Source organism: Nesterenkonia ebinurensis, assembly GCF_008711175.1.
Classification (GTDB): domain Bacteria; phylum Actinomycetota; class Actinomycetes; order Actinomycetales; family Micrococcaceae; genus Nesterenkonia; species Nesterenkonia ebinurensis.
On sequence record NZ_VWNF01000001.1, the window covers coordinates 56,221 to 113,157 of the forward strand.

Here is a 56,937-nt window from a genome sequence, read left to right on the forward strand (position 1 = left end):
CCGTTGAGCCTGTGGGCGCAACGGTTGGGTAACTCGCAGGGGTGTTCATAAGAAAAAACCGGGGTTGATCCGGATTCCATACCCTCCCGGATCCATGCGGTGTGGGATCTACTATTCGGAGTTTCAGGTTCTCCGCCTCACAGTTTCCTGAATAATCCTGCTCAAGATGAGCTAATAGACGCTCTGCGAAAGATGTGCCTCGGGGACCTGCCCCTACGACAGTGACCACAAACGCATCTCCAGCATCAGAGCTCATAATGCTGCAGCTCCAGTCCGACTGGCCAGGAACGCTTCGGGTACAGCAGCTCTGCCGCTGTCTTCATCAGGTGCCGTTGACAGAGTTGCCACTAAGTCGCCGATCAACGGTGCGAACTTTGCTCCATGACCAGAACATGGCGAAGCAATGGTGAGATTCTGGAAGCGCTCGAGGATGAAGTCCTCGTTCTGAGTGTTCGTAAAGATGCAGGTAGTCTCCGCGTACGGCTCTGGCGCGACTCCCGGTAAATGTTTCACGACATAGTCCACGATGCGCTGACGGTCCTCTGGATCGATGAGCCCATCCTGATGGCTGGCGGAGGGAAAGACTTTGCCTACATTGAACTCCGCAACTTTGAGGCCTCGGAAGTCCGCATCACGGCCTCCCTGCAGACCGTAAGTTTGGATCGCCTCATTCTTGTGTACGAATGAGGGCCACTCCTTCATGCCTGCTGCGTATGGAAAGTGATAGATCTGGCCCTGCCGCACCTGAACTTGAGGCAGGGACTGCACGAAATGCCGGGGCAGTGTGGGGTTGTCCAAAATCTCGGGAAGCCAGCCTCCAGCTGCTACAACGAGCCGCTCAGCTTCGATTACTTCACCTGCACGGTTTTGCACGAGAAACCCGGTTGCTGTACGACTGATCTGTTGAACTTTCCAACCGGTGCGGAAGCCTGCACCATATTTCACAGCGAGATCGACCATCGATTTCACCGCAGATTCCGCATCGATGGCTGCGGCCTCTGGTTGCCACAGCACGTCAGTATCAAACACAAATTGCGGCCACCGGCTCATTGCCTCAGATTTCGAGACCAGCTCATGGGAGATCCCTTCTTCCTCCAGAATCTGCGCCAGATGATGAGGGTTCCGGACGTTCCCGTAATCAAGTCCTCCGGTCTTGGTCAGTAGGTTCTCACCGCTATCCGCTTCCAGTTCTCTCCATAAGAAGGACGCACGCTTAACGAGCTGCACATACATGCGCGAGGGATAGGGATAGCGAAAAATCCGAGAAGACCCGTGAGAACTGCCTCGCCCTCCGGCAGGCCTTTCCTGTTGTTCAAGGAGCATCACTTCTTGCCCGCGTGCTGCGAGCTGCCATGCTGTCGCAGAGCCAGCCAAGCCTGCTCCGACGACCACATACTTTGAATACGTCATGTGAGTAGACGCTAGACCTAGAAGTAATAGTCAGTCCAACACTAAAAACCAAACGACTGATACTAGACAGATAAAAGTCACTCTTTTAGTGTGACTCAACAGGAACCCTATGTAACATAAACATTTCACAGAGGTTACTCGCCTAGCACAGACCTAAGCACAGCCAAACTCAGCCTGCGTACCCCTACTTGCTGAGCTAGACTCTCACGAAATCTCATTGCACCCGATTAGGGGGACTCATGGAAATTCGACAACTTCGCTATTTCGCTGCTGTCGCTGAAGAACTTCATTTCGGAAGAGCCGCTGAACGTCTCCACATATCTCAAGCACCTCTGAGTGCACAGATACAGAAACTCGAACGCGAGATTGGTCATCAACTATTTTATCGAACAACTCGAAGTGTTTCACTGACTTCCCAAGGTCATGAATTCTATGAAAGATGCAGTAATATTATCGGAGAAATAGACGAAATTACCTCAGGTCTCCACTTAATAGCCAAAGGTAAGGCAGGAGACCTTCACATTGGCTTTGTCAGTTCCGCAAGCTATGGTCTGATACCACAGGCAGTGCGGCGATTCCGTGAGCTAGCACCTGATGTCAATCTCCACCTTGAGCCGATGACAAGCGGTGAGCAAGCCGAAAAATTGCGCGAAGGTCAGTTGGAGCTCGGAATTGTCAGAGGTGAACACAAGGTGCCTGGACTGTCCGAGGAACGCATATTCACTGAAGAGATCGTTGCCTGTCTCCCCGGCGATCACCGACTGACGACCCAGCCGGAAGTCTCCCCTGCCCAACTCACCAAAGAACCCCTGATTTTCTTCCCCCCACGTGAAATGCCCGGATACGCCAGTGAGATCCAGGCAATTTTCGCAGGACTTCCGTTCCCACAGGTCTACACTCGCATCATTCAGCAGGAGAATGCGTTAGGACTTGTCGCCGCTGGACTCGGATTCACTCTTCTTTCTGACTCAGTGGCAGCATTTGCACCTACAAACGTTCATCTGAGTCGTATCTCAGGCACCCCACGGAGCACTCTCAACGTGGTATGGCTCGAAGGCCAGGAATCCCCCGCCGCGCAGCACTTCCGCTCTGTTCTCCGGGAAGTTTCACCCAGCCTCAAACCCTGAACAGGTGCTTTCGTTCACTTCTCAGCCGAGCTGGCTGGGCCCCTGACCTCTGGGTCCCGCGCAGACGCGTCAGCGTCTGTGCGGGTTAGATCCGGGACGTCGTTATCCGACTGCTCCGCCTGCTGGGCAAGTTTTTCTTCCGCTAGGTATCTTTCCATCTTTTCGGCATCGAGCTGCGCGCCCTTGTCCATCGCGTACCACCAGCAGGCAGCGAAGGCCAGGCCGGGCAGCACTGCTAGAGGCACGATCAGCCCTTCGGAGGTCACCAGGGCCACGGCCACGAAGCTGGCGATGATCAGGCACTGGAGCACCCAACCAGCCGGATAGCCCACCGGCCGGTGCAGGAAGGCACAGAGGGCCACACAGAGCACGGCGATCAGGCAGGCCGCGGCGAAGATCCACCAGACGAACCATTCGTTCTGGTTCAGCCCCCAGGCGGCCAGGCCGAAGAAGAACATCAGCGCGGCCTCCAAGCACAGCACAGTGGAGGCGAAGAGTGCCTTCACCGATCGTGGTGGCGGGATCTGGCCTGGCTGCCACTCACGCTGGGCGCGGGTCTGCCGGGGCATCAGGAATCATCTCCTGTGCTGTCATGGCCGGGGACCTCCGAGTCAGGGGCACCGGTATCCGGGATTCCGGTGTCGACCGCGCCGAACAGAGCCCGGGCATCGCCGACCAGGGTGATCGAACCTGTGATGAGAATTCCTGCGGTCTCGGAAAGCTCCTCGGCGTCGATCTGCTCCACCGCCCAGGCGATTGCTGCGTCCAGCTGCTCGGTGGTGTGAATCTGCTCCTCACGGAATCCGGCGTCCTGGGCCAGCTCGGCAAGCTCTTCGGCCGGGATAGCCCGCGCTGAAGTGGACTGGGTGAAGCAGACCTCGCTGACCACGTCACCGTACTGCTCGAAGAGCACCTGCATCATATGGGCGGCGTCCTTCTCCTTCAGGATCCCCACAATCAGCACCAGTTTGGAGAACCCGAAACTCTCCTGTACCGCGGTCGCGCCGGCCTCGATCCCAGCCGGGTTATGGGCGGCGTCGACAATCACCGCCGGGGCTGAGCGCAGGGTCTCCAGCCGGCCCGGTGAGGTGATGTGCTCACACGCGGTGCGGAGGTTCTCGATGTTGAGCTGACGCTCCCCTCCGCCGATGAAGGCTTCAAGGGCCGCCACTGCCTGGGCGAAGTTCTCTGCCTGGTGGGCCCCAAGCAGCGGTAGCTGCAGGTCCGGGTAACGCCCGGTCAGCCCCTGAATGGTGACCTGCTGGCCGCCGACCCCGGGCAGCCGGGACTCCACGCCGAACTCCACCCCCTGGAACCGGAAGGGCACCCCGGCAGTCTGGGCTGCTTCGAGCAGCACATCGGCGGCATCGCGCTGCTGAGCTGCCGAAACCAGGAACCCGCCTTCGGTGATGATCCCAGCCTTCTCCTGCGCGATCTCCTCCACCGTCTCCCCCAGCATGGCAGTGTGGTCCAGGCTGATCGGGCCGATGACCTGCACGGCGGAGTCGGCCACATTGGTGGCGTCCCAGGACCCGCCCAGGCCCACCTCCAGAACCATCACATCCACCGGCTCATCGGCGAAGATCGCAATCGCCAGCACAGTGAGCAGCTCGAAGAGAGTCAGCGGCTTCTCCCCGCGCTCAGCGAGCTGGGCGTCCACCAGGCCGATGCTGGGCCGGATCTCGTCCCAAATCCGTACGAAGGTCTCATCAGAGACCGGCTTGCCGTCCACGGCGATACGTTCGGTGACCTTGCCCATATGCGGGGAACTGTAGCGGCCCGCACGCAGATCGTGGGCCAGCAGTCCGGCCTCGATCATCCGAGCAGTGGAGGTCTTCCCGTTGGTACCGCCCACGTGAATCACCGGGGCGGAGCGCTGCGGGTCACCGAGCACCTCCATAGCCAGCTGCATGGGCTCAAGCCGAGGGCGCATGTCATTCTCCGGGGCGCGGGCGAGCATCTCGGCGTAGATGCTGGTCACCGAGTATTCATCGGCCTGCGGCGCGCGCTCAGGCATGGGACTCCTTCAGCGCAGTCACCGTGGCCCGTGTCTCCTCAGTGGCCTCACCCTCCACCAGGTTCAGGGTCAGGGTCAGGGTCTCGGCCTTGACCAGCTCAGAGTGAGCTTCCACTGCGGCGATCACCTCAGGGGAAGCGGTCAGTGTGGTCTCGATCCGGTCGGAGACGTTGAGCTCGGCGTCCTTCCGAGCTGCCTGCACAGTACGTACGACGTCGCGGGCGATCCCCTCTGCCACCAACTCGGGGGTCAGTGTGGTGTCCAGTACCAGGAACCCTCCCCTGGCGCCGCCAGCACTGGCCGCGTCCAGAACCGTCACGGCGGACTCTCCAGCCTCTTCGGAGACCGTAGTGGTCAGGGTGTATTCGCCTTCCTGCAGCTCCAAGCCGCCGGCGGTGACCACTCCCCCGGCCATGGACCAGTCTCCGGATTTGGCTCCTTTGATGGCGTGCTGGACCTGCTTGCCCAACCGGGGGCCGGCGGCCCGGGCGTTGACCACCAGCTGCTGGCCGATGCCGAACTGTTCAGGTGAGACGTCCGCGGCGTCGAGCAGCACCACCTGCTTGATGTTCAGTTCCTCGGCGATGATCTGCACATACGGTGATTCTGAAGCGCCGGTGCCGGCCAGCGCCTCGGCATTCGGGACCACCACGGTGAGTGTGGCCAGCGGCTGGCGGACCCGCTGCTTGGCCTGCTTGCGCAGGGCTGAGCCGGCGGAGGTGACCGTCCGGGTGAGCTCCATGAGCTCCACGGCACGCTCGTCCTTCACATAGGTGTCCGGGTCGGGCCAATCGGTCAGGTGCACGCTGCGCCCGCCGGTGAGTCCGCGCCAGATCTCCTCACTCACCAGCGGCAGCAGCGGGGCTGCTACCCGGGTGAAGGTCTCCAGCACGGTGTAGAGCACGTCATAGGAGGTGAAGTCCTCACCGTAGAACCGCGCCCGGGAGCGCCGGATGTACCAGTTGGTCAGCGTCTCGGCGAAGCCGCGCAGGGCCTCGCAGGCCCTGGATACGTTGAACTCGTCCAGTGCCTCGGTGACCTCACGGACCAGGTCCCCAGCGGCAGCCAGGATGTAGTGGTCCAGAGGGGTGAGGCGGGCGTCGTGCGCGCCTTCGGCGCTTTCTCCCTCAATCGCCACGGGAGGCCCAGAGTCCGCTCCGGTCTCCGTTCGGCTCAATCGGTCGCCGTCCTCCGTAAATACATTTCTCGCGATGTAACCGGCTCCGTTGTTCGCGGTGTTGGCGTAGAGGGCGAAGAAGTGCCAGGCGTTCCACATGGGCAGCAGCACCTGACGCACCCCCTCGCGGATTCCCTCCTCAGTGACGATCAGGTTGCCGCCGCGCAGAATGGGGCTGGCCATCAGGAACCAGCGCATGGCATCGGAGCCGTCACGGTCGAAGACCTCGTTGACGTCCGGGTAGTTCTGCAGGGACTTGGACATCTTCTGCCCGTCGGAGCCCAACACAATGCCGTGGCTGATCACATTGGAGAACGCCGGGCGGTCGAACAGGGCGGTGGCCAGGATGTGCATGGTGTAGAACCAGCCGCGGGTCTGGCCGATGTACTCCACAATGAAGTCCGCCGGGTTGTGGGTGTCGAACCAGCCGGCATTCTCGAACGGGTAGTGCACCTGGGCGAAGGGCATGGAGCCGGAGTCGAACCAGACGTCGAGCACATCCTCCACCCGGCGCATAGTGGACTGGCCGGTGGGGTCGTCCGGGTTGGGGCGGGTCAGCTGGTCGATCCAGGGCCGGTGCAGGTCCGGTTCGCCGGCCGCATTGCGCGGGTAGTCCCCGAACGCCTCCTTGAGCTCCTCCAGGGAGCCGTAGACCTCGGTGCGCGGGTACTCCGGGTTGTCCGAGGCCCACACCGGGATCGGGCTGCCCCAGTAGCGGTTGCGGCTGATCGACCAGTCGCGGGCATTCTCCAACCACTTGCCGAACTGACCGTATTTGACGTTCTCCGGAATCCAGTTGATCTCCTCGTTGATGGCCACCATCCGGTCCTTGAACTCGGTCACCGCCACGTACCAGGAGGTGACCGCCTTGTAGATCAGCGGGGTGCGGCAGCGCCAGCAGTGCGGGTAGGAGTGCACATAGGACTGCTCACGGACCAGCCGGCCGTCAGCCTTGAGCCGGTTGATGATAGCCCGGTTGGCCGCGAAGACCTGCACGCCTGCGATCTCGGCCAGCGGGGTGTCACCACTGGGGGTGGGCTCGGCGAACATCGGAAGAAACTCCGCGGCAGCGTCGACCGAGAGTATCACCGGGATGCCGGCGGCCTCGGAGGACTGCTGGTCCTCCTCACCGTAGGCGGAGGCCTGGTGGACCAAACCGGTGCCGTCAGTGGTGGTGACGTAGTCCTCGATGAGCACCCGCCAGGCGTGCTGGGTGCCCCAGACTGAAGCGTCGGTGTAGTAGTCCCAGAGCGGCCGGTACTGAAGGTTGGCCAGGTCCTTGCCCAGGTAGCGCCCGATCACGGCAGCTTGGGCTGACTCCGCGGCGGTGACGTCGTCGTGGTCGGTGAAGCCCAGATCCTTGGCGTAGGCACTCACCAGATCGGCGGCCAGCATATGCTTGCCCGGCAGCGGGCCCTCGGCGGGGGCTTCCACCACGGCGTATTCGATCTCTGCGCCGACCGCCACCGAAAAGTTGGTGGGCAGGGTCCAGGGAGTGGTGGTCCAGGCCAGCAGGTTGACCCCGGCCAGCTGGTCGCCCAGTGCTCCGCCGCCGGTGATTGGGAAGGTGACGGTCACTGAGGGGTCCTGGCGCTCCTGGTAGACCTCGTCATCCATCCGCAGCTCGTGGTTGGACAGCGGGGTTTCGTCTTTCCAGCAGTAGGGCAGCACCCGGAAGCCCTGGTAGGTCAGTCCTTTGTCATGCAGCTGTTTGAAGGCCCAGATCACCGACTCCATGAACTCCACGTTGAGGGTCTTGTAGTCGTTCTCGAAGTCCACCCAGCGGGCCTGCCGGTTGACGTAGGCCTCCCACTCCTTGGTGAACTTCAGCACGTTGGCTCGGCATGCGTCGTTGAAGTGCTCGATGCCCATGGATTCGATCTCGGCCTTGTCTGTCATGCCCAGGTCCTTCATAGCGGAGAGCTCGGCCGGCAGCCCGTGGGTGTCCCAGCCGAAGCGCCGCTCCACCTTCTTGCCGCGCATGGTCTGGTAGCGGGGTACCAGGTCCTTCACATAGCCGGTGAGCAGGTGGCCGTAGTGCGGCAGGCCATTGGCAAAGGGCGGGCCGTCGTAGAACACGAACTCCGTTCCTCTGCTTCCCGCAGAATCCTGCGGATTCTCCGGGTGCCCTGTCTGGTCTCTTACTACATCCCTGTTCGCAATTGAGGCGTGAAATGTGCCGTCAGCCTCCCAGTACTTCAGGATGCGCTCCTCGATCTCCGGGAAACGCACAGAGGTGGCTACCTTGCGCTCACTGGCGGAGGTGGCGCGCGGGTAGACGGGAGGGTTCTGCTCAGTCATGAGGACATCCTGGTGGTACTTAGGCGGGTATGGGTGTTCTTGCCGCAAGGACGCCTCGGGTGGGTCTCAGGGTCAAGCCCCGTGACTCACTGTGGCGCGGTACCACCTTGCTTGCCCAGCCGTGCTGAGCCGCTTCATGACTGCTGTGACGGGCTTACCCGTGCGGTTCTACTGAGAACTGACCGAAACCGCGACATCTGGGACCCGTGCAAATGCCTCAAGCATTTGTGCGAGCCGTGTCGGGGCCGAGGCCTGTTCCGTTCTTCCGCAAGCTCACCGGTGATGGCCGGGTCAGTGCTGCTGGGAAAAGTGTACGCGATCCGCTGAGCCCACCTCCACCCAGGTGGGACCAAGGGTTGGCGCTTAGTCTCGGCCGAATGAAGATTGAGCTGGTGCCGGAGTCTCTGGCCACCGAGGCCCTGCTGCTGGCCTGTGCCTTTGTGCTCTCCGGGGTGATCGGTCTGGAGCGGGAGCTGCGGCAGAAGTCCGCCGGTGCGCGCACCCATATCCTGGTCGGTCTGGGCTCAGCCCTGTTCACCCTGGTCTCCGCCTATGGGTTCGCCCATCTGCTCGGCGATGAGGTGATTCTGGACCCTTCCCGCATCGCGGCCCAGATTGTCTCCGGGATCGGGTTCATCGGCGCAGGTGTCATCTTCGTCAGGCAGAACATCGTCTCCGGGCTGACCACCGCCGGCTCCATCTGGGTCACTGCCGCGGTCGGCATGGCCTGCGGGGCCGGAATGCCGCTGATCGCCGCGCTGACCGTGGTCTTCTACCTGCTGGCGGTCACCCTGGTCACCTGGGTGGCCAGGAAGATCCCCAAGCACGGGCGCACTCACCGGTACGTGGTGCGTTACCAGGACGGCCGCGGGATCCTGCGCGATGTCCTCTCGGCTGCCTCAGAGCTCGGCTACGAGGCCGCCCTGAACTCCACCCGGCGTCGGGAGACCGACGACGACGGCGCCGTCGTCGATGCCCGTATGAGCTTCTCCCGCTCCCAGTACCTCTCCCCCGATGCACTTCATCAGCGGCTCAGCGAGCTGGACGGTGTGCTGGAGGTTCGCGCCGTAGAAACGGACCACGACTGAGCCGTGCCAAAGGCTACTCGGACTCGGCGAGGTGGACCTCGGAAACCTTCAGCTCCTTGGCGGCCTCCCATTCGCTGACCAGCTCCAGGGCCTGGGCCTTGGTGGCGGCCCGCAGGTCGGAGAGTGCGGACTCGATGTAGCCCAGCTGGTCCTTCGGCCCGGTCACACATGTCTTTCTGGCCAGCAGAATTCGTGCCGCCCGGCAGGATCACCACCTTAGAGTCAAGAGGGAGATCTATATCACCTCACTACTGGGAGCATGGCATGCAGTTCTACCTCGACGGCTACCGACCCGGGGACCCGCACGTACGGCCGGCCGCCGCGCACCATCAGAAACCTGATTCCCTTCCAGAACAGGTGGACATTCTGGTGGTCGGCACCGGCCCGGCGGGAAGTGTGTTGAGTGCCCAGCTCTCAGAGTTCCCGGACATCAGAACTCTTGTGGTGGAACGGCGTGAAGGTCCGCTGCAGGTGGGGCAGGCGGACGGGGTGGCGTGCCGGACCGTCGAGATGTTTCAGGCCTTTGGCCTTGCCGATCGTCTGATGCGCGAGGCGTACTGGGTCAATGAGACGGTGTTCTGGAAACCTGACGAGAACGATGCCTCCACCATTGTTCGCAGCGGCCGTGTCCAGGATGTGGCCGAGGGGCTCTCCGAATTTCCACATGTGATCGTCAACCAGGCCCGGATGCAGGAGTACCTGCTGGAGCATATGCGGAGCTCACCCACACGGCTGGAACCAGCCTACGGCCTTGAGCTTGTGGACCTCGACATTGCTGAAGAAGGGACCCATCCGGTCACCGCGACACTACGCCGTGTCTCCGGGGAGGGCTTCGCCGTTCGGGCGAAGTATGTGGTCGGATGCGATGGGGCCCGTTCGGCTGTTCGCCGCAGCATCGGCTCAAAGCTGCACGGTGATGCTCGGAATCACGCCTGGGGAGTTATGGATGTGCTGGCGGTGACGGACTTCCCTGATGTCCGGTTCAAGTCCGCCGTCCAATCCTGCTCAGGGAGCCTGCTGATCATCCCCCGTGAGGGCGGATACCTGGTCCGCTACTACGTCGATCTCGGAGACCTCGACCCCCGTGACGGCGATGCGCGGAAACAGTTCACGCAGGAGCGGGTCATCAGCCAGGCCCGGAAGATCCTCCATCCCTACACCCTGGAGGTGAAGGACGTCGCGTGGTGGAGCGTCTACGAGGTGGGCCAGCGCATCGCTGACCGGTTCGACAATCTTCCCAACGCCGGGGACCCCGCCACGCCCAGGGTTTTCATCGCCGGTGATGCCTGTCATACCCACAGTGCCAAGGCAGGGCAAGGAATGAACGTCTCGATGCAGGACGCTTTCAATCTGGGATGGAAGTTGTCCAGCGTGATTCGGGGGCAGAGTCCTCCCTCGCTTCTGAGGACATACTCCGCAGAACGCCGGGCGGTGGCCCAGAAGCTGATCGAGTTTGATCACGTGTGGTCCTCTGCCATGGCCGCTGGGGCGAAGAGTCCGCAGAACCCAGGGGGAATGGACCCTTCTCAGGTTCAGCGGATCTTCAGTGAGGGCGGGCGCTTCACTGCCGGATTCGGCACCCAGTACAATCCATCGATGATTACCGCCGAGGGTACCTATCAGCACCTGGCAGAAGGCTTTCCGATTGGTGAACGATTCCATTCAGCCCCCGTGATACGCCTTGCCGATGCCAAACCGCTGGGATTGGGCCACGTGGCCGAGGCCGACGGCCGGTGGCGCCTCTACCTCTTCGCTGACAACGCCCACCCGCAAGACACAGGCTCTCGGCTCTCAGCCCTGTGCGACTTCCTGTCCCAATCCTCCGCTTCTCCGGTGCTGCGTCACACCCCTGCCGGGACTGACCCGGACTCCGTCTTCGACATCCGGGCAGTCATGCAGCAGGGTCACCGAGAACTCACGGTCTGCGAACTCCCGGAGCTGCTGATGCCCAGAAAAGGGCCTTTCGGTCTGGTCGACTACGAGAAAGTCTTCACCCCGGACCTGAAGAATGGTCCGCATATCTATGAGGAGCGGAGCGTGCACCGGGGCAGCGGCTGCATCGTCGTCGTCCGTCCTGACCAGTACATCGCTCATGTTCTGCCATTGGACGCACATGGGGAGCTTGCGGAGTACTTTCACCGCGTCATGTTTCCGCAGAATACGTGATCAAAGGGCCCCGGATTCGAAATCGGCCAAATCGGCTTCCAGCTGAGCCTTCGCTCGGAACACCCGCGGCACCAGCCCGCTTTCGAAAACCGGGCCGAAACGTGCCCGCGGCATAGCTACGGTCAAACCCCCGACAACGGTGGAGGACCCATCGCGCAGGGCCACACCCAGCGCGCTGACTCCCTGTTCGGTGCCCTCGAAGTTCGCAGCGAAGCCTTGCCGGCGGACCATCGCGAGCTCCGAGATCAGTTCCTGGTGCTGCTCGGGGTTGTATTCGACGCCGCGATTCTCGGCTTCGCACCGGTATAGCGCCTCCACCTGGGGATCCGGCATCGCCGCCAGGATCGCTTTACCGGCAGAGGCCTGCCTGGCCGGCATCACGGCTCCCCGCCGGTCACCGACACCCAACGGCCGCATCCCTTCGACCGTGGTCAGGAAACGGACTTCTGTACCCACCCTGACCAATAGATTGACCGCTTCATCGACCTCCTCGGCCAGTTTGTCCAGATGCGGCTGAGCTCGCCGTCTGAGCTCAGCAGTCCATGGCACGCCCACCGGCTCAGTGCCCAACGCCGGACCTGGAACATAGCGCCTCGAGGCGTCCTGCTCCGCAAAACCGCGGTAGACCAGCATGGCCATCAGCCGATGGACAGTCGAGGGTGAAACGGCGAGCTCCTGAGCGGCTTCGCTGATATGGACCGCACCGAAGTCCCGCAGCATCTCCAGCAGGACAAGCACGTTGTCCACGGCTTCGATGGGATAGGCGGGAGGTCTTCGGTAGGTTCTGCTGTTCACCACCGGCAAATTCTACCGCTACCGCGATCTCTACATGTGACCCGAGCAACATCTGCACCTAGGCGGCGGCCAGCGTACTCTGAGGTTATGGCGAATTCTCGAAGCGGCGACTCCGTGCTCGGACGGGCAATGCGCCTCCTTGAATCCCTGCAACAGCACACTGGCCTCACCCCCTCCCAGATGTCAGACTATGCAGAGCTGCCCCGCACGACTGGATACCGGCTGATCGCTGAGATGACGGACCTGGGCCTGCTGCAGCGCTCCAGCACCGACCGGATCGAACCGGGCCACCGGCTGTGGGAGATCGCCCAGCGCTCGCGGTTGAGCCGCACATTGCGGCAGACAGCGCTGCCCTTCATGCAGGATGTCAATTCCGTGGTCCGCCACACAACACAGCTCGCCGTGCTCACCGATGCCGGAGTGCTGATCGTCGAGCGTCTTTCCGGGCACGGCGCGGTGGTTAACCCCGCCGAAGTAGCCGGAACGATGCCCACCCACCTGACATCGATGGGCCACGTCCTGCTGGCCTTCAGCCCCAAGCACCAAGTCGAAGAGTGGATATCCGAGCACAGAAGACTCGTGGAGGACCAGCGCCCCGCACTGCCCACCGAGCTGGTCGAGACCCGCGTCCGCGGCTACGCCCGGATTTCAGGAGAGATCAACCCGGAGACCACCGGCCTCTCCGTGCCGGTACTGGACAGCCACGGCCACGCAGAGGCATCGCTGACCGTGGTGGTCCCCCGCGAATCGGAGAAGATTCCTCAGTTCCTGATGGCGCTGCAGACCGCTAGCCACGGGATCTCACGAGGCCTGCGGAACGATGCCGCCACCTGATCCGCCACCTGGCTGCTGCAAGACAACCGTTGAATGGTGCTCATGTAGCGCCGGACACAGTTTTGTCGCCACACTGGAAGCCAGCAGCATCCGAGCCCCAAGGAGACGAGCATTCATGACTGCACCTGACACGAATCCGGACGCTGCCACAGCGACTCAGGACCAGATCAGTGCGGAGATACGAGAAATCCATCGGTCCTACGAGCAGCGCAGGGCAGAAGGCGGTCCCGAAGAGACCAGCGCGCGGATGCATTTCCCGCCGTATCGCTCGTCTTTGCTGCGCAGCCCCACCAAATCACTGCATCACGCCGATCCCGAAGAAATCGAGTTGCACGCTCCCGCCTTCGGCGAACGCGATGTCCACCCCCTAGAGGCGGACCTCACCATCCAACACGGTGGTGAGCCCATCGGCGAGCGCATGGTCGTCACAGGCCGGGTTATCGATGGGGACGGACGGCCGGTGCGCCACCAGCTGGTCGAGCTGTGGCAGGCGAACGCAGCTGGACGCTACGTGCATAAGCGCGACCAGCACCCTGCACCCCTGGATCCAAACTTCACCGGAATCGGACGCACGATCACCAACGCCCAGGGGGAGTACAGTTTCACGACTATCAAGCCTGCGCCGTATCCCTGGAAGAATCATTTCAACGCCTGGCGTCCTGCCCATATTCACTTCTCCCTATTTGGCACCGACTTTACCCAGCGACTCGTCACTCAAATGTACTTCCCCGGCGATCCTCTTTTTGATCTTGATCCGATTTATCAATCTATCACTGACCAGAAGGCTCGTGACCGATTGGTAGCCACTTATGATCACTCTGTTTCCGAGCACGAGTGGAATACCGGCTACCGGTGGAACATCGTACTGTCAGGGAGCAACCGGACCTGGTTTGAGTCCGATGCCGCTGCTGAGGAGGAGCACTAAAATGACCACGTCGCCCACATCTGCACAGCATGAACAACTGCCCCAGACACCGTCTCAGACCGTTGGGCCCTTCTACGGCTACGCACTGCCCTACAAGGATGGAGAGAAGCTGGTAGATCCCGCCCATCCAGACGCCGTTCGCCTCCACGGAACCGTCTACGACGGCGCAGGTGCCGCTGTCCCAGACTCGCTGCTGGAGATCTGGCAACCTGATTCCTCAGGCAAGATTTCCTCGGAACATGGTTCACTGCTGCGCGACGGGCATACCTTTGCCGGGTGGGGACGCACCTCTGTAGACAACTCCGGACAATACTGGTTCAACACTGTAAATCCCGGACCTACAGCGCCCGGGAAAGCCCCTTTTATCTTGTTGACTGTCTTCGCTCGCGGACTCATGGACCGGCTGTTCACCAGGATCTACCTTCCTGATGACGCCGAAGCCCTGACCTCGGACTCACTGTTGAGCTCCTTGCCTGAGGATCGCCGCCAGACCCTCATTGCAGAGCGGGAGCCCAGTGGGAATCTGCGTTTCGACGTGCATCTCCAGGGAACCCAGGAGACCGTGTTTCTGCAGTACCCACGGACGCCCCAGTTCACAGGCCGGGATGACTGAACGTGGCAGGATAGGTCTATGACAGGGCAGTACGGACTTCTCTCCCCACTCTGGGCAGGTACCGCAGCAGCTGCTGATACCTCAGACGAGGCCGTCCTCCTGGCTCTTCTTCAGGTGGAAGCCGCATGGGCTGAAACCCTGGCGGTTGCAGGGGCCGTCCCAGAAAGCTCAGCTGCAGCGATCCGCACCCTCTGGCGACGCCAACAGGAATCGAGCACAGCCCCATTTGACGCTCAGGTGTTAGCTGCTGCTGCACCCGGGGGCGGGAATCCAGTGATCCCGCTGGTGAAGCTGATGCGCCAGACCCTAGCCTCCGAGGGCTGCTCAGACAGTGCGCTGCACAGGGGTGCCACAAGCCAGGACATCCTGGATACCGCTCTCCGGCTGGTCATCGGCCAGGTCAGCAAGGACATCAGCCGGCACGCCGTCCGGATCTGCGATGCCCTGGCTGCTCTGGCTGATGACCACCGCCACACCCTGTGTGTCGCTCGCTCACTGACCCAGCACGCCCTGCCGACAACATTCGGTCTTCGCGCTGCCGGTTGGTTGGACGGAGTCCAGCAGGCAATCGGTGCGCTGCACACTAGCCTCGACAGCATGCCCCTTCAGTGGGGCGGTGCGGTGGGCACACGGGCGGCGCTGGTCGATTGGCAGGGTTCTGAAGACGCCCATCAGCTCATTCTGGACCTCGCCACTCGCCTGGGACTGCCAGCCGGGCGCCCCTGGCACTCGCAGCGACAGCCTGCCCTCAGAGTGGCCTCCTCATTAGCCGGAGTCCTGGCAGCTCTGGGAAAGCTGGCCGGAGACGTGCTGCTGCTCCAGCGTCCCGAGATCGGTGAACTGCGTGAATCGGCAGCACCTGGCCGCGGCGGCTCCTCAGCGATGCCCCACAAACAGAACCCCGTGCAGTCAGTGCTTATTCGATCTGCCGCAAACGCGGCACCGAACCTCCTTGCCACCATGTATGCCGCAGCTTCATCGGCACAAGATGAGCGCCCGGATGGGGCCTGGCATGCCGAGTGGCCAGCACTCGCGGAGCTGCTGCGATTGGCTGCGGGCGCTTCGCAAAGAGCTGCAGACCTCGTCTCTGGGTTGGAAACATTTCCGGAGCAGATGCAGAAGAACCTGCAGTCAGCAGGCGATGTGCTCCTCAGTGAGCGTCTCGCCCTGCGACTGGGTCCGTTGCTTCCTGGAGGATCTAAGGCCCTGCAGACTGCGGTAGAGCAGTCAGTGTCCAGCGACCTGCCACTGCGCGAAATCTTGGCCGATCTCCTACGCTCAGCGGAGCCCACTGGAGAACGCGAAGAAGCCCTCGAGGAACTTGATGGCCTCTTGGACCCTGCAGGCTACCTCGGCCACGCCGAGGACCTCACCGACTCGGTGCTGGCCGACTACCAGCAGAATCGGAGCGCATGGAATGAATGACCATACTCCCGCCCCGCAGGCCAGAGCCCCAGAGCTCACCGCACAGTTGCTGAGCAGGGGCGGAAACCCCCAGGACCGGACTGATCGCCCAGTACTCGTGGTGGGGCCATCACTCGGAACCTCAGTCACCGCCCTGTGGGAACCGACGATCAAGTACCTGGACGACACCTTCACCGTCGTCGGCTGGGACCTTCCTGGACACGGCAATCAGGCACCTGCACAGGCGTCATACACCATCGAGCAACTCGCTGACTCAGTGGAAGTAATGACCAGCAGATTGGTCCAGACAGCTGACTGGAGTCCGCAGAACCGGATATACGCCGCAGGCGTCTCGCTGTCCGGAGTGGTGATGCTGGCGCTGGCTCTCCGGGCGAACACACGGTTCGAGGCACTTGCGATGCTATGCTCCTCGGCACGTATCGGCACTGCTGGCTCCTGGAATGAACGTGCGAACCTGGTAGCTCAGGTTGGCACACCCACCATGGTCGAGGGTTCAGCCGCCCGATGGTTTGCCCCTGGCTTCATCAAGACTCACCCGGAGATCGCGACAAGCCTCCTGCACAGCCTCCAGCACACTGAACGACATTCCTACGCATATGCCTGTCGCGCCTTGGCTGAGGCGGACTACTCCGACAACCTCAGTGACATAAGCCGCCCATTGTTGGCGATTGCGGGAGATCAGGACACTGTGTGCCCGCCCAGTGACGCAGAGTTCATATCTGGGCGCTCCATCAATACTGAAGTGGCTGTCCTTCCCGGTGTCGGCCACCTCGCCCCGGCCGAGGCGCCTGAGCTTACCGCTGACCTCATTAAGGAGCATTTCAATGCCTGACTCGATCCCTTCTGCCAACGAGCCTGAGGACCGCACTTATCAAGAAGGCATGCGCGTTCGAAGAGAAGTGCTCTCGGACGCGCATGTTGACCGTGCCCAGAGGAAGAAGGACGAATTCACACGGGACTTCCAAGAGCTGATCACACGCTACGCTTGGGGCACAATATGGACGCGTCCGGGCCTGCCGCGAACGACCCGCTCCGCGATCACACTGACAGCCATGATCGCTGGCGGGTACTGGGAGGAGCTTGAGATGCATGTCCGCGCTGCAGTACGAAACGGCATGACTGCTGCAGAGATCAAAGAAGTCTTCCTGCAATCGGCAATCTACTGCTCAGTTCCCGCAGCCAACGTGGCTTTCGGCATCGGCCAACGGGTACTCGCTGAGGAGCTCGGCGAGGGGTCCTCGGCATAGCCCCACGTCAGCTCAGCCGATTGGACGTGACGAGCCAGCCTGCCGCGAAGCGACTCCCATCACCGCAGCACAAAGCAACAATGCACCTGTCGCCACCGCCCAGCCTGCTGTGACATGGAGCAGCCAACCGATAACCACGGGACCCAGAGCTGCCAAACTGTAGCCCACGCACTGGACCATGCCCGAGAGATGCCGTCCATAGTCAGCGCTGACCGGTCGAATGGCAATCAGCGTGATACCCAGGCCTATCCCCGCTCCTTGGACCCATCCGCCTATAAACATCCACAAGGGCCACCCCTGAGGCACCAAGAACAGCCCCAGGAAGAACACGAACCATCCGCCCGCTACCAGCAGACCGGCTCGATCGGCGCCGCCGAGCCACTCCAGCAGCTTGGGCACTAAGAGGGTGCCCCCAATACCAAGTATGTGAAATCCAGACAGTGCACTCCCAGCTGTAGACTCACTGACCCCGCTCATCTCCACCAGCTGTTGAGGCGACCATGTGCTCGCGGTATAGAACAACAGGGCCTGCATGCCGAAGAAGATCGCCAGCCACCAAGCTGCTCCTTGTCGCCAAACATGACCCCAGGAGCGGGCTGCAGCAATGGGCACAGTCCTCGAATCTTCAGGTAGTTCAGAGCTTCGATCCTGTACGTTTCGCCAGTGCACCAGCCAAGCGATGAGTGCCGCGGCGACGATCAAACATGGAAGCGTCGACGACCACCTCCATCCCACCAGTAGTGCAAGCGGAACGGCGATCGCCGCAACGAGTCCTTGGCCCAGCCCATATGCACTCACAGAGGCAGCCATGATCTTCGGAATATGGGGCCCTCCATCGCGTCTCACCACCACCGGCAACAAGACATTGCCGATAGTGATGGCGATCCCGACTACTGCAGTCATCATGAGAAAACCGCTGCCGCCGATCCATGGTCTGACCAGAATCGCTGCGCCCAACAGGACCAGCGCAAGACAGATGCTCCGATTGACGCCGACGCGTCGAGCCACTACCGCCACGAAGGGAGAGATCACTGCGAAGGCCATCAGCGGAACTGACGTCACCAAGCCCGCCACGGCAGGACTGAAGTCAAAGTCGGCGGATATTCGTGACAGCAGTGGCGGGATCCCAACGATAGGCCCGCGAAGCGTCAGCCCAATCAGGACGACAGCGACAATCAGGCTCACCTGAAAGCTGCGCGGGCCCCAGCTTCCTCGCGTCACCACAGCTCAGCCAAACGACACATCATGGAGCAGCTCCGATCCCTGTCGAGACCAGGCGCCTACGAGGTGGACACGCTCGCGCCGCTCTCCGCTTCAGCGTCTGGGCGGAACCCTCGCTTTGCCTCCTGAACCAAGTCATAGACATGCGCCCTCAGGCGACCAAACTCCGGATCATTACGCGTGGTCAGCTGGTCCCGCTGGTCAGGAAAATCTACTTTGACGTCCTCCAAGATGACGGTCGGGCGACCCGAGAGTACGAGAACTCGCTGCCCAAGGTAGATCGACTCATCAATGTCATGGGTGACAAACAGCAGCGTGATACCCAATCGCTCCCAGAGGTCACGCACCAAATCCTCCAGATCAGCTCGAGTCTGCGCATCCACTGCTGCGAAGGGCTCGTCCATGAGCAAGATATGCGGCTCATAGGCTACGGCCCGTGCAATCGCGACACGCTGCTGCATTCCGCCAGAAAGCTGCCAAGGGTAAGAGTTCGGCACATCGGCTAGTCCGACGGCCTCCAGCGACTGCTCCACCAACTGACGGCGAGTCTTACGGTCCAAGCCCTTCTCCTTGAGCGGCAACTCGACATTCTGAGACACCGTCAGCCAGGGAAAGAGTGAACGTGCATACTCCTGAAACACCACCGCCATGCCTCTTGCTGGACCCACGACCTCTTCACCCTCCAGGGTCACCCGCCCTGCGGTGGGCTCCAAGAGACCAGAGATGCAGCGCAGCAGCGTCGTCTTTCCAGCGCCGGAGGGGCCCACGATGCAGACAATCTCTCCAGCCCGTGCTTCGAAAGTGAGGTCGCGTATGGCCTCTGTGTCGCCTGCCGCAGACCGGTAGATCTTCTGCAGCCCTTCGACCTCGAGCATGGGCGCTCCTGTTTGCGGACGGTTTTCGGCAGTAGTCATCACTATCCTCCTCGTTGAGACTGGCGCTGACCTCGGTACCAGTGCAGTATGGGGTTTTCAATAAGGCGGAATACTATAGACAGGCCAACGCCTAACAGTCCCAGCAGGATAATGCCCGTCCACATCTCCGGAAGGGCAAATGAACGCTGGAATTGCACAATACTGAAGCCCAGGCCGTTGTGCGCCGCGAACATCTCCGAAATCACCATCAGGATAATGGCGATCGAAAGCGACTGACGAGCACCGGTCATGATCTGCGGCGATGACGCTCGCAGCACGAGTGTCCTCAGCTGGGTCACTGACCCCAGGCCATATGTGCGAGCCGTGTCGCGCAGGACTTCATCGACCCCGCGGACCCCTTCTACGGTGTTCAGCAGAATCGGCCATACCGCACCGGTAGCAATCACCACAATTTTCATGGCGTCACCGATGCCGAAGAAGAGCATCAGGATCGGGACCAGTACCGGCGGCGGGATAGCGCGCAGAAACTCAAGAACGGGTTCGCTGAAGGATCTCAGTGTTGCGGAGAGTCCGATAGCGATACCGAGCGAGATTCCAACGAAGAGGGCTACGCCGTAGCCGGCCAACAGTCGCCCCAAGGAGGGAAACACATCGGCGGTGATCCGCCCTTCGAACCAGGTGGGGGCAAAAGTGGCAACAATGTCGCTCAGTGCCGGATAGAAGAAGCTGTCGGCCCGCTCTGAGCTGATCCACCAGATCACGACGAGAAAAGCAGGGAGACCAAATATGAGCAGCAGTCGGCGGAACAGCGGATACCGACGAATCGAATGGAAGCGCTGTCGAGCGCCTGCTTGTGGGGCAGCGGTCGTCATGATGCAGTCTCCCGTCGAATCGAAGCGTGCCAGTGCAGGACTCGTCGTTCAATCTGCCTGGCTCCGAGATTGACCAATACGCCCAAGACCCCCGTCACAATCACCAATGCGTACATTGAAGCAACCTGACCCGACTCCTGGGCAATCGCCAGTAGGCGCCCCAGCCCGGGGGTGCCGATGATCAACTCGCCTGTGATGGTCAGAATCAGCGCCACGGTCGCGCCAAGTCGGAAACCGGTCATCACGTAGGGAAGCGTTGTTGGCCACACCAGTCGCAGCCCGACTGTCAGGAAGCGGAACTTATAGACTCTGGACGTGTCGCGAGCCACGGGGTCCACATCCTGGACCCCATAGAGGACTTGGACCAGAACTTGCCAGAACGTGGCGTAGACGACCAGCAGCAGGGTGCCAGGTCTACCAGTGCCCAGGAGTAAGACTGCAAGCGGGATAAGGGCCACAGATGGGATCGGCCGCAGAAACTCGATCGTCGAGGCAGTGGCGTCACGCAGGACTCCGACCGAGCCGATAATCATTCCCAGTAAGATGCCGGAAATCAGTGCGATCGATAGGCCCACTGCCCAGGTGACCAAAGTGTTCCCAAGCGCTTCCCAGAAGACACTTGTCTGCACACGCTCGCTCAGGGCAACTGCCATCTCAGAGAATGGTGGCAGGAAACGCCTGTCAACTATCCCTACTCGGGGAAGAGCTTCCAGCACAGCCAGCGCTGTGACGATTCCCGCTAGGCCCAGAATCGTCCGGTTGACACTAAAGTTACGAGCCCTCTTCTGCTTCGCCGAAGACTGCCGTGCTGGGGGTGCTGTCGTGGGGACAGCTGTAGCCATAAATGACCCTCTCTGCTGCTTACCGCTGATGGTCAGTTGATGAGGTCGGCAACATCCAGCTCTTCATCGATGAGGCCCTGCTCAAACGAGAGGTCTGCAAGGCGCTGCACGGCCTCCGTATTGAACTCCGAGGGGAAGCGGGGCATGATCATCTGCTCCTGGATCTCATCGTCAATTTCTGTATAAGTACTCAGAATCTCACGAGCGGCATCTGGGTTGCTTTCGGCGTAGTCCAGGGATTCCGTCATGGCATCGGCAAACGCTTCAACGACCTCGGGCTCCTGCTCAACGTTCTGCTGGGTAGTGAAGAACGCAGCGATCAGCAGATCGGGGTCCGCCTCAGCGAAGTTATACCCCACTACCTCGGCCCCTTGGTTCTCCGCAATACTCTTGTACGGCTCAAGGATCCACGCAGCGTCCACCTGCTCCGATGCCACCGCAGCGGGCATATCTGGGAAGCCCATCTCGACGAACGTGATATCGGATGGATCACCTCCATCCTGAGCCACCATGTCACTGATGGTCACATCCCCGATGTTGTTGAGCGTATTGACGGCCACGGTGTTGCCCGGCAGATCTGCTGGGCTTGATATATCGGAGCCCTCTGGAGCGAGAACTGCACCGATGTCCGATGAGGTATCCCCTGTGGTCGCGGCTGCCGGGGTCAGCATCGTGAGCGGCAGTCCTTGGTCTACTGCAATGTAGAGCGACACGGTGTTGGAGAAGCCGAAATCATAGTCTCCACTCACAACGGCTGGAACGATAGCGGCTCCGCCCTGGGCGACCTCAAGGGTGACATCAAGGCCATGCTCCTCGAAGATGCCTTCCTCGACACCAAGCCAAATAGCTGCAGTGTCAACGATAGGCATCACACCTACCGTCACTTCGGTCAGCTCACCGCCATCCGCCAAGTCTTCATCATTAGAAGCCTCCTCAGTGTCCCCATTTCCCCCGCAGGCGGAGGCGAGCAGAAGCGCAGCTGCAGCTCCCGAAGCAATAGTCTGACGTCGCATTGTGGGCTCCTTTGGATAGACCGGATACGAGTGTCAATGAGCAGCCCCATTAGCGCTACTCTGTGCGAACATTAGTTCGCTACCAGAACACTCTATACTGTGTCCTCGGTCACGTCAAGCCCTTTCGATAAGGAGGATTCCCGAGTACTATGTTCTTATGGCGAACTATCGTTCGCTTCCCGCACGCAAGGATATGATCCACTGCTAGTTCTCAATAGGGAGTAATCGGAGTGCACGAGGTTTACGTCTATGACGCCGTCCGAACGAGTTTCGGAAAACTGGGCGGCGCCCTGTCAGGAATCCGTCCAGACGACCTGGCAAAGATCGTCATCTCGGCGACCGTGGAACGGGTCCTAGAGTTGGATCCGACAGAAGTCGATGAGGTCGTTTTTGGCAACGCGAACGGCGCCGGCGAGGAGAACCGGAACGTTGCTCGAATGGCATGGCTGCTCGCCGGCGGCCCCGTGTCAGTGCCGGGAACAACTGTCAACAGGCTCTGTGGCTCTTCTCTGGACGCCACGATCATGGCGGCACGGCAGATTGCGATCGGCGACGCTGAGGTGATGCTTGTCGGCGGAGTTGAGTCGATGTCGCGGGCCCCCTGGGTGCTTCCCAAGACGGAGCGGCCGTTTCCGATGCAGAATCTGGAACTGGTCAACACGACGTTGGGTTGGCGACTGATCAATCCCGAGATGCATACTCCGTGGACCGTTTCGCTGGGCGAAGCGACTGAGCAGTTACGCGAGAAGTACGGCATCAACAGGGAGCGACAGGACGAGTTTGCTGCGCAGTCCCATGCAAAGGCCGCCTCCGCATGGACAGCAGGACGCTATGAAGACTTGGTAGTCACAGTTCCCGGCGCTGATCTTGATCGAGATGAGACGATCCGTGAGGAGGTCACCGTTGAGCGACTCAGTGCACTCAAGCCAGTATTTCGCCGCGAGAACGGCACAGTCACGGCAGGAAACTCCTCGCCCATGAATGACGGCGCATCGGCTGCCCTTCTCGGGTCAGCAGCGGCATCAACGAAGCTGGGGCGCAGTCCCACTGCCCGTATCGCGGGCTGGGCGGCGGCGGCCAATGAGCCTCAGGACTTCGGCTATGCACCTGTCGAGGCGACCAATCGAGCACTGGCCAAGGCAGGCATCCAGTGGTCGGACATCCAGGCAGTGGAGCTGAACGAAGCGTTTGCGGCTCAAGCCTTAGCCTGCCTGGACGCCTGGAAAGTTGACCCACATATCGTCAATTCCTGGGGTGGAGCTGTGGCTCTGGGACATCCACTCGGAGCCTCAGGGACTCGATTGCTCGGCACCCTGGCGGCCAGGCTGCGCAGCGAAGGACTCCGCTGGGGTGTCGCCTCCCTGTGTATCGGCGTTGGTCAGGGTTTGGCAATCGTGCTGGAGAACGTAGCTACAGAGAGGAAGCAATGACTCACATCGTCTCCACGGCAGAAGAAGCGGTGTCTTCTATTCGCGACGGCTGCACGATCCTCATGGGCGGATTTGGAAATGCTGGCCAACCGTTCGAGCTCATCGACGCACTCATAGACACTGGAGCGGAGAGTCTTACCATAGTCAGCAATAACGCGGGGCAAGGAGATGCCGGTCTGGCTCTGCTGGTCAAAGAGCGGCGAGTTCGTAGAATCATCTGCTCCTTTCCTCGACAGAAGGACTCCTGGCATTTCGACGCCGCCTACCGGGCTGGCGAGATCGAGTTGGAACTTGTTCCACAGGGAAATTTGGCCGAAAGACTGCGTGCAGCCGGTGCCGGAATCGGCGCCTTCTATACACCTACCGGATACGGAACTGAACTTGCCCGGGGGAAAGAGACCCGAACCATCGAGGGAAAGAACTACGTGCTGGAGTACCCGCTTCATGGTGACTTCGCCCTGATCAAGGCACTTCATGCCGACGAAGTCGGCAATCTTCAGTACCGCAAGACAGCACGAAACTTTGGTCCGATCATGGCAGCGGCAGCGAGCACCACGATCGTTCAAGTCGCAGATGTTCTGTCTGTCGGTGCTATCGACCCTGAGCATGTCGTCACTCCCGGGATCTATGTCGATACCGTCGTGGCGCTGCCCGGCCCCCCCTCGACAACCGGAAATCACCGAACGGAGGCACCCCATGAATAAACCACTGACGCGTGACGAGCTGGCCAAGAAGGTCGCCGCTGACATTTCTCCGGGCTCCTATGTGAACCTCGGAATCGGCCAGCCGACAAAAGTTGCGGACTACCTTCGACCAGAGCAGAACATCACTCTGCACACTGAGAACGGCATGCTGGGCATGGGACCTGAAGCCCAAGATTCCCAAGTCGACGAGGATCTCATCAACGCAGGAAAGATTCCCGTCACAGAGACACCTGGAGCCAGCTACTTCCATCACGCGGATTCCTTCGCCATGATGCGAGGCGGCCACCTGGACGTCTGCGTCTTAGGAGCGTTCCAGGTCTCCGCCAGGGGCGACCTGGCCAACTGGTCCACTGGATCCCCTGACTCGATCCCTGCCGTGGGCGGAGCGATGGATCTTGCCGTTGGAGCCAAGGCCGTTTTCGTGATGATGTCTCTCTTCGCCAAGGATGGCACCGCGAAAATCGTTCCTGACTTGACCTATCCAGTTACTGGCCTGGGCTGTGTCACCAGAATCTATACCGATCACGGTGTGTTTCTGCTCAGCGGCAGCGGGGCGAGTTCCACTTTGATCCTCCATGAAGCTTTCGGACTGCCCGCCGAGGAGATCGCGGCTCGCCTCGACGTCGAAGTCCAACTCGACCATAAGCTGGGCTCTTCAGCTGAGGCTCACTTCCAGTCACCAGTCCAGCCGGTGTAGCAGTCGGCGAAGAATGCTCGACCGTACCGTGAGCCAGTGATGGCATCAAACTCTCCACGTCGTCTGCGTTGGGCGAATGCGTCGTCCCCCGGCTCACGATGCAGCAGATTGGTGGCCCAGTAGGAGAAGTTCTGCGCCTTCCACACGCGATCCAAAGCTGTACGGGAGTAGCGAAGCAGCGGCTCTTCCAGCGCCGTTGCGCCGCCTCCGGGCGCTGCCCCCCGGAGGCGGCCAAGGAATTCAGCAATCTCTGGCACCAGCGCGCGGACATCGGAGAATGCCAAGTTCAGGCCTTTAGCACCAGTCGGGGGGACCGTGTGCCCCGCATCCCCTGCGAGCACCAGTCGCCCAAAGGTCAACGGATCGCAGACGTAGGATCGAAATGGCAGCACGGTCCGCTCAATAATCGGCCCCCGCTTCAGGCGCACGTCCCCGTTCTCACCGAGCACCCGTTGGATATGGTCGAATATCTCCTCGTCGGTCCACTCCTCCGGATCGGTGTCAGGATCGCACTGAAAGTACATCCGCTGCACACGCTCATTACGTTGCGAAATCAGTGCGAAGCCAACATCAGAATTGGCATAGATCAGTTCAGCAGCCGTGGGCGGGGCCTCACAGAGAATGCCGAACCAGGCATACGGATACGAGGTGAAGTAGTCAGTGCGCACACTCTCCGGGATCAATCGGCGGCATGAGGAACGAGAGCCGTCAGCTCCAATGATCAACTCAGCTTCGATAGTCCGCTGATCCTCAGCACTATCGTGAAATGTAATACTCGGATGCGTGGAGTCGACGCCATGCACCTCGACATGGTCGGCGGACCAGAAGATTGCTCCCCCTTCGCGCTGCCAGGCTGTAGCGAGGTCAAGAAACACCTCATTCTGAGGGTAGAGCCACACAGACCGCCCGACGAGGTCCTGGAAGTCAATTCTTTGCCGCTGGCCATTGAAGCTCAACACAGTACCGCGATGTTCATGACCGTGCGTCAGTACGCGGGAATCGATCTCTGACTGCACCAGCATCTCAACTGTTCCGGCTTCCAAAATTCCCGCCCGGTGAGTGCGGTAGATCTGGTCTTCGCTGCGTCGCTCGACGACGGCTGCATTGATCCCCCGGCGTTTCAGCAACAGCGCCGCCATCAGCCCCGCCGGCCCACCGCCTACAATGCCAACGTCGACGCGAATTGATTCCTGAGCCATGGGTCTCCTTTGCTGACGGGAGGCTGAAGCGATGGTGCTTTCTTACATCTTCTCGAGAAAATGTTGCTTACGCCACAGAGTTCTCATTCAATGAGATGATTGTCGCGCGCGGCCTTCATGACTGCCCGTCCGATACTTCGCGCAGCGAGTTGCAGCAGTTGGACCGAGGACGCGTTTCCGCGAACCTCCCCCTGGTCTTCTCTGACGATGCCGAGTCCAGCTATCACCTTTCCGTCGGATCGATGAATGGGAACGGCAACCCCGGTGATATCCGGCTCAAGAGCTCCCGTCTGCAGGCAGTAGCCCATCCGCCTGACCTGCTCCAGTCGCTGCTCGTCCGGCACGGTCCCATGTTCCGAGTTCAAACCCGCACTCGAGCGTGATCGATAGCCGCGCCGAAACGCCTCCGGTGCATGAGCAAGAAGGACAGTTCCGGTTGACGACAGATGAAGTGGCAGGCGCCCCGCGATTGAGCCGTGGATCGTCGGCGCACCTCGCGCAGAGAGTCGATCAATGAACAGGACTTCATCGCCGTCGATCTTGCCAAGCTGAATATGCTGGCCGATCACGGCATGGGCATCAGCCAGGTATGGACGCGCCAGCACTGCCAATTTCATCGTGGGCGCCGACCGGTTAGCAATCTCCCAGAGCCGTGTCCCCACGGCGAAACCACCAGACAGCTGCTCCAGCCAACCCGTTGCAGCGAGGTCGTGACAGAGCCTGTGTGTCGTTGCAGGAGGCAATCCCGTGCGGCGGGAAACTTCTGCGACACTGAGTTGGACATCGGCACCTGAGAACACTGAAAGCACCCGATCCAGCCGGGTCAACACCGATTCACCACTGGGCGAGTTCGCCATAGCTGGGAAGTATAGGCGAGCGGACTACTCTTCAGCAGGTAGGCTCATGCCCATGTCCGATCACGTGCCATCTGCGTCCACCACCTCCTTATCCCGCAAAGTTCCAGGCAAGGAAGACTTCGTACGATCGCTAGCCAGCGGGCTCAAGGTCTTAGAGTGCTTTTCGGATGCAGAGGCCGCCATGACCTTGTCGGAGGTCGCTCGACGCACCGGACTTTCCAGGGCAACAGCCCGACGAATGCTGCACACCCTGATACACCTCGGATATGCCAGCACTGATGGGCGTGACTTTACGCTGACCCCCAAAGTGCTCAGCCTAGGACTTGGCTTCTGGTCAGGGAACAGCCTCAAGGACCTCCTGCAGCCGGCCCTGCATGACCTTGCTGCTGAACTCAATGAGTCGTGCTCTGCGTCCATCCTGGTCGGCGATGAGATCGTCTATATCGCCCGGGTTCATACGCGGCGAATTATGCGAATGGACCTCGACGTCGGCACCCGGCTGCCGGCATTTGCCACCTCAATGGGACGAGTTCTGCTTTCCGATGTCGATCAGACATCTCTTTACCGACTCCTGGAGGGCGCCGAGCGCCCGCAGTTCACCCCCGCAACGATCACTGAGGTAGAGGAACTCGTCAAGGTGATCACTCGTGGACGCAACGATGGCTATGTCATGGTCGACCAGGAACTTGAGGCAGGGCTGCGCTCCGTCGCCGTCCCAGTGAAGCATCCGGATCGGGGAGTGACCACCGCCATCAACGTCTCAGTCTCAGCCGGCCTTGAGCCAGCAGGCGAGTCGCTGAAGCGCGTACTGCCCAGCCTGAAACGCTGTGCCGAGACAGCGGCCCAAGCTCTCCAAGCATGGGAGCGAGGAAGAGGTCGCAGAGCCTGAGGCCTTGACGTGATCTAACTCACAGCATAAGGTGTTCTTTTAGCGAACAATTGTTCGCTACTGACCCAATTCGCCCAATGGCTTCCATCTCAACAATGCTTGCCCTGCACACAGGGCCGGGGGGTCAGTTGCACTCTGAGGTAGCGGAGCCAATTCCCATTTGAGGAGTCACTGTGCGCCAAAGTCGAAGAACCCGTCCTACACAGCCTGCCTTTTTGGCACGATTACCCCGCCTCCTTGGAACACTCTTTGCCCTGCTTGGCATTCTCTCTTTGGCAGCCCCTTCCCAGGCTGCGGATCAGGTTGATCCCGAGCCTGAGGTCGAAACCATCACGGACCTCGCCTACACAGATCCGGTACCGGCCGAGACTCAGGGCAATCTGCTCGACCTGTACCTGCCAGTGTCAGAAGACGAGGCTCCCCTGCCCCTGATCATCTGGACATCCGGATCCGCCTGGATGGGTGACACTGGCAAAGAAGGTGCCGGGAACATCGCCGAGGAGTTCACCTCTCGAGGGTTCGCTGTTGCTGGCGTGAGCGTCCGCTCGAGCAGCCAGGTGCAGTTCCCCGGCCAGCTCCACGACATCCGAGCAAGCATCAGATGGTTAAGAGCTAATGCTGACGAGTACAATATCGACCCCGACCGCATCGCCATTATGGGTGACTCATCCGGTGGTTGGGTCGCAGCGATAGCCGCAACCACCAGCAGTATTGACCAGTTGGGCGACGAGCCCGATACCGAGGGCGTCTCCAGCGCTGTGCAGGCTTCAGTCCCCTTCTTCCCACCTGTGGACCTTCTGCTGCTGGATGAGCAGACCGCCGAACAGCATGAGGCGTATGATCTGCCCTTTGACCCCTTCATTGTGCATGACGACCCCCAGTCCCCGGAATCAATGCTGATTGGCTGCCCGATTCAGGAATGTCCAGAGGAGACTGAGCGAGCTAATCCAGTCGCCTACGTCGATGGCACTGAACCACCCATCCATGTGTTCCATGGCACGCACGATCCACTGCTGCCCCCCGGTTCATCAGAAACTCTGTTCAACGCTCTGGTCAACGTCGGCAGCAGCGCAACTTACACTCTGGTTGAAGAGGCCGGCCACTCCGTCGTGGAGATCATCGGTGCTGAAAACTACACCGTCTATCAGCCCAACCCGAGCGGCGAACTAGTCACCGGCCAGGATCCGGCACCTACCTGGGACAATATCGAGCAGTTCCTGTGGGATTCATTGGGCACCACTGAGCCGGGAGAACCGGACCCCAGCCCAACAGAGACTCCGTCACCGACACCCACTGAGCCGACTGAGGAGCCCAGCCCGACAGAGTCGCCAGCCCCAACCGAGGAACCTAGTGAGACTGAGACCCCCGCTCCCACTGAGGAACCTTCGCCGACGCCGTCTGAGAGCCCGTCTGAAACTGAAGAGCCTACTGAAACGAGCTCCCCGGACCCCAGTGCCGTGGAGGACCCCAGCAAAACTCCGGCAGAAGGCAGCGATCAGGAGTCAGACCTGGCCGCCACCGGCGCGCAAACTGCAGCACTGGTGACAGGCAGCGCCCTGTTGATCCTGATCGGTGTGGTGACACTCATATGGTTCCGCAAACACAAGGTGTGATCTAACCGCCTCCAAGTTCTGAGTTGGCGGCTGACTTCAGCTGCCTGTATCAGCCGCCAACTCAGAAAACACCACCGAGGTGATCTCCAGCTCCTTGGCGGCCTCCCATTCGCTGACCAGCTCCAGGGCCTGGGCCTTGGTGGCGGCCCGCAGGTCGGAGAGTGCGGACTCGATGTAGCCCAGCTGGTCCTTCGGCCCGGTGATCCGTGCCGAGAGGATCTCAGTACGCTGCTTGACCTTGGCCTCGGCCTTGGCTCGGCGCAGTCCGGTCAGCGCCTCCGAGACCGTGTCCAGCACCGCAGGTGCTCCGGCCACCGCGTCCAGATCGGCAGCCTTGGGCCAGGCGGCCGCGTGCACGGAGCCTTCCCGCCACCAGCGCCAGACCTCATCGGTGGCAAACGGCAGCACCGGGGCGAAGAGCCGCAGCAGTTTGTCAAGCACAGTGGCCAGGGTGGCCCGCACTGAGGCCTGGGCGGCCTCGCCCTGCGAACCGTAGGCGCGGTCCTTGACCAGCTCCACATAGTCGTCAGTGAAGGCCCAGAAGAAACTCTCGGTGATGTCCAGGGCCCGGGCGTAGTCGTAGCTCTCGAACTGCTCGGTAGCCTGCTCGATCACAGTGCGCAGCTTAGCCAGCAGGGCACGGTCCAGAGGTTCGGTGATCACTGCCGCGGCGGCGTCGTCATCTCCTGAAACGACATGCGCCTCAGTGACACCCATTCCGAAGGCGAACTTCGAGGCGTTCAGCAGCTTGATCGCCAGGCGCCGGCCGATCTTCATCTGGCCGATCTCATAGGCGGTGTCAGCACCCAGCTTGGCCGAGGCCGCCCAGTAGCGCACCGCATCGGCGCCGAACTGCTCCAGCGGCTCGGTGGGGACCACCACATTGCCCTTGGACTTGGACATCTTCTTCCGATTCGGATCCAGGATCCAGCCGGAGATCGCGGTGTTGGTCCACGGCACAGTGTCATGCAGGGAATTGGCCCGCACCACTGTGGAGAACAGCCAGGTGCGGATGATGTCGTGGCCCTGCGGACGCAGGTCGAAGGGGAAGACCTTGTTGAACAGTTCGTTGTCCTGCTCCCATTTTCCTGCGATCTGCGGTGTCAGCGAGGAAGTGGCCCAGGTGTCGAGCACATCGGGCTCACCGATGAACCCTCCCGGTGCACCGCGCTGGGACTCATCGAAACCGGGTGCGGTCTGGGAGGCCGGGTCCACCGGGAGCTGGTCCTCGGTGGGCAGGATCGGGTGATCGTAGTCGGGCTCACCTGTCTCATCCACCGGATACCAGACGGGAATCGGCACGCCGAAGAACCGCTGCCGGGAGATCAGCCAGTCGCCGTTGAGGCCCTCCACCCAGTTCTCGTAGCGGGAACGCATGAATCCAGGATGCCAGTCGATCTTTCGGCCACGTTCGATCAGCTGCTGGCGGCGCTCGGCGTCACGGCCACCGTTGCGGATGTACCACTGCCGGGAGGTCACCACCTCCAGGGGCTTATCGCCCTTCTCGTAGAAGTGCACCGCATGGGTGATCTTTTCCGGCTCGGTGCGCAGCAGCCCAGCCTCTTCCAGCATGGCCACCACAGCTTCTTTGGCCGAGTGCACCGTCTTGCCGGCCAGCTGCTGATAGTTGGCCCGGCCCTGCTCACTGGTGATCCAGTCCGGTGCCTCAGCGGCGAACCGGCCGTCGCGGCCGATCAGTGCCCGGGTGGGCAGCTGCAGCTCCCGCCACCAGGTCACATCGGTCATATCGCCGAAGGTGCAGATCATCGCGATGCCGGAGCCCTTCTCCGGGTCGGCCAGCGGGTGCGCCTTGACCGGCAGCTGCACCCCGAACAGCGGTGAGGTCACGGTCTGGCCGAACAGCGGCTTATAGCGCTCATCCTCCGGGTGGGCCACCAGCGCCACGCAGGAGGGCAGCAGCTCCGGGCGTGTGGTGGCGATGACAGTCTCGTTGCCGGCCTCGTCGGTGAACGGGTACCGGTAGTAGGCACCTGGGCGCTCCTTGGCCTCCAACTCGGCCTGGGCCACCGCGGTGCGGAAGGTGATATCCCACAGGGTGGGAGCCTCGGCGGTGTAGGCGTTGCCGGAGCGCACATCACGCAGGAAGGCGCGCTGGCTGGCTGCCCGGGAGTCATCGTCAATGGTGCGGTAGGTCTGCCGCCAGTCCACCGACAGCCCCAGGGTGGTGAAGAGGTCCTCGAAGACCTTCTCATCCTCTACGGTGAGCTTCTCGCACAGCTCGATGAAGTTCTGCCGGGAGATCACATCCCAGTCGCGCTGGTTCTTGGCGGGCTTCGCCGGGGGCTGGTAGTCAGGAATATACGGCTTGCTGGGGTCGCAGCGCACCCCGTAGTAGTTCTGCACGCGCCGCTCAGTGGGCAGACCGTTGTCATCCCAGCCCAGCGGGTAGAAGACCTTCTTGCCGCGCATCCGCTTGAACCTGGCCACCACATCGGTCTGGGTGTAGGAGAACATATGCCCCACGTGCAGGGACCCCGAGGCGGTGGGCGGCGGGGTGTCGATCGAGTAGACCTCATCGCGGGAGGCAGTCTCATCGAAGTGGTAGATCCGTTCGGCCTGCCAGGCGGCGTGGAGTTTGGGCTCCAGCCCCTCCAGGGCGGGCTTCTCGGGAACTTCAGGGGTCTTGTATGCGGGCGTGTCGGTGCCCTTTATGTGGGTGGCCATGGGAACCATTCTGCCACGGCGGTGGGTGTCTCATATTCCGGAAATACAGCACATGACGAGGCGCCGGAGGCTAGTCTTGTGTGCATGGTCACCTCTTCAGCTCCACGCCGTGCTCTTGTCACTGGTGCATCCTCCGGGATTGGCGCCGCCACTGCTCTCCGCCTGACCTCCGAAGGCTGGCAGGTCTTCGCCGCAGCCCGGCGAGCCGAACGCCTGGAGTCATTGGCCGAGCAGGAGGGCATCATCCCTCTGGTCTGTGATGTCACCGACGTGGACCAGGTGGCAGCGGTGCGGGCGAGAATCACCGAGGCCGGTGGGATCGACACTCTGATCAACAACGCCGGGGGCGCCCTGGGGGTAGACACTGTTGCTGAGGGCAAGCTGGAGGACTGGCGCTGGATGTTCGAGGTCAATGTGCTGGGCACCCTGAACGTCACTCAGGCCTTTTTGCCGATGCTGCGCGCTCACGGCGAGGGCACCGTGCTGAACCTGACCTCCACCGCCGGGGTAGTCTCCTACGAAGGCGGCGGCGGGTACAACGCGGCCAAGTTCGGCGCCCATGGTATGACTGGGACCCTGCGCCTGGAGGAGGCCGAGCACAATATCCGGGTCATCGAGGTGCTGCCCGGGATGGTACGCACTGAGGAGTTCACCGCCAAGCGGCTACGCGGGGACACCGCCGCTGCGGAGAAGGTCTACACAGGAGTTGAGAAGCCGCTGACCGCCGAGGACATTGCGGAGGTGATCACCCATGCGGTGACTCTGCCCCACCATGTGAATCTGGATCAGATCGTCATCCGCCCAGTGGCCCAGGCCGCCCAGCACAAGGTCATCCGGCAGGGCTGATCACCGGCACCCCGGGCACGGGCACGGTCCTCGCGCCCGATCGTGAGACGTTGAGGGAGCCATCGGCCAATCGCAGGACGCTTTTGCTCCCTGTATGTCTCACCTCGGCCAGTTCCACAGTCGCAGATGAGACATACAGGGAGCAAAACAGGAGGTCTCGCCAGAGCTGACTCCCCTAAAGTCTCATATCACCGCGCTCAGTCGAAGGTGGGGCGCTCGGTGCGGGAGCGCTTGAGCTCGAAGAAGTAGGGGTAGCTGGCCAGAGCTACGGAGCCGTCGAAAATCTTGCCGGCCGCTTCCCCGGTGGGTACCCGGGTGATGACCGGACCGAAGAATGCGGTGCCGGCGAAGGCCACGATGGGGGTGCCCACGTCCTGGCCCACCTTGGAGATGCCCTCCTCATGGGTGGCGCGCATGGCGCCGTCGTACTTGTCGGTCTTAGCATCATCCACCAGAGATTCATCCAGGCCGATCTCGACCAGAGCGCGGCGTGAGACGGCCTCGAAGTCGCGGTGGCCGTTGACGTGGATGTCATAGCCGATGGCGGTGTAGAAATCACCCAGCTTTTCCGGGGCGGTCACAGCCACCGCAGTGGAGGTGCGGGCGGGGATCCAACGGGCCAGCACGTCCTCATCCTCGGTGGGGGCGGGATTCTTGTCCTCGTTGAGCACACCCAGGCTCATCACATTCCAGTGGACCTCGATGTCACGGACCTTCTCCACCTCCAGGATCCAACGGGAGGTCGCGTAGGCGAAGGGGCAGATGGGGTCGAACCAGAAGTCAACGCGCTCAGCCATGGGAAAAGTCCTTTCGGTCGGCAGAATCACTGTCCATCCATGCCAACCGCACAGTGAGCTGAGTCATTCCTTCCCGCCCGGGGGTGTCAGATGGCACCAGCAATGGAGACCACGTCGATATGCTCATTCCTTCCCGCTCGGGGCGGGTCAGAGCGGGGCAGGGCTAAAGAGGCGCATCTGGCGGGATGGGGACGTCGAGGCCCAGCAGCGCGTTCTCAGTGACCTCCATCAAAGCGGGGTGAATCCAGTACTGGCCGCGAGCCGCCGTGTAGGAGTCCTGGCCGAAACTCATCGCGTGCACGATCGGCTGGATCAGGTTGGAGGACTGGTAGCCCATGGCATGGGCACCAAGGATCTGACCGTTTCGCCTATCGGCGATGATCTTGAGGATCCCGTAGGAGTCCTCCATGGCCCAGCCATAGGCGGTGTCCCCGTAGCGCTGGGTCTTAGTGGTCAGATTCTGCGCACCGACCGCTGAAGCGGCCTGAGCCTCGGTGAGGCCCACCTGGGCGATCTCCGGGTGGGAGAAGATCGCTGAGGGGATCGCCTCCGAACGGACTTTCCGCAGGTCATCGGGGTTCTCCAGGTTATGGGCCACCACCCGTGCTTCATGGTTGGCCACATGCTTGAGCATAGCCTCTGAGGAGACGTCGCCCAGGGCGTAGAGACCCTCCACTGGTTCTCCCCCGCTGAGCACCCGCTGATACTGGTCCACCGCGATCCGGCCGTCTGGGTGCAGGTCGAGTCCGGCCTGCTCGGCGCCCACCAGATCGCTGTTCGGTCTGCGTCCGATGGCCAGCAACACCGTGTCCACCTGGTACTCCTCGGACCGGCCGTCGGAGGTGACCAGCTGGGCGGTCACCTGGCCGTTCTCATCAGGCACGACGGCGCCCAGGGTGCGCTGGTAGAGCACCGACCAGTTCTTCTCCGCCTCAGCGGAGTAGGCAGCGGCGATCTCCTCATCCAGCTGGTTCATCAGCCCGATGCTGCGGTTGATCTGAATGACCTCGGAGCCCAGACCGGAGAAGACTCCGGCAAACTCACAGGCAATATAGCCGCCTCCCACAATCAGGATGCTGCCGGGGAGCTTGGCGATTCGCATGATGGTCTCTGAGGTGTGCACCTGAGGCAGATCGACCCCGGGAACCTCCGGGATCAGGGGGCGGGAACCAGCCGCAATCACCACCTGCCGGGCCTCAACCTCGGTGCCTGACTCGCTGCGGAAGGACTTGGGGCTGGTGAGTGTGACCTTCTCAGAGATCAGGTCTACATTCTCCAGGCGCTCACGGTATTCCCGGCCGCCGGATGAGATGGCGTCCACACGGGCGAAAACCCGGTCGCGGATGGCCGGCCAGTCGGCACGCACAGTGGCCATCTCCACGCCGAGCCGGGCGGCCTCCTCGGGCACACGAGCCAGGGCCGAGGGCCGGACGAACATCTTGGTGGGGATGCAGCCCACGTTCAGGCAGGTGCCGCCGAAAGCACCGGTGGCCTCAATCCCTTTATCGGCCAGCGCCACTTTCTTGTCATCCCAATAGGGGGTGATCAGGGAGTTTCCGGAGCCGGAGCCGATGATGGCGACGTCATGGGTAGGCATAGCCGGCTCAGGAGGTGAGCTTCTTGGCTGGTACCAGCTGCTTGATGAGCTCGTCGAAGCTCTTGACCATATCGCGCACCGGATCGCCGGGCCAGAGGTGCACCGGGTAGGCCGCGCCCTGGATCTGCTGCCAGTGCGGGTTCTCCTCCAGCACCGGGAGCATGAGCTTATCGGTGTAGAGCCGCTCCATCTCCAGCAGCCGGTACTCGTGCTCGGCGGAGTCTGCGCGGGCACGGTTGACGACGACGCCGGCCTGAGTCAGCTGAGGGGCGAACTCATTGGAGAACATCCGGATGGCGCGCATCGTGCGTTCAGTGCCTGCGACCGAGAAGAGGCTGGGCTCAGCCACCAGCAGCACCTGGTGGGAGGCTGCCCAGGCAATTCTGGTCAGCCCGGAGAGTGAGGGCGGGCAGTCCACCAGCACCAGATCGTAGCCGGTGAGCTTGTCCACCAGGGTCTTCAGCCGCTTCATGTCTTTGGGCCGGATATCTGGCCGGTCAAAGGCGGCGGAGAGGGCTGAGCCGACCACTACATCCAGCACGGCGCTCTGTTTCTTGTCCTCCGGGAGCAGTTCCACCCAGCCGGAGGGTACAACGTGGTCGGAGATGCGGGCTTTGCGGTACTCCTTGAGCAGCTGGCCGGCCTCCCGCCCTTTGCCGCGGGCCACGTTGAGCCCGGTGGTGCAGTCGGCGTGCGGGTCGAGGTCTATGACCAAGGTCCTGACCCCGCTGTTAAGGGCCGCTGAGGCCAGGCCCATGGTGACCGAGGTCTTACCGACCCCGCCTTTCAGACTGGACACGCTGAGAATCTGCACTAGTCCATCCTACTGGTCGAAAGGGCCTGAACGTCTCAGGAAGCCTGCTTGCGGGCACGCATCTGCGCCAGCTCATCACTGGCCTCGAATGCGGCCAGCTCAGGCGCCTGACCTGCGACGGCAACCTGCTCTTGGGTGCGTTCGCGGGGAAGCTCGGCCAGGCTGCCTTCGACTTCACGCCATACCCGTCCCACTGCGATGCCGAAGACGCCCTGTCCGCCCTGGACCAGGTCGATGACCTCATCAGTGGAGGTGCATTCGTAGACGCTGGCGCCGTCGGACATCAGGGTGATCTCAGCGAGGTCTTCCACCCCGCGCTCCCTGAGATGCTCGATGGCGGTGCGGATCTGCTGCAGTGAGACTCCGGTGTCCAACAGCCGTTTGACCACTTTGAGCACCAGGATGTCACGGAAGGAATAGAGCCTGGCTGAGCCTGAGCCGGAGGCGTTGCGCAGGGAGGGCTCCACCAGTTTGGTCCTTGCCCAGTAGTCAAGCTGACGGTAGGTGATTCCGGCGGCGGAGCAGGCGATGGGACCGCGGTAGCCCATGTCTTCGTCCAGCTCAGGGAGACCGTCGTCGAACAGGGTGTCCTGGGCTGCGGGACGGTGGCGGCTGCGCGGTGCTTCTGCGCGTTGGTCCTTCACTCAGGCACCTCTCGTCTTTTCTGCATCAGGGGAAGTGAGTCAGTTATTTGGCCAGTGTATCGGCAGGCGCCGGGGATGTGCTGGCAGCCCGGTGAGCGTTCGGCGTGTCTGGGGTTCCTCGGTGCGGCTCATGAGCGGTCGAAGTCCTCAGGACCGGCGTCGGAGAGGAATCTCTGGAACTCGCGGATCTCGTCCTCAGAGATAGGCCCCTTGGCTGTCACCTGATCTGCTTCTGGGCTGGCTCCGGGGGTGGACGATGAGTCAGCGGAGCGGTAGCGGGGAGTGACCGAGACTGCCCGCAGCGTGTCGCCGTCCATGGTGATGCGGCAGTGTGCGCGTACTGCCACAGCGATGGCATCGGAGGCGCGTGCGTCGATGGTCCGTCCACTGTTGAGCAGGACGGAACCGGCGTAGGTGCTGGCGTCCAGCAGCCGGACTTCCACCGAGACGATTCCCTGGCCGAGATCCTCCAAGACGGTGGTGAGCAGATCATGGGTCATGGGCCGGTGCGGCACCTCGCCCTGGAGAGCGCGGGCCACAGCCGCTGCTTCGGCAGGGCCGACAACCACGGCCACATGGAGGTTCTCGGTGCCTGGCTCAGCCCCGCGCAGGATCAGCACAGGTTGGCTGCTGGGCAGCTCAACCCGAACTCCGACCACCTCCAGCTGCACCTGGGCTGCACTCATACCTCCAGTGTAGGCCCCCTCGATATGCGCGGTTCAAGTATCGAGCAGCTGGCAACGGAACGGCGGGAAAGCAAGGCCGGGAAGCCTAGGGTGCCCCTGCCCTCTGGGGTCCGCGCAGTTGGGAAAGCATCTGGATGGGCCAATCAGGGAGGACCGACGCGGGTGCCGTCCAGGCGCCGAGATCGGACCGCGCTATCGGCGGTCGATTCTCTCGACGGCGGAGTCCATGAGGGAGGCGCGCAGATCTTTGAGGCACTGCAGCATCTCTTTGGAGGACTCTGCCACCCGAGCTCGGGCTGCGGCGTCCTTGCGAGCTGCGTGCGGGGCCATGGCTCGGGCGATGAGGTCCAGCTCGGCGTCGGCGGAACGGCGCAGAGTGACCAGGTGCTTGGGCTCCAGTCCGTAGCGGGCCAGCACCCGCACGGCTTTGACCGCTTTGAGGTCGTGGTGGCTGTAGTTGCCCTGGGCGTCGGCGGAGATGATGCGGAATTTCTCCAAGGTGTCGAGCATCCCGCGGGTGGCTCCGGACAGGGCGCGCAGCTCCTTGCGGCTCATCGGGCGGGTGCGTCCGGTGAGCTGGGCGGCTAGTTCCCCGGTGACTTCGCGCGGTCCCACCGGCGCAGACTCAGGCAGCGCCTCAGGCTTCTCCCCGGCGTCGATGGCCTCCATGGTCTGCTTGATGACGTCCAGGGGCATATACCTATCCCGCTGCAGGGCGAGGATGAAGCGCAGGCGCTCCACATCTGCGGCGGAGTATTTGCGGTACCCGGATTGGGTGCGGGCAGGCTCCACCAGGTCGCGCTCCTCCAGGAACCTCAGCTTGGATGCTGAGAGGTCGGGGAACTCGTGCTGCAGTTCGCGCAGCACCTCAGAGATGGTGAAGACGTGGCTGTCGGCGGGCCCGGCGTTCTCAGCCGGTTTGGGCTGGCGAGCAGGTGTTGCACTCACAGGCGCATCCTCTTTCGGGGTTCAGGGGAAGGAAAGAAGTCAGCCCCAGGATAACGTGCCCAGAGAATAAGTCCCGTCATTTGCGTCATGGAGATTCTGCCGGCGCTCTTCAGACCCGCCGGCGCCCGGTCTGTCTGCGACTCAGCTGCCCCCGGTGTAGAAGGTGAGCCGGAATTTGCCGATCTGCACCTCATCACCTGCGGAGAGCAGGTGACTGTCCACTCGGTCATGGTTGACGTAGGTGCCGTTGAGGCTGCCCAGATCCTCAATCCGGAACACAGAATCGGTGCGCAGAATTTTCACATGGCGCCGTGAGACGGTGACATCGTCCAGGAAGATATCCGCCTCAGGGTGCCGGCCCACGGTGGTCTCGTCCTGGTCCACCAGGAAGCGTGCTCCCTGGTTGGCCCCGGTATGGGCGATCAGCAGTGCCGAACCCTGCGGGAGGGCCCCGATGGCTGCACTGTCCTGATCAGAGAGATTGGCCTCCAAAGGCCCGGTGTGGGCTGGCGGCAGCGCAATGGAGGTGGTCTCCGATGCGCTCTCCGGCGCGACGTCGTGCTCATGGTGCTTCTCTGCAGACACCGGTTCCTCCTCTCGCAGCTCTTCACCTCTGCCTGAGGTCACAACTATATAACAATGGCGCAGGCTCAGCCCACCTGGGCGGAATACTCCTCGGCACTGAGCAGCGCGTCCAGGCCGGAGTCCTCAGCCAGCTTCACTTCGAAGAGCCAACCGCCGCCGTAAGGCTCAGCGTTGATGGCCTGCGGCTCATCGTCCAGGGTCTCGTTGACCGCAGTGATCTCACCGGCGACCGGGGCGTAGATATCGGAGACAGACTTGGTGGACTCCACCTCCCCGACCACGTCACCTGCTGCGACGGTGGATCCGACCTCCGGTTGCTCCACGTAGACCACCTCACCAAGGGCATCCTGGGCGAAGTCGGTGATGCCGATGCACACCACGCCCTCATCATTGGGACTGGAGACCCACTCGTGCTCGGCGCTGTACTTGAACTCGTCGGGAACTGTGCTCATCGATGCTCCTTGGAAAGCTGGGGGTGGAACAAAACTGTTGCTGCAGCCAACTTAGCACCCAGCACCTACTGCCCGAAGTTCCGCCTCAGCCGAGCACGCCTTCACGGATCGCCCGCAGCACCGCATTGGTCCGGTCACGTGCGCCGAGCTTGATCAGGATCGAAGAGATGTGGTTCTTCACCGTGCCCTCCGCGAGGTGGACCAGGTCTGCGATCTGCCGGTTGGAGTAGCCCTCGGCCACCAGCCGCAGCACCTCGACCTCCCTCTCGGTGAGCGATTCGACGACGACGCCGGATGCTCCAGCAGGTGCCGGAGCGGACTTGATTGCCCGCAGCAGCCGGTCGGTGATGGAGGGCGCGATGAGTGTGCCGCCCTCTGCGAGCGCCTGCACTGCTGCGGCGAGCTGCTCCACGGTGACGTCTTTGAGCAGGTAGCCGCGGGCACCGGCGCGCAGGGCCTCAAGCACCAGGGTGTCATCGTCGAAGGTGGTGAGCACCAGCACCGGGATCTCCCGTCCGGCGGCTTGGAGCTGCTGGAGCAGCCAGAGACCGTCATAGCGGGGCATCCGCAGGTCCAGCAGCACCACCTCAGGAACCTGGTCTTCGGCTGCCTCATCCAGCAGGGTGAGCGCCTCAGCGCCGTCGCCGGCTTCGGCCATCACGGTGATTCCGCCGAGCTCCAGCAGGGTCCGGATGCCCTGCCGGACCAGGGTCTGGTCATCGACCACCATCACTCGCACCGCAGTGCCGGTGTGCTGTTCGGTCACTGCGCCCCCGCGGGTTCGTCGCGGAGCCCGGGTGCGGCACTCTGCCCTGCGGCGGGAAGACGCACCTGGATGGTGAACTGCGGGGAGCTGGAGACTCTCAGCTGCCCGCCCAGCAGCTCCACCCGCTCGCGCAGCCCGGTCAGGCCGTGGCCCAGGGTGATGGTTTTCGGCGCCAGCCCGTCGTTGCTGCCGGTGAGCACCACTTCCGGGCCGGCCTGACCCAGGGTCAGGGACAGCTGCTGTGCCTGCGAGTGCTTGACCGCATTGGTGATGATCTCCTGGGCCGCTCGGACCAGAGCCGCGGTCTGCTGGTCGTCCACCGCCACGACGGGGGCGACGTCCACCTGGATCTCCAGCGAGGGGACCGCCGCCGCCAGTCGCTCCAGGTGGGTCTGCAGGTCCCCGGGCCCGGTCTCGCGCAGCTCGCCGACAGTGGCCCGCACATCAGCCAGCAGTTGCTTGGCCACCCCTGCCGCCCGATCGATATGGGCAGAAGCGTCCTGGGCGGATCGGCTGCCTGCGCTGCGGTGCTTGGCCGCCTCCAGCTCCAGGTTGAGCACCGTGAGCTGGTGGCCCATGGCGTCGTGCAGCTCCCGGGAGATCCGCAGCCGCTCGGCCGTGGCGGCCGAGTCCTCCAGCAGCACCCCTGCCGCCTCAAGCTCCAGGTTCTTCTGCTCCAGCTCGCTGCGGAACACTATTTCGCGGTACAGGGCATAGGTGCTGAACATCGAAGCCAGGTGGATAATCATGTAGAAGACGGTGGTGGCCAGGTACTCCACCGGGGCCGCTCCGTGAGCCACCATGTGCCCGAGCACCACTGCACAGTTCAGCCCAATGACACCCAGCACCATAGGGATTGGGATGAGGTAGCTGCCCACGGCAGCAACCACCACCAGGATTACCACCAGCATCCCCTGGTCGGGCATCGTGAGCAGCAGTGCCCAGGAACTCAGCACAGCAGCCGCGTAGGCGGCGTTCTGCCAGCTGGTGCTGAGCCGGCCGCTGGCAGCCAGCACCACTGCGGAGAGGCAGCCGATGAGCAGTCCGGCCCAGAGCCAGCTCGGAATATAAGGGTCACCGCCGACGGCGAGCATCAGCACGCCCACACCGAAGCAGAGCCCCAGAATAGCGATGCCGGAGAACTCCTCCCAGCGGCGACGGCGCGACCTGCCGGACATCTCGGAAAGCACCTGCGCCGGTGCCCACTGATCCTCCATAGTCACCAAGCCTACTGACTCCCGGGGCCCGCCAGGGGTGCCGAAAGTCATGGCCCAGCTCATGACCAGCGGCACAGGTGCACCAGCGTGAGAGGCGGAAAGCTGGAGCCCATGACAGAACACAAAGAGCAGCACGCAGAACAGAGTGCGCCGCCGGCCATCGATGCCCAGCATTTGGTCAAGCGGTACAAGACCAAGACAGCGGTGGACGGAATCAGCCTTCAGGTGGCCGCCGGTGAGACGTTCGGGATCCTGGGCACCAACGGTGCCGGTAAGACCACCGTCGTGGAGATGATCGCCGGGCTGCGCAAACCCACTGAGGGTTCGGTGCGGATCCTGGGCCTGGACCCCTTCACTGACCGGGCGAAGGTCCGGCAGATCCTGGGCGTCCAGCTGCAGCAGGCCTATCTGCACGGCTCGCTGACCGCCCGGGAGCTGGTGAACCTCTACCGCAGCTTTTACCCCGATCCGCTGGATGCCGAGAAGGCCCTGGCGATGGTGGAGCTGACCGATAAGGCCAGAACCAAGTTCGACAACCTCTCCGGCGGCCAGATGCAGCGGCTGTCCATCGCCCTGGCGCTGATCGGCCGGCCGCAGGTGGTGATCCTGGACGAGCTGACCACCGGTCTGGATCCCAAGGCCCGCCGCCGGGTCTGGGGAACCATCGAGTCGCTGGCCGAGCAGACGGTGATCCTGGTCAGCCACGCCATGGACGAGGTGGAGCGGCTCTGCAACCGGGTCGCACTGATCGACGCCGGTCGAATCATCGCTCAGGGCACCCCTGACCAGTTGAAGCAACAGGCAGGTACCAGCACCCTGGAGGACGCTTTCGTGGCGCTGACCGGCAGAGAGATTCACGACGACGAGGAGGACGACTGAGATGACAAGCACTGCAGTTCAGGCCCGCAGACCAGGGCTCAATGCATGGCTGAAGCTGATCGAGGCCGAAGCTAAGATGGTGATCCGGGACTATGCGGGGCTGATCGTCCCGCTCGGGCTGCCGATGCTGATCCTGGTGATGCAGGGCATCATGATCGACGATATCCATCAGGAGCTGGCCGAGGGCGTCACCGTCTTCTCCTACTACGCGCTGCCGGTGGTGATCAGCATGGTGGTGTCCACGATCGCGGTGATCAATATGCCCAGCTTCCTGGCCACCTACCGCAAGACCAAGCTGCTGCGCCGACTTGCGGTCACCCCGGCCTCGCCGGCCATGGTGCTGGTGGCCCAGATGGTGGTCAGCTTCATCCAGGTCATCCTGGGCATCGGACTGGCCTTCGCGATGGCGATGATCTTCTTCGGCGCGAGTCTGCCACAGTCCTTGTTCACCGCGGCTGCCGTGCTGCTGGCCTGCTGCGCGGCGATGTACGGGCTGGGTATGATCGTCGCCTCCATCGCTCCCACCCCAAACTCCTCCGTGGCCATTGGGCTGGTCGCGTTCTTCGGCATCGCAGCCCTGGGCGGCATGTTCGGGCCGGCCGAGAACCTGCCCGATGCCCTGCAGACCCTGGGCTCCTGGCTGCCCTTCGGCGCAGCCGTTGAGGCATTCCAGTCGGCCTGGTTGGGCGAAGCGGTTGATGCGCAGAACTGGCTGGTGCTGGGCGGCTCCGCGGTGATCGGTGCCGGCGTGGCTGCCGCCCTGTTCCGCTGGGAATAGGGGTTAACCAGCTGTCCTCCTCTTCGCGCGCTGCGCGCTCTACCGGCTGCACTCGCCTGGGAAGACACAGAGCAAGTCCCTGACCCGGCCCGCACAGGTCCTGCGGATCTGCATGGGCGCCGAGGTTAGGGGCCCTCGGTCTTCTCTTGGGTCGATTGGCGGTCCCTATCCCGCTTGCGATCCTCAGCCGCGAGCCGGGTGAGCTCGGCGCCTGCCTCGGCATCGCGGGTCAGGTTCTCTCCGGTGGCCGGATCGAAGAGGTGGATGCGCCGGGTGTCTACCCACAGCTCAGCGGTGTCCCCGCCGCGCACCCGGGACATCGCATCCACGGCCACCACCAGCTGGGTGCGCAGTTCGTCGGCATCCATATCCGCGGCCAGATTCTCCAGCGCCTCGGCTACCCGTGGATCGTTCTGATAACGGATATAGCCGTACTGCTCATTGCCCAACCACTCCACATGAGACAACTCAGCGGAGAACACTGACCCGCGGCCGCGCCGGGACTCGTCCACCTGCGAGGCCTCATCGAAGAACTCCGGGCGGATCCCGGCCAGTACAATCTCCTTATCCCGCCCGGCGGCAGCAATCTGCTCAGGAAGCTCAATCTCACCCAGCGGAGTCCTCAGCACTGTGGAACCGGTGGAGCCCTCCTCCACAGTGCCGGGCAGGAAGTTCATGGACGGGGAGCCGATGAACCCCGCCACGAACAGATTGGCCGGCTGCTCGTAGAGCTCACGGGGTGAGGCGATCTGCTGCAGCAACCCTTTCTTCAGCACCGCCACCCGGTCACCCAAGGTCATCGCCTCGGTCTGGTCGTGGGTGACATAGACGCTGGTGGTGTTCAGGCCGCGCTGCAGCTGGGAGATCTCGGCACGCATCTGACCGCGCAGCTTGGCGTCCAGATTGGACAGCGGCTCGTCGAAGAGGAAAGCATTGGCCTCCCGGACGATGGCCCGGCCCATGGCCACCCGCTGCCGCTGACCACCGGAGAGGTTAGCCGGCTTGCGCTGCAGGTGTTCGGTGAGCTCCAACATTCCGGCCGCCCGCTGCACCTTCTCCTTGACCTCACCCTCAGTGAACTTCCCCTTGGCCAGTCGCATCGGAAAGGCGATGTTCTCGAAAACGGTCAAATGCGGGTAGAGGGCGTAGTTCTGGAAGACCATGGCCAGGTTGCGCTCCCGGGGCGGTTTCTCGTTGACCCGTTCTCCACCGATCAGCAGGTCCCCAGAGGTGATGTCCTCCAGTCCCACTATCATCCGCAGCAGAGTGGACTTGCCGCAGCCGGAGGGCCCCACCAGAATCACGAACTCGCCGTCCTCAATATCTATGGAGACATCGTTGACCGCCGGGAAGCCGTCGTCGTACTCCTTGACGATGTTCTGCAGAGTGATTGATGCCATTGTTGTAGGTCCTTTCTAGCCCTTGACTGCGCCCTGTGTCAGGCCGGAGACGATGCGCCGCTGGAACAGCAGCACCAGGACGACGACGGGAATGGTCACCACGATTGCCGCAGCAGAGATGGCGCCGGTGGGCTCTTCGAACTGACTGGCCCCGGTGAAGAAGGCCAGGGCCGCCGGGACCGGCCGGGCCGCCTCGGTGGAGGTCAGGGAGATACCGTAGACGAAGTCGTTCCAGGCGATGAAGAACGCCAGAATCGCAGTGGTGAAAACTCCCGGCGCAGCCAGTGGCACGATTGCTTTGCGGAAGGCCTGCCACTGGGTGGCACCGTCCACCTGGGCGGCCTGCTCCAGGTCCCAGGGGATCTGCCGGAAGAAGGCAGAAAGCGTCCAGATGGAGATCGGCAGGGTCAGTGACAGGTACGGGATGATCAGACCCGGCCAGGTGTCGTAGAGGCCGATGGTCCGCCAGAGGTTGAACAGCGGAGTGACCACCGAGATCACCGGGAAGATGGAGACCGCCAGGGCCACTCCCAGGATGATCCGTTTGCCGGGGAACTCCAGGCGGGCGATGGCGTATGCGCACAGGGTGGCCAGCACCACGGCGATGAAGGTGGCGATCAGGGTGATGCCGATCGAGTTGCGCAGGGCGGAAAGAAACAGCCCCTGAGCGTCGCCCACGAAGATCATCTCGTAGTTCTGCCAGGTCCAGCTGGTGGGCAGGAAGTTCTGGTTGCCCAGGTCCCCGGGAGTCTTGAAGCTGGTGGCGAAGATGGCAGCGACCGGAAACAGGGAGTAGCCCAGCACCAACAGCGCCACCAGGGTCCAGCCGAGCCTAGACTTGCTCTTGGGGCTCACTGGTCCTCACCTCCGTTCTTGCCCTTGGCCTGAGACTGGTCGGTGCCAGAGGCCAGGTCCACGTTGAACAGCTTGATGGCGGCGAAGCACATCAGCAGCACGCAGAGGAACAGCACCACAGAGACCGCTGAGCCTAGTCCGATCTCCAGCCGGGAAATCGACTGCCGGTAGGCCAGCAGGGCCAGCACCTCAGTGCCCTGGTCTCCCCCGGTCATCACGAACACCGAGTCGAAGATGCGGAATGCGTCCAGGGCCCGGAAGAGCACAGCGACCATGATGGCGGCCTTCATATTCGGGATGATCACCCGGGTGAACTGCTGGGTTCGGGTGGCCCCGTCGACTTTGGCGGCCTCCACCAGCTCCTCAGGCACCTGGGCGAGCCCAGCCAGCAGCAGCAGGGCGATGAACGGGGTGGTCTTCCAAATCTCGGCAGCCATGATCACCGACAGGGCGGTCCAGGTGTTGCCGAACCAGTCCAGCTCCGCACTGATGCCCGGCACCCAGGAGAACCAGCTGTTGATGAACCCGGAGTTGATGTCAAACATGAAGTACCAGGCGAAGGCGGCCACCACGGTGATGATCGCATAGGGCACCAGGATGGCAGTGCGCAGCACCCCACGCAGAGCCTTCAGCGCCCGGTGCATGACCATCGCCAGAGCGAAGCCGAGCACCAGCTCAACGGCTACCGTGACCACGGTGATGAGCAGGGTCACCAGGAAAGCCCGCCAGAAGGTCCAATCGGTGAACAGCAGCAGGTAGTTGTCCAGAAAGACGAACTCTCGTTCGTCCGGGGTGGTGAGCCGGTAGGAGAACAATGAGTCGAAGGTGGCCTGAGCGATGGGGTAGGCCGTGACCGCCAGCATGATCACGAACGCTGGGCCGGCCAGCATCCAGCCGAGCCGGGCTTCGGCCCGAGTCCGCTCTGACTTTGCCGGCTTCCCGGCTTTAGCTCTCCGCTTGGCGGCGGGTACTGCAGGGGTACTCATAGCAGGCGCTCCCCCCGTAAGACGTCCAAGATGTACTGAGCAGTGTTGGCCGGGGTGCGCTCGGCGTTCACCCCGGAGACCGGGGTGAAGTTCAGTTGGATCGATTCGGAGATTTCGTTGTAGTAGGGGGTCTGCGGTCTGGGGGCGGCGTTGTCGAGCGCATCGCGGATGGTCTCAGCCATGGGGAAGTCCTCCTCGATGGCAGGGTCGTTGAAAGCTGAGGCCGAGGAGGGCGGGTTGCCGTTGGTGAGGAAGTACTCGGTCTGGTTCTCCGGGCGGACAATGCACTCAATGGCCTCGAATGCCAGCTCAGGATGCTCCGACTCAGCACCGACTCCCAAGTTGATTCCGCCCAGCGGCGGTGCTGCGGGGGTGTCGGGGTCGACCCGGGGGTATTCGGCCCAGCCGATGTCATCGGGTAGGTCGGCATCCACGCTTCCTTCCTCGGCTGCGGCGTTGGTGGCCGGCCAGACGAAGGGCCAGTTGACCATGAAGGAGCCGTTGTCCCGTTGGAACATCAGCATGGACTGGTTCTCATCCAGGGAGGCCACCCCTGGCCCGGCCAGTTGTTCAGAGCCGATGGTCCCGATGATCTCTGCGGTGCGCTGTCCGGCCTCAGAGTCCAGGCTGGTCTCCAACTCATCGGCTCCGGCGGAGGGGTCCACCAGGATGGACTCGCCCTGGGACTCCATGAGGCTGTTGACCCAGACGGTCATCGACTCCGCACGGATGCCTTGGATACTCAGGTGTTTGTCCTGTTCCCGGGCAGCCTCTATGAGGTCGTCCCAGGTCACCGGCTCGCTCATGTCCAAGCCGGCTTCCTCGGCCACAGATTCGCGGTACCAGAGGATCTGGGTGTTGGCCCAGAACGGGACGGTGACCAGTTCATCATTCCACATGGCTCCAGCCAGGGCGCCTTCCAGGGTGTCCTCTGTGGTGCGCTCGGCCACGTCCTGCGGCACCGGGGCCAGGAAACCGGGCTCGGCCAGCTCCGGGATGAATGGCGGGTCGATGGACATGATGTCCAGGGATGAGTCTCCTGCGGCCAACCGCCGGGCCAGTTGCTCCCGCTGGGCAGGGGCATCATTGGGCAGCAGAGAGGTCTGGATCCGGTAGGCGCCGTCCGCCTCTTCAGTGCACTGCTGAGCCAGTGCCTGCTGCCCGCCGTCGTCAGGGTTGATGTACCAGGTCAGCACGGGGACCTCGTCCTCCGCTCCGCAGCCGGTGAGCACCAAGGCTGCTGCGGCAGCGGCTGCCGCAGCCCGGGACCAGTTTCCGGTCACGTGTACAACACCTCCTTGCTGAGGTGACCTGTGTCACAACTCCTGGTGTGCACAGTAGTACTACACGGTCATAAATGGAAGCCCCCACACCCATTTCCGCAGGAACAAAGCCCCCAGTCAGGGCATTACAGGCAGGAAAGATACCGCGAACTACGCGGACTTTTTGCGCAGCCGCTTGGCCTCGGAGCGAGTGACCATAATGGGCTCCGCCTCTTCCCGGACGGTCTCGCCGGTGATGGTCACCGAGGCGATGTCGTCCCGACCAGGCAGGTCAAACATGATGGGGTTGAGCACGTTCTCCAGGATGGAGCGCAGTCCGCGCGCACCGGTCCCCCGAGCCTGGGCCTGCTCCACCACCGCAGTGATGGCATCCGGCTCAAACTCCAACTCCACCTCATCAAGGCTGAAGATCTTCTGGTACTGCTTCAGCAGCGCGTTCTTCGGCTTGGTGAGGATATCTGTGAGCGCATCCTGGTCCAGCTCCTCCACGGTGGCCACCACGGGCAGGCGGCCGATGAACTCGGGAATCAGCCCAAACTTGTGCAGGTCCTCAGGCTCTACATCGGCGTAGCTGGCCTCACCAGGGATGATGGTGGACAGCGGGACACCGAAGCCCAGGCCCTTGCGGCCGGACCGAGATTCGATGATCTCCTCCAACCCGGCGAAGGCGCCAGCCACAATGAAGAGCACATTGGAGGTGTCGATCTGGATGAACTCCTGGTTGGGGTGCTTACGCCCACCCTGGGGTGCCACCGAGGCCACAGTGCCTTCCAGGACCTTCAGCAGCGCCTGCTGCACGCCTTCACCGGAGACATCCCGGGTGATCGAGGGGTTTTCGGACTTTCGGGAGATCTTGTCGATCTCGTCGATGTAGACGATGCCCTGTTCTGCCTTCTTCACATCACCGTCAGCGGCTTGGATGAGCTTGAGCAGGATGTTCTCCACGTCCTCACCCACATAGCCGGCCTCAGTAAGGCTGGTGGCATCGGCCACGATGAACGGAACCTGCAGCTTCTTCGCCAGAGACTGGGCCAGATAGGTTTTGCCGGATCCGGTGGGACCCACCATGAGGATATTGGACTTGCCGATCTCCACCTCATCGAAGGGCCCCTTCTCCAGGGACGCGGTCTTCGACGCCGAACCGGTGGACTGGATCCGCTTGTAGTGGTTGTGCACCGCCACCGCCAGGGCCCGCTTGGCCTTGTCCTGGCCGACCACGTATTCGTCCAGGAACTCTTTGATCTGCTTGGGCGTGGGGAGTTCTACCTCAGCGGTCTCCTGGACCTCGTTGAGGTACTCATCGATGATCTCGTTGCACAGCTCGATGCACTCATCGCAGATGTAGACGCCGGGGCCGGCGATCAGCTTATAGCGCACCTGCTTCTGCGACTTGCCGCAGAAGGAACATTTCAGCAGATCGGTGCTCTCACCAATTCTGGCCATAGCCGTGCAACCCTCTCGCCGTGCATTTTTTAGGGGACTTCGATAAGCCTACGTCAGACCCCGGACATCCTCCCGCACCGACTCACAGTGCTTGTCCCGGCGCCGGGCACAGATGTCGCACCTGCCTGCGGTGCGCCAACCCTCAATCGTCGCTCGAGCCTCATCCTTACACCGGCAGTTTGCGGGAGGAGAGGACTTCGTCCACCAGGCCGTACTCCTTGGAGCCAGCGGCAGAGAGGAACTTGTCGCGGTCGATGTCCTCACTGACCTGCTCGGCCGTCTTATCGGTGTGCTGGGCCAGCACCTCCTCCATCCAGGTACGGATCCGGCGAATCTCATCGGCCTGAATGGCCAGGTCGGTGGCTGTTCCGCGGGAGCCGCCGATGGCCGGCTGGTGGATCAGCACCCGGGCATTGGGCAGTGCGAACCGTTTGCCGGGGGTGCCAGCAGCCAGCAGCACGGCGGCCGCGGAGGCCGCCTGGCCCAGGCAGACGGTCTGCACATGGGGACGGATGTACTGCATGGTGTCGTAGATGGCGGTCATCGCAGTGAAGGAGCCGCCTGGGGAGTTGATGTAGAGGGTGATGTCCCGTTCGGAGTCCATCGACTCCAGCACCAGCAGCTGGGCCATGATGTCATCGGCGGAGGCGTCGTCCACCTGGGCGCCGAGGAACACGATCCGCTCCTCGAACAGCTTGGCGTAGGGGTCCTGGCGCTTGAACCCATAGGGGGTGCGCTCCTCGAACTGCGGCAGGATGTAGCGGGAGTCCACGGTGCCCGGTGCAGTGGGCAGCGCCTGCGGGGTTTGGCTGAGGTCGAAGTTCATCTCAATGTCTCCTGTGAAGAATCAGTGGCCTGTGAAGTGTGCGTGGTGGGGCGGCGTCGTCGTAATGCTCAGACTCCGCCGCCGCCGGAGACGGTGGTGGAGCGCTGGGCGATCTTGTCGAAGAACCCGTACTCCAGGCCATCCTCAGCGGTGAACCACTTATCGCGTGCGTTGTCCGTGAGGATGGTCTCCACGCTCTGCCCGGTCTGCTCGGCGGTGAGCTCTGCCATCACCTGCTTCATGTGTTTGATCAGCTCGGCCTGGATGCGCACATCGGATTCGGTGCCGCCGATGCCGCCGGAGGGCTGGTGCATCAGGATGCGGGCGTGCGGGGTGGCGAAGCGCTTGCCGGGTGTGCCGGAGGAGAGCAGGAACTGGCCCATGGAGGCGGCCAGGCCGGTGGCCACGGTGACCACATCGTTGGGGATGAACTGCATGGTGTCGTAGATGGCCATGCCGGCGGTCACTGAGCCGCCCGGGGAGTTGATGTAGAGGTAGATATCGCGCTCGGGGTCCTCAGCGGACAGCAGCAGCATCTGCGAGCAGATGGTGTTGGCGTTGTCATCGCGCACCTCAGAGCCCAGCCAGATGATCCGCTCCTTGAGGAGCCGGTTGTAGATGTAGTTCTCCTGGGACGCCGGGTCCACACTCGAGGCCGCGGTGGGCAGCTGCTCAGACATCAAGTTCCTCCTTGTGACGGGTTCTGCTACGACATTACTTCAGGGGAACGACGCCGCCTTCCCGCCTCGCGCACTGTTCGCGCCGGGCAGAGCGGAGCCGGTCCCGGGGCGCCGTTCACGCCGCCCCTCTGACTCGGCAAAGCCTTACCGAGCTTCGCGCGCGCCTAAAGTCGCTGCAACGCTTGGCTCCCAGCGCATCGCTGCTGAGCGAGTTGGTGTGCCGGATCTCGGTGCTAAAACCTGGCGCAGCCCGGATATAGCACCGAGATCCGGTGCAGCAACGCAGAAGGGTCCCGCCCAGCGGTCGGAGCGCTGGACGGGACCCTGAAGCTGAAAGGCTCGGCCTACTTCTCCTCGGAGCCGCCCTCTTCGACAGTCTCCTCGGCCTCGGCGGGCAGCTCGGCGGACTCAGGCGAGGCGACGGCCTCGTTGTCCTGCTCACCCTCTTGCTCCTCAGCGGGGGTGACGAACTCGGTGAGATCCACCTCATTGCCCTCGGTGTCGGAGACCTTGGCCAGCTCCAGCACCTTGGCCAGGGCTTTGCGCCGGCGGACCTCCCCCATGATCATGGGCACCTGACCGGCCTGGTCCAGCATCTGGGCGAACTGGTTGGGCTCCATGCCGTACTGCTGAGCGGTGGCCACGATGTACTCGATCATCTCGGCCTGGTCCACGCCGACCTCTTCCTTCTCGGCGATCAGGTCGAGCACAATCTCGTTGCGGAAGGCCTCCTCGGTCTGCTCCCGGATCTCAGTGCGGTGCTCACCGGTGTCATGGGAGTCGCCCTCGGAGTGGCCCTGGGAGGTGAAGTGCTGGCTGATCTGGTCTTCGATGACCGAGTCAGGGACCGGCACATCCACCAGGCTCATCAGCTTCTCGAGCACCTTGTCGCGGGCTTCCACACCCTGCTTCTCCAGCATTGTGGATTCGGCCTGCTTCTTCAGGTCGGCCTTGAGCTCCTCGATGGTGTCGAACTCGGAAGCAAGCTGGGCGAACTCGTCGTCAGCCTCGGGCAGCTCGCGCTCCTTGACCGCGGTGAGGGTGACTTTCACGGAGGCTTCCTCACCGGAGTGCTCGCCGCCGGAGAGAGTGCTGGTGAAGATGGCATCTTCGCCTGCGGAGAGCCCGTCGAGGGCCTCATCCAGCCCCTCGAGCATGGTGCCGGCACCCACCTGGTAGCTCAGACCGGTGGCATTATCGACCTCTTCCTCGTCGATGGTGGCCACCATGTCAATGGTCACGAAATCGTCCGTCTTGGCCGGACGGTCGATCTCTTTCAGGGTGCCGAAGCGGGAGCGCAGAGCGTCCAGCTCCTCCTGCACGGCCTCGTCATCTGCCTCCTTGGCCTCGATCTGGACCTCAAGCCCGGCGTAGTCAGGCAGCTCAACCTTCGGCTTGATGTCCAGCTCGCCGGAGAACTTCAGCACACCCTCATTGGTCTTGGGGTCGGGGATCTCGTCGACCTCCACCTCTGGACGGGACAGCGGGGTGATCTCTGCCTCGGCCAGGCCGGCCTGGTAGAACTCCTGGAGGCCGTCGCTGATCGCCTGCTGGACCACAGCCTCTCGGCCGAACCGCTGATCGATGATGGGAGCAGGAACCTTGCCCTTGCGGAAGCCGGGGATCTGAACCTGCTGGGCGATGCTCTTATAGGCATCCTTGATCTTGGGCTCGAGCTCCTCGCCTGACACCTCCACGGTGAGCTTGACTCGAGTCGGGTTCAGTTCTTCGACGGTGCTCTTGACCACGTATGGGCTCCTGTTGCTGATGCTTTATCGGTCTCTGATGCGGGTGTACCCGCTGGGTCCGTGCAGCACACGGTGAAGTGTGCCGTAGTCGGGGCGACAGGATTTGAACCTGCGACCTCCTGCTCCCAAAGCAGGCGCTCTACCAAACTGAACTACACCCCGGGATGGACATGTCTGAAGGACATCTCCAGTACAGGCACACGAATGCCTATCGCACGGACCGCTATACCTTACCGTGCCACTGGTCCACCCCGCGAATCGCCAGGGAAAAAGCTAAAGAGTACGACGCCGCCGGCTGCCGTCTCCCGGCCTGCCTCACCTCCTCAGCCCGGATCAGGGGTGCAGAGATCCTGGCCGGAGATCTGCTGCACTCCTCCACTGGTGACGGGAGAGTCAATCGTCCGGCCCGCCACCGCCCACACATGCGGCAGACTACTGCTATTCGACCCGAATTCAGGATCTCATTGCTGGCAGTGACAATTTCACGCCCTCAGTAGCTACCGATGAAAATGGGGCTACGGCGAGTTGCTCATGCGGCCAAGAACGTGATAAGTTTTCCTGTCGTTGCCCGCTGAGCGTTCTGCTCGGAACGGGAGCGCAATCGCCAGGGCCTCTAGCTCAACTGGCAGAGCATCAGACTCTTAATCTGCAGGTTGCGGGTTCAAGTCCCGCGGGGCCCACAAGTCGAGCCGTCGGCCAGGCCTCCTAGACTTTTGTCTCGGACGCCTGGCCGGCGGTTTTTGCATATCCGGCCCAGGTCAGCGGCGTTTGCGTTCCACCCGGTCCATGAAGTGGTCCAGGAACCCGTAGAAGTCCTCCACATCCAGCTGCTGGTGCAGCGGCACCTGGCGAACCTGCGGAAATATCACACGGGACTGCACGTTCAGCTTCACCCGCCGGCCGGTGGACATAGCAATCTCCACCGTGGAGTCCTCCACCGCCATCCCGGCAAGATTGGTCAGGTTGACCAGTACGGGCACCCGGGGTGAGGGGGCGGCGTCGTCATCCTCTGCCGGCGGAAGCACTGCGGCTGGGTCAATGGGGCACAGCACCATCTCCACCGGCTCCCGACGGTAACCGACTAACAGATGCCGGGCAGACTCGACCGTTTCCTGAGCCGAGAGCTCAACAGCGGGCGCCAGGTCACTGCTGATCAGCACCTCAGGGTGGTCTTCACGGCCGAAGAGGTTCTCTGTGTAGAGCAGGTTGTAGGAGCCGAAGTTCATCACCGAGGCGTCGAAGACCGCGCGGAAGGCCGCAATCAGCCGCTCCTCGGCCGGGCTGCGCTCGGTCTGGATGACCACGGTGCTCACTCCCCTCGCTCAGACTGGGACTGTGCGGCCAGTCTACGGGCGGGGATGGACATGTGGGCCGCACCCAGCGCCGGTGTCGCATAGGCTGAGACCAGTACGACGACGCCGAAAGGACTTATCGATGACCACTCAGCTCACTGCCGGAGACACTGCTCCTGACTTCACCCTGACCTCTGCCGACGGCAGCACGGTCTCGCTGAAGGACTACCGGGGCAAGAACGTGATCGTGTACTTCTATCCCAAAGCCGCCACTCCGGGCTGCACCACTGAAGCCTGCGACTTCCGGGACTCACTGGAGTCTCTGCAGGCTGCCGGGTACCAGGTGCTGGGAATCTCCCCGGACCCGGTCAGTGCCCTGGAGAAGTTCACGCAGAATGAGGGCTTGAGCTTCCCGCTGCTCTCGGATGAGGATCACGCAACGGCTTCAGCCTATGGAGCCTGGGGTGAGAAGAAGAACTACGGCAAGGTGTTCGAGGGCCTGATCCGCTCCACTGTGGTGGTGGACCCGGAGGGCAAGGTGACCTTGGCCAAGTACAACGTCAAGGCCACCGGCCATGTCACGCGGCTGCGCGAGGAACTCGGCGTCTGAGCCAGCTGACCCCGGCGGTCCTCGCATCTGGAGCACTGTAGGATAGTGGGTTGCTGCACGGGCGAGTGGCGGAATTGGTAGACGCGCTGGATTTAGGTTCCAGTGTCTTATGACGTAGGGGTTCAAGTCCCCTCTCGCCCACGTGAACGTTCTCTCCCGGCGTGTGTTCCTCGGCGCATCCTCGGCCGCCGGCACCGCTGCGGCACTGTACTCCGCGGCCACTGACGAGCCCGGGGAGAGCCAGGATGAGCCGCTGGATCAGCACGACGAGGAGTCCGAAGCTTCCGCAGCTGCCGGGACTGTCACCATCGCTGGCATCCACCTGCCCAGCTCGCTGGACCCGGGACTGGCCGTGGACACTGAGACCGAACGGATCATCCGGCAGATCTTCGAGCCCCTGGTGGGCATCGACCAGGACACCGGCAATGTGGCCCCTCTGCTGGCCGAGGACTGGGAAGTCAGTGAGGACGAACTGACCTACACCTTCACCCTCCGTGAGGCAGTGGTGTTCCACGATGGCACACAGCTGACCGCGGACGTCGTCGTCGCCAATTTCCAGCGATGGGGGCAGCTGGACTACCTCTACGGCTACGGCAATATCAGCCGGTCCACTCCCCTAGCCTTCCCCTCAGTGTTCGGCGGATACCTGGACACTGAGGAATGCATGCTGGAATCGGTGGAAGCTGAGGACGAGCGCACTGTGGTGCTGGCCCTCAGCGAGCCGATCCACTACCTGCTGCAGGCGCTGACCCTGCCAGCTTTCGGCATCGCCTCCGTCGAGGTCCTGGTGGACAGTGACCCAGGCCTGATCACCCGCCAGCCCATAGGCACTGGCCCCTACCGGCTGGCAGAGCCTGCTGAGGAAGACAACGGGGCCGCCACTCGTTTAGAGGCCTTCGGCCAGTACTGGGAGACCAATGAGGGCCCGGCAGAGGTGGTGGTCCGCGCCCTGCCCAAGACCTTCGACCGGCTGCGCGAACTGCAGCGCGGGCAGGTGGATGTCTATGACTTCATCACTGCCGATAACCTGCGCACCCTGGTCCAGTCCGGCCGGCTCATTCTGCAGCGCGACCCCTTCTCCGTGCTGTACATGGGCTTCAACCTCAGCCACCCGGTGATGTCAGACTTCATCATCCGGCAGGCCGCGGCACGGGCGATCAACCGCCCACAGCTGGTGGAGGACTACTTCCTGGACGGTTCCAGACCCGCCTATCAGTTCACTCCTGCGGCCCTGGGCGTGCATTCCGACAGTGCCCTGCAGCATGCGTACAGCCTGACGCTGGCCCAGGAGCTGCTGGAAGACTCCGACTACGACGGTGAGCCGCTGGACTTCTACTACCCGATCAGCAGCACCCGCAGCTATCTGCCCCGGCCTGAGGCGGTCTTCGCTGCGGTCTCTGCCGACCTCACTGCCGCCGGCTTTGTGATCCGGCCCCGCCCGGTGCGTTGGGAAGACGGTTATGTGGACCAGCTGATGGCTGATTCCTCCCGTGCGATGCACCTGCTGGGCCGCAACGGCGGGTTCCGCTCCCCACACACCTTCTTCTCCCCCCTGTTCGGACAGCCGAGCCGGGAGTTCCAGTTCCACGACCCCGATGTGGTCGAGCTGCTCGATGAGGCACGGGCCGAGCCTGACCAGGAGATCCGCTCAGAGCTCTACCGGCAGGTGGCCGATCTGATTCAGGACCAGCTGCCCGCGCTGCCGCTGGCCTACCCCATCTCCGGGATGGCACTGGGCACCCGGGTAGCTGATTACCCGATGTCCCCAGTGCTCAACGAGCGCTTCGCAGAGATCCGGCTCGCCGAATCCTGATCGGCTCAGGGCCCGAATCAGCACCCGGAGGACTCAATTTCCTCACCGCTACAGCCCGGCGGTAAAGTCGGACCGAATCATCACACTATGAACATCAGAGGAGCTATGCCGTGACCGAGTCAGCGTCGACGCCGTCATCCCAACGATTCGATGTGATTCTGGTCGGTGGTGGCATCATGTCCACCACACTGGGAGCCATCCTCAAAGAGCTGCAGCCGGACTGGAGCATCGCCCTGTACGAGAAGCTCGACGGCGCCGGCCAGGAGTCCTCCGACCCCTGGAACAACGCCGGGACCGGGCACACCGCCTTCTGCGAGCTGAACTACACTCCCCGCGGCACTGACGGTGCCATCTCCACCGCCAAGGCTGCCGGTATCGCCGAGCAGTTCCACGTCTCCCGGCAGCTGTGGTCCCACTGGGTGGACAACGGCATAGTGGGTGCTCCGCGCACTTTCATCAACGCGCTGCCGCATATCAGCTTTGTCTGGGGTGAGAAGAATACCCAGTACCTGCGTGACCGCTATGAGGCGATGCGCGCCGAACCGCTGTTCGCTCATATTGAGCACTCCGAGGATATGGACACCATCGGTGGTTGGGCACCTCTGCTGGCTGCCGGCCGCACTGACGATAAACCGGTGGCAGCCTCCCAGTTCCACGACGGCACCGATGTGGATTTCGGTTCCATCGCCCGGCAGCTGGCCGGCCACCTGGACACCGCGGGCGTGGAGCTGCGCTACAGCCACGAGGTGACCGGGCTGACCCGCGGCACTGACGGCCGTTGGGAGCTGAAGGTGAAGAACACCGCTGGCGGAGAGAAGTTCACCGCCAGCGCCCGTTTCGTTTTCGTCGGCGCCGGCGGCGGGGCCCTGGGGCTGCTGCAGTCCAGCGGGATCGATGAGATCCGCGGCTTCGGCGGGTTCCCCGTCTCCGGGCAGTTCCTGCGCGCCACGAAGTCTTCGATCGCTGAGCA

53 protein-coding genes, 3 tRNA genes and 1 pseudogene (2 of these 57 cut by a window edge) are annotated in these 56,937 nt (G+C 62.5%); 22 read left to right on the forward strand and 35 right to left on the reverse strand.

The genetic code is table 11. The features are described 5' to 3' along the window. A pseudogene (locus F0311_RS18865) lies at positions 1-256 on the reverse strand (FAD/NAD(P)-binding protein); its annotated part reaches 272 nt to the left of the window's first position; the annotation flags it as partial. Beyond that, a complete protein-coding gene (locus tag F0311_RS00300) occupies positions 253-1,410 on the reverse strand; it encodes an FAD-dependent oxidoreductase (protein WP_150459974.1) in 1,158 nt (385 codons plus the stop codon). The gene F0311_RS00300 and the pseudogene F0311_RS18865, both read right to left, overlap by 4 nt. Positions 1,411-1,649: 239 nt before the next feature. On the opposite strand from F0311_RS00300, the gene F0311_RS00305 reads away from it, so the two are divergent. Continuing rightward, positions 1,650-2,537 carry a LysR family transcriptional regulator gene (locus F0311_RS00305; protein ID WP_150459975.1) on the forward strand — a complete coding sequence of 296 codons (888 nt, stop codon included), beginning with the start codon at positions 1,650-1,652 and terminating at the stop codon, positions 2,535-2,537. 14 nt (positions 2,538-2,551) lie between these two features. On the opposite strand, the gene F0311_RS00310 is transcribed toward F0311_RS00305, so the two are convergent. From F0311_RS00310 to ileS, 3 genes are read right to left on the reverse strand one after another with little or no spacing between them, the layout of a single operon-like run. Beyond that, the gene (locus tag F0311_RS00310) at positions 2,552-3,106 is read right to left on the reverse strand and encodes a DUF4233 domain-containing protein (protein ID WP_150459976.1); all 555 of its coding nucleotides are present in this window, start codon (positions 3,104-3,106) and stop codon (positions 2,552-2,554) included. Next, the gene (locus F0311_RS00315; protein WP_150459977.1) at positions 3,106-4,554 is read right to left on the reverse strand and encodes a bifunctional folylpolyglutamate synthase/dihydrofolate synthase; all 1,449 of its coding nucleotides are present in this window, start codon (positions 4,552-4,554) and stop codon (positions 3,106-3,108) included. The genes F0311_RS00310 and F0311_RS00315 overlap by 1 nt, the downstream gene beginning before the upstream one ends. Beyond that, positions 4,547-8,032, reverse strand: coding sequence for an isoleucine--tRNA ligase (gene ileS / locus F0311_RS00320; protein WP_150459978.1), 3,486 nt, complete (start codon positions 8,030-8,032; stop codon positions 4,547-4,549). The genes F0311_RS00315 and ileS overlap by 8 nt, the downstream gene beginning before the upstream one ends. A gap of 377 nt (positions 8,033-8,409) precedes the next feature. Between ileS and F0311_RS00325 the strand changes: the two genes are divergently transcribed. Next, positions 8,410-9,120: an MgtC/SapB family protein gene (locus F0311_RS00325; RefSeq protein ID WP_150459979.1), complete on the forward strand. Its 711-nt coding sequence runs from the start codon at positions 8,410-8,412 to the stop codon at positions 9,118-9,120. Positions 9,121-9,133: 13 nt separating this feature from the next. On the opposite strand, the gene F0311_RS17860 is transcribed toward F0311_RS00325, so the two are convergent. Next, the gene (locus F0311_RS17860) at positions 9,134-9,286 is read right to left on the reverse strand and encodes a hypothetical protein (RefSeq protein ID WP_191089660.1); all 153 of its coding nucleotides are present in this window, start codon (positions 9,284-9,286) and stop codon (positions 9,134-9,136) included. A 98-nt stretch (positions 9,287-9,384) separates the two neighbouring features. On the opposite strand from F0311_RS17860, the gene F0311_RS00330 reads away from it, so the two are divergent. After that, a complete protein-coding gene (locus F0311_RS00330; protein WP_150459980.1) occupies positions 9,385-11,286 on the forward strand; it encodes an FAD-binding monooxygenase in 1,902 nt (633 codons plus the stop codon). On the opposite strand, the gene F0311_RS00335 is transcribed toward F0311_RS00330, so the two are convergent. Then, the gene (locus tag F0311_RS00335) at positions 11,287-12,084 is read right to left on the reverse strand and encodes an IclR family transcriptional regulator (protein WP_223881030.1); all 798 of its coding nucleotides are present in this window, start codon (positions 12,082-12,084) and stop codon (positions 11,287-11,289) included. Between the two features lie 84 nt (positions 12,085-12,168). Here F0311_RS00335 and F0311_RS00340 point away from each other — a divergent pair, with 84 nt between their 5' ends. The 6 genes from F0311_RS00340 (at position 12,169) to pcaC (ending at position 17,125) form a co-directional block, all read left to right on the forward strand. After that, positions 12,169-12,915: an IclR family transcriptional regulator gene (locus tag F0311_RS00340; protein WP_223881031.1), complete on the forward strand. Its 747-nt coding sequence runs from the start codon at positions 12,169-12,171 to the stop codon at positions 12,913-12,915. A gap of 115 nt (positions 12,916-13,030) precedes the next feature. Then, positions 13,031-13,840 (forward strand): protocatechuate 3,4-dioxygenase subunit beta, encoded by an 810-nt coding sequence (gene pcaH, locus F0311_RS00345; protein WP_150459981.1) that lies wholly within the window; start codon positions 13,031-13,033, stop codon positions 13,838-13,840. 1 nt (position 13,841) lies between these two features. Continuing rightward, positions 13,842-14,453, forward strand: coding sequence for a protocatechuate 3,4-dioxygenase subunit alpha (pcaG, locus tag F0311_RS00350; RefSeq protein WP_150459982.1), 612 nt, complete (start codon positions 13,842-13,844; stop codon positions 14,451-14,453). Between the two features lie 18 nt (positions 14,454-14,471). Further along, positions 14,472-15,878: a lyase family protein gene (locus F0311_RS00355; protein WP_150459983.1), complete on the forward strand. Its 1,407-nt coding sequence runs from the start codon at positions 14,472-14,474 to the stop codon at positions 15,876-15,878. Next, positions 15,871-16,710 (forward strand): alpha/beta fold hydrolase, encoded by an 840-nt coding sequence (locus tag F0311_RS00360; protein WP_191089661.1) that lies wholly within the window; start codon positions 15,871-15,873, stop codon positions 16,708-16,710. The genes F0311_RS00355 and F0311_RS00360 overlap by 8 nt, the downstream gene beginning before the upstream one ends. After that, positions 16,703-17,125, forward strand: a complete 423-nt coding sequence (gene pcaC, locus F0311_RS00365; protein ID WP_150459985.1) for a 4-carboxymuconolactone decarboxylase — start codon at positions 16,703-16,705, stop codon at positions 17,123-17,125. Before F0311_RS00360 ends, pcaC begins: the two co-directional genes overlap by 8 nt. 12 nt (positions 17,126-17,137) lie before the next feature. On the opposite strand, the gene F0311_RS00370 is transcribed toward pcaC, so the two are convergent. The 5 genes from F0311_RS00370 to F0311_RS00390 form a co-directional block, all read right to left on the reverse strand. Further along, positions 17,138-18,349, reverse strand: a complete 1,212-nt coding sequence (locus F0311_RS00370; protein WP_150459986.1) for an MFS transporter — start codon at positions 18,347-18,349, stop codon at positions 17,138-17,140. Between the two features lie 56 nt (positions 18,350-18,405). After that, a complete protein-coding gene (locus F0311_RS00375) occupies positions 18,406-19,260 on the reverse strand; it encodes an ABC transporter ATP-binding protein (protein WP_223881032.1) in 855 nt (284 codons plus the stop codon). 2 nt (positions 19,261-19,262) lie between these two features. Then, entirely contained in the window at positions 19,263-20,093 is an 831-nt protein-coding gene (locus tag F0311_RS00380; protein ID WP_150459987.1) for an ABC transporter permease, read from the reverse strand. Then, the gene (locus F0311_RS00385) at positions 20,090-20,746 is read right to left on the reverse strand and encodes an ABC transporter permease (protein WP_223881033.1); all 657 of its coding nucleotides are present in this window, start codon (positions 20,744-20,746) and stop codon (positions 20,090-20,092) included. The genes F0311_RS00380 and F0311_RS00385 overlap by 4 nt, the downstream gene beginning before the upstream one ends. A 221-nt stretch (positions 20,747-20,967) precedes the next feature. Continuing rightward, a complete protein-coding gene (locus tag F0311_RS00390) occupies positions 20,968-21,948 on the reverse strand; it encodes an ABC transporter substrate-binding protein (protein WP_150459989.1) in 981 nt (326 codons plus the stop codon). Positions 21,949-22,178: 230 nt separating this feature from the next. Here F0311_RS00390 and F0311_RS00395 point away from each other — a divergent pair, with 230 nt between their 5' ends. Genes F0311_RS00395 through F0311_RS00405 form a run of 3 tightly spaced genes read left to right on the forward strand, consistent with a single transcriptional unit; the run spans position 22,179 to position 24,779 of the window. Continuing rightward, positions 22,179-23,378 carry a thiolase family protein gene (locus F0311_RS00395; RefSeq protein ID WP_150459990.1) on the forward strand — a complete coding sequence of 400 codons (1,200 nt, stop codon included), beginning with the start codon at positions 22,179-22,181 and terminating at the stop codon, positions 23,376-23,378. Continuing rightward, on the forward strand, positions 23,375-24,082 hold the full coding sequence (locus F0311_RS00400; protein WP_150459991.1) for a 3-oxoacid CoA-transferase subunit A: 708 nt from the start codon (positions 23,375-23,377) through the stop codon (positions 24,080-24,082). Before F0311_RS00395 ends, F0311_RS00400 begins: the two co-directional genes overlap by 4 nt. Beyond that, positions 24,075-24,779, forward strand: coding sequence for a 3-oxoacid CoA-transferase subunit B (locus tag F0311_RS00405; RefSeq protein ID WP_150459992.1), 705 nt, complete (start codon positions 24,075-24,077; stop codon positions 24,777-24,779). Before F0311_RS00400 ends, F0311_RS00405 begins: the two co-directional genes overlap by 8 nt. On the opposite strand, the gene F0311_RS00410 is transcribed toward F0311_RS00405, so the two are convergent. Then, the gene (locus F0311_RS00410; RefSeq protein ID WP_150459993.1) at positions 24,749-25,978 is read right to left on the reverse strand and encodes a 4-hydroxybenzoate 3-monooxygenase; all 1,230 of its coding nucleotides are present in this window, start codon (positions 25,976-25,978) and stop codon (positions 24,749-24,751) included. The two genes, F0311_RS00405 and F0311_RS00410, sit on opposite strands and share 31 nt — an antisense overlap. Before the next feature lie 83 nt (positions 25,979-26,061). Continuing rightward, on the reverse strand, positions 26,062-26,835 hold the full coding sequence (locus F0311_RS00415; protein ID WP_150459994.1) for an IclR family transcriptional regulator: 774 nt from the start codon (positions 26,833-26,835) through the stop codon (positions 26,062-26,064). A 52-nt stretch (positions 26,836-26,887) separates the two neighbouring features. On the opposite strand from F0311_RS00415, the gene F0311_RS00420 reads away from it, so the two are divergent. Then, positions 26,888-27,724, forward strand: a complete 837-nt coding sequence (locus F0311_RS00420; protein WP_150459995.1) for an IclR family transcriptional regulator domain-containing protein — start codon at positions 26,888-26,890, stop codon at positions 27,722-27,724. 272 nt (positions 27,725-27,996) lie between these two features. Then, positions 27,997-29,337 (forward strand): alpha/beta hydrolase, encoded by a 1,341-nt coding sequence (locus tag F0311_RS00425; RefSeq protein ID WP_191089663.1) that lies wholly within the window; start codon positions 27,997-27,999, stop codon positions 29,335-29,337. Positions 29,338-29,373: 36 nt separating this feature from the next. Here the strand turns inward: F0311_RS00425 and valS are convergent, their stop codons facing one another. Then, positions 29,374-32,022, reverse strand: coding sequence for a valine--tRNA ligase (gene valS, locus F0311_RS00430; RefSeq protein WP_150459997.1), 2,649 nt, complete (start codon positions 32,020-32,022; stop codon positions 29,374-29,376). A gap of 84 nt (positions 32,023-32,106) precedes the next feature. On the opposite strand from valS, the gene F0311_RS00435 reads away from it, so the two are divergent. Beyond that, on the forward strand, positions 32,107-32,868 hold the full coding sequence (locus tag F0311_RS00435; RefSeq protein ID WP_150459998.1) for an SDR family oxidoreductase: 762 nt from the start codon (positions 32,107-32,109) through the stop codon (positions 32,866-32,868). Positions 32,869-33,065: 197 nt separating this feature from the next. Here F0311_RS00435 and F0311_RS00440 read toward each other — a convergent pair whose 3' ends face one another. The 10 genes from F0311_RS00440 to F0311_RS00485 form a co-directional block, all read right to left on the reverse strand. Next, positions 33,066-33,665, reverse strand: a complete 600-nt coding sequence (locus tag F0311_RS00440; RefSeq protein ID WP_150459999.1) for a mycothiol-dependent nitroreductase Rv2466c family protein — start codon at positions 33,663-33,665, stop codon at positions 33,066-33,068. A gap of 163 nt (positions 33,666-33,828) precedes the next feature. After that, positions 33,829-35,262, reverse strand: a complete 1,434-nt coding sequence (locus F0311_RS00445) for a mycothione reductase (protein ID WP_150460000.1) — start codon at positions 35,260-35,262, stop codon at positions 33,829-33,831. Between the two features lie 7 nt (positions 35,263-35,269). Continuing rightward, complete coding sequence (locus tag F0311_RS00450) at positions 35,270-36,076, reverse strand: ParA family protein (protein ID WP_150460001.1); 807 nt, start codon at positions 36,074-36,076, stop codon at positions 35,270-35,272. A 35-nt stretch (positions 36,077-36,111) separates the two neighbouring features. Then, positions 36,112-36,720: a MerR family transcriptional regulator gene (locus tag F0311_RS00455; protein WP_317981938.1), complete on the reverse strand. Its 609-nt coding sequence runs from the start codon at positions 36,718-36,720 to the stop codon at positions 36,112-36,114. Between the two features lie 128 nt (positions 36,721-36,848). Next, complete coding sequence (locus tag F0311_RS00460; RefSeq protein WP_150460002.1) at positions 36,849-37,406, reverse strand: bifunctional nuclease family protein; 558 nt, start codon at positions 37,404-37,406, stop codon at positions 36,849-36,851. Positions 37,407-37,598: 192 nt separating this feature from the next. Beyond that, entirely contained in the window at positions 37,599-38,354 is a 756-nt protein-coding gene (gene ftsR, locus F0311_RS00465; RefSeq protein ID WP_150460003.1) for a transcriptional regulator FtsR, read from the reverse strand. A gap of 141 nt (positions 38,355-38,495) precedes the next feature. Further along, complete coding sequence (locus F0311_RS00470) at positions 38,496-38,939, reverse strand: FHA domain-containing protein (RefSeq protein WP_150460004.1); 444 nt, start codon at positions 38,937-38,939, stop codon at positions 38,496-38,498. Positions 38,940-39,004: 65 nt separating this feature from the next. Beyond that, positions 39,005-39,391 carry a glycine cleavage system protein GcvH gene (gene gcvH, locus F0311_RS00475; RefSeq protein WP_150460005.1) on the reverse strand — a complete coding sequence of 129 codons (387 nt, stop codon included), beginning with the start codon at positions 39,389-39,391 and terminating at the stop codon, positions 39,005-39,007. An 85-nt stretch (positions 39,392-39,476) separates the two neighbouring features. Next, entirely contained in the window at positions 39,477-40,157 is a 681-nt protein-coding gene (locus tag F0311_RS00480; protein WP_223881034.1) for a response regulator, read from the reverse strand. Then, positions 40,154-41,425: a sensor histidine kinase gene (locus F0311_RS00485; RefSeq protein WP_191089664.1), complete on the reverse strand. Its 1,272-nt coding sequence runs from the start codon at positions 41,423-41,425 to the stop codon at positions 40,154-40,156. The genes F0311_RS00480 and F0311_RS00485 overlap by 4 nt, the downstream gene beginning before the upstream one ends. Before the next feature lie 60 nt (positions 41,426-41,485). Here F0311_RS00485 and F0311_RS00490 point away from each other — a divergent pair, with 60 nt between their 5' ends. Then, on the forward strand, positions 41,486-42,253 hold the full coding sequence (locus F0311_RS00490) for an ABC transporter ATP-binding protein (RefSeq protein WP_150460007.1): 768 nt from the start codon (positions 41,486-41,488) through the stop codon (positions 42,251-42,253). Between the two features lies 1 nt (position 42,254). After that, entirely contained in the window at positions 42,255-43,031 is a 777-nt protein-coding gene (locus tag F0311_RS00495) for an ABC transporter permease (RefSeq protein WP_150460008.1), read from the forward strand. A 125-nt stretch (positions 43,032-43,156) separates the two neighbouring features. Here F0311_RS00495 and F0311_RS00500 read toward each other — a convergent pair whose 3' ends face one another. The 9 genes from F0311_RS00500 to F0311_RS00540 form a co-directional block, all read right to left on the reverse strand. After that, a complete protein-coding gene (locus F0311_RS00500) occupies positions 43,157-44,431 on the reverse strand; it encodes an ABC transporter ATP-binding protein (RefSeq protein WP_150460009.1) in 1,275 nt (424 codons plus the stop codon). Between the two features lie 15 nt (positions 44,432-44,446). Then, positions 44,447-45,286: a carbohydrate ABC transporter permease gene (locus tag F0311_RS00505; protein WP_150460010.1), complete on the reverse strand. Its 840-nt coding sequence runs from the start codon at positions 45,284-45,286 to the stop codon at positions 44,447-44,449. Then, the gene (locus F0311_RS00510; RefSeq protein WP_150460011.1) at positions 45,283-46,272 is read right to left on the reverse strand and encodes a carbohydrate ABC transporter permease; all 990 of its coding nucleotides are present in this window, start codon (positions 46,270-46,272) and stop codon (positions 45,283-45,285) included. The genes F0311_RS00505 and F0311_RS00510 overlap by 4 nt, the downstream gene beginning before the upstream one ends. Continuing rightward, the gene (locus F0311_RS00515; RefSeq protein ID WP_150460012.1) at positions 46,269-47,555 is read right to left on the reverse strand and encodes an extracellular solute-binding protein; all 1,287 of its coding nucleotides are present in this window, start codon (positions 47,553-47,555) and stop codon (positions 46,269-46,271) included. Before F0311_RS00515 ends, F0311_RS00510 begins: the two co-directional genes overlap by 4 nt. A 150-nt stretch (positions 47,556-47,705) precedes the next feature. Continuing rightward, on the reverse strand, positions 47,706-48,998 hold the full coding sequence (clpX, locus tag F0311_RS00520; RefSeq protein ID WP_150460013.1) for an ATP-dependent Clp protease ATP-binding subunit ClpX: 1,293 nt from the start codon (positions 48,996-48,998) through the stop codon (positions 47,706-47,708). A gap of 166 nt (positions 48,999-49,164) precedes the next feature. Further along, positions 49,165-49,824: an ATP-dependent Clp protease proteolytic subunit gene (locus F0311_RS00525; RefSeq protein WP_150460014.1), complete on the reverse strand. Its 660-nt coding sequence runs from the start codon at positions 49,822-49,824 to the stop codon at positions 49,165-49,167. Between the two features lie 68 nt (positions 49,825-49,892). After that, complete coding sequence (locus F0311_RS00530; protein WP_150460015.1) at positions 49,893-50,504, reverse strand: ATP-dependent Clp protease proteolytic subunit; 612 nt, start codon at positions 50,502-50,504, stop codon at positions 49,893-49,895. Between the two features lie 344 nt (positions 50,505-50,848). Beyond that, the gene (gene tig, locus F0311_RS00535) at positions 50,849-52,252 is read right to left on the reverse strand and encodes a trigger factor (protein WP_150460016.1); all 1,404 of its coding nucleotides are present in this window, start codon (positions 52,250-52,252) and stop codon (positions 50,849-50,851) included. An 88-nt stretch (positions 52,253-52,340) separates the two neighbouring features. Continuing rightward, positions 52,341-52,414, reverse strand: a tRNA-Pro gene (locus tag F0311_RS00540). Between the two features lie 445 nt (positions 52,415-52,859). On the opposite strand from F0311_RS00540, the gene F0311_RS00545 reads away from it, so the two are divergent. Then, positions 52,860-52,932 (forward strand) — tRNA-Lys (locus F0311_RS00545). 78 nt (positions 52,933-53,010) lie between these two features. Here F0311_RS00545 and F0311_RS00550 read toward each other — a convergent pair. Continuing rightward, positions 53,011-53,556 carry a hypothetical protein gene (locus tag F0311_RS00550; protein WP_150460017.1) on the reverse strand — a complete coding sequence of 182 codons (546 nt, stop codon included), beginning with the start codon at positions 53,554-53,556 and terminating at the stop codon, positions 53,011-53,013. Positions 53,557-53,686: 130 nt separating this feature from the next. Here F0311_RS00550 and bcp point away from each other — a divergent pair, with 130 nt between their 5' ends. The 4 genes from bcp to F0311_RS00570 form a co-directional block, all read left to right on the forward strand. Then, entirely contained in the window at positions 53,687-54,154 is a 468-nt protein-coding gene (gene bcp, locus F0311_RS00555) for a thioredoxin-dependent thiol peroxidase (protein ID WP_150460018.1), read from the forward strand. Positions 54,155-54,213: 59 nt separating this feature from the next. Continuing rightward, a tRNA-Leu gene (locus F0311_RS00560) sits at positions 54,214-54,295 on the forward strand. A 1-nt stretch (position 54,296) separates the two neighbouring features. Beyond that, positions 54,297-55,967, forward strand: coding sequence for an ABC transporter substrate-binding protein (locus F0311_RS00565; protein ID WP_150460019.1), 1,671 nt, complete (start codon positions 54,297-54,299; stop codon positions 55,965-55,967). 110 nt (positions 55,968-56,077) lie between these two features. Continuing rightward, positions 56,078-56,937, forward strand: the 5' portion of a protein-coding gene (locus tag F0311_RS00570) for a malate:quinone oxidoreductase (protein WP_150460020.1). The gene runs 637 nt beyond the window's last position; 860 of the gene's 1,497 nt are visible here — the first part of the coding sequence; the start codon lies at positions 56,078-56,080; its stop codon lies off the right edge, out of view.

What these genes read in the sequence shown, in the direction of transcription:
- F0311_RS00355 (WP_150459983.1), top strand. Translation starts at nt 14,472, where the DNA reads ATGACAGGGCAGTACGGACTTCTCTCCCCACTCTGGGCAGGTACCGCA.
- F0311_RS00510 (WP_150460011.1), bottom strand. Translation starts at nt 46,272, where the DNA reads ATGAGTACCCCTGCAGTACCCGCCGCCAAGCGGAGAGCTAAAGCCGGG.
- gcvH (WP_150460005.1), bottom strand. Translation starts at nt 39,391, where the DNA reads ATGAGCACAGTTCCCGACGAGTTCAAGTACAGCGCCGAGCACGAGTGG.
- F0311_RS00410 (WP_150459993.1), bottom strand. Translation starts at nt 25,978, where the DNA reads ATGGCTCAGGAATCAATTCGCGTCGACGTTGGCATTGTAGGCGGTGGG.
- F0311_RS00490 (WP_150460007.1), top strand. Translation starts at nt 41,486, where the DNA reads ATGACAGAACACAAAGAGCAGCACGCAGAACAGAGTGCGCCGCCGGCC.
- F0311_RS00445 (WP_150460000.1), bottom strand. Translation starts at nt 35,262, where the DNA reads ATGCCTACCCATGACGTCGCCATCATCGGCTCCGGCTCCGGAAACTCC.
- F0311_RS00330 (WP_150459980.1), top strand. Translation starts at nt 9,385, where the DNA reads ATGCAGTTCTACCTCGACGGCTACCGACCCGGGGACCCGCACGTACGG.
- F0311_RS00300 (WP_150459974.1), bottom strand. Translation starts at nt 1,410, where the DNA reads ATGACGTATTCAAAGTATGTGGTCGTCGGAGCAGGCTTGGCTGGCTCT.
- F0311_RS00390 (WP_150459989.1), bottom strand. Translation starts at nt 21,948, where the DNA reads ATGCGACGTCAGACTATTGCTTCGGGAGCTGCAGCTGCGCTTCTGCTC.
- F0311_RS00415 (WP_150459994.1), bottom strand. Translation starts at nt 26,835, where the DNA reads ATGGCGAACTCGCCCAGTGGTGAATCGGTGTTGACCCGGCTGGATCGG.
- clpX (WP_150460013.1), bottom strand. Translation starts at nt 48,998, where the DNA reads ATGGCCAGAATTGGTGAGAGCACCGATCTGCTGAAATGTTCCTTCTGC.
- F0311_RS00405 (WP_150459992.1), top strand. Translation starts at nt 24,075, where the DNA reads ATGAATAAACCACTGACGCGTGACGAGCTGGCCAAGAAGGTCGCCGCT.
- F0311_RS00435 (WP_150459998.1), top strand. Translation starts at nt 32,107, where the DNA reads ATGGTCACCTCTTCAGCTCCACGCCGTGCTCTTGTCACTGGTGCATCC.
- valS (WP_150459997.1), bottom strand. Translation starts at nt 32,022, where the DNA reads ATGGCCACCCACATAAAGGGCACCGACACGCCCGCATACAAGACCCCT.
- F0311_RS00500 (WP_150460009.1), bottom strand. Translation starts at nt 44,431, where the DNA reads ATGGCATCAATCACTCTGCAGAACATCGTCAAGGAGTACGACGACGGC.
- F0311_RS00375 (WP_223881032.1), bottom strand. Translation starts at nt 19,260, where the DNA reads ATGACTACTGCCGAAAACCGTCCGCAAACAGGAGCGCCCATGCTCGAG.
- F0311_RS00495 (WP_150460008.1), top strand. Translation starts at nt 42,255, where the DNA reads ATGACAAGCACTGCAGTTCAGGCCCGCAGACCAGGGCTCAATGCATGG.
- F0311_RS00340 (WP_223881031.1), top strand. Translation starts at nt 12,169, where the DNA reads ATGGCGAATTCTCGAAGCGGCGACTCCGTGCTCGGACGGGCAATGCGC.
- pcaG (WP_150459982.1), top strand. Translation starts at nt 13,842, where the DNA reads ATGACCACGTCGCCCACATCTGCACAGCATGAACAACTGCCCCAGACA.
- pcaC (WP_150459985.1), top strand. Translation starts at nt 16,703, where the DNA reads ATGCCTGACTCGATCCCTTCTGCCAACGAGCCTGAGGACCGCACTTAT.
- bcp (WP_150460018.1), top strand. Translation starts at nt 53,687, where the DNA reads ATGACCACTCAGCTCACTGCCGGAGACACTGCTCCTGACTTCACCCTG.
- F0311_RS00525 (WP_150460014.1), bottom strand. Translation starts at nt 49,824, where the DNA reads ATGAACTTCGACCTCAGCCAAACCCCGCAGGCGCTGCCCACTGCACCG.
- F0311_RS00385 (WP_223881033.1), bottom strand. Translation starts at nt 20,746, where the DNA reads ATGGCAGTTGCCCTGAGCGAGCGTGTGCAGACAAGTGTCTTCTGGGAA.
- F0311_RS00400 (WP_150459991.1), top strand. Translation starts at nt 23,375, where the DNA reads ATGACTCACATCGTCTCCACGGCAGAAGAAGCGGTGTCTTCTATTCGC.
- F0311_RS00440 (WP_150459999.1), bottom strand. Translation starts at nt 33,665, where the DNA reads ATGGCTGAGCGCGTTGACTTCTGGTTCGACCCCATCTGCCCCTTCGCC.
- F0311_RS00325 (WP_150459979.1), top strand. Translation starts at nt 8,410, where the DNA reads ATGAAGATTGAGCTGGTGCCGGAGTCTCTGGCCACCGAGGCCCTGCTG.
- F0311_RS00305 (WP_150459975.1), top strand. Translation starts at nt 1,650, where the DNA reads ATGGAAATTCGACAACTTCGCTATTTCGCTGCTGTCGCTGAAGAACTT.
- F0311_RS00315 (WP_150459977.1), bottom strand. Translation starts at nt 4,554, where the DNA reads ATGCCTGAGCGCGCGCCGCAGGCCGATGAATACTCGGTGACCAGCATC.
- F0311_RS00485 (WP_191089664.1), bottom strand. Translation starts at nt 41,425, where the DNA reads ATGACTTTCGGCACCCCTGGCGGGCCCCGGGAGTCAGTAGGCTTGGTG.
- F0311_RS00460 (WP_150460002.1), bottom strand. Translation starts at nt 37,406, where the DNA reads ATGAGTGCAGCCCAGGTGCAGCTGGAGGTGGTCGGAGTTCGGGTTGAG.
- ileS (WP_150459978.1), bottom strand. Translation starts at nt 8,032, where the DNA reads ATGACTGAGCAGAACCCTCCCGTCTACCCGCGCGCCACCTCCGCCAGT.
- F0311_RS00360 (WP_191089661.1), top strand. Translation starts at nt 15,871, where the DNA reads ATGAATGACCATACTCCCGCCCCGCAGGCCAGAGCCCCAGAGCTCACC.
- F0311_RS00310 (WP_150459976.1), bottom strand. Translation starts at nt 3,106, where the DNA reads ATGCCCCGGCAGACCCGCGCCCAGCGTGAGTGGCAGCCAGGCCAGATC.
- pcaH (WP_150459981.1), top strand. Translation starts at nt 13,031, where the DNA reads ATGACTGCACCTGACACGAATCCGGACGCTGCCACAGCGACTCAGGAC.
- F0311_RS00420 (WP_150459995.1), top strand. Translation starts at nt 26,888, where the DNA reads ATGTCCGATCACGTGCCATCTGCGTCCACCACCTCCTTATCCCGCAAA.
- F0311_RS00380 (WP_150459987.1), bottom strand. Translation starts at nt 20,093, where the DNA reads ATGACGACCGCTGCCCCACAAGCAGGCGCTCGACAGCGCTTCCATTCG.
- F0311_RS00530 (WP_150460015.1), bottom strand. Translation starts at nt 50,504, where the DNA reads ATGTCTGAGCAGCTGCCCACCGCGGCCTCGAGTGTGGACCCGGCGTCC.